The sequence below is a fragment of the Butyrivibrio sp. MC2013 genome, assembly GCF_000424585.1.
Lineage (GTDB): Bacteria > Bacillota > Clostridia > Lachnospirales > Lachnospiraceae > Butyrivibrio.
This window is the reverse complement of record NZ_KE384211.1, coordinates 332698-390368: the sequence shown is the minus strand read 5'-3', so window position 1 is coordinate 390368 and position 57671 is coordinate 332698. Positions and strand designations below refer to the sequence as shown.

Here is a 57671-nt window from a genome sequence, read left to right as displayed (position 1 = left end):
GGCATGTCTTGATACTAATAAGACTATGACTATAGGTGGAACAGGACATTGGTATTATCATTATCAGCCTACTGATTACACAATCGGTAATTATCAGCTGGGTACAGAAGATGAATTCAAGGCTATGTGTGACAAGGCACAGAGCCTGGGCGTAAGAGTAATTGTAGACGTAGTACCCAACCACACAACTACAGATGAGAGCCAGGTTAGTCAGGCACTTATAGATGCAGTAGGTGGTAAAGAGAATCTCTTCCACGAGGAAGGACATACAGCTACATCCAATTATACAGACAGACTTTATTGCACCAGATATGAGATCGGTGGACTTCCGGATATCGATACTGAGAACAAGGACTTCCAGGACTATTTTATCGCCTTCCTTGATCAGTGTATTGCAGATGGTGCAGACGGCTTTAGATATGATTCCGCAAAGCACATAGGTCTCCCCGGCGACCCTCATCCCGAAGGCGTGGAAAATAATTTCTGGGAGAGAGTTACTACAGATATCACAGCAGCAGATAAGATCTTTAACTATGGTGAAGTACTCCAGGGTGGTAATAACAAGGTGCTGGGCGAGTATATCGATGAGATCGGCGGAGTAACAGCCAGCAGCTACGGTGCTAATATAAGGACAGCTATTGTAGGCGGCAATCTCCTGGTATCCAACCTGTCCGATTATTGCATTGGCGACAGCGCAGACCCTGACAAGCTGGTAACCTGGGTTGAATCCCATGACAACTATTACAACGACGGCAGCTGGACAGCTCTTGATGACAGAGATATCGTACTTGGATGGGCTATCATCGGTGCCAGAAAAGATGGTACACCGCTTTTCTTCTCAAGACCTCAGGGCAGCAGCAAGAGTGATGAATTCGGTACCAATATCATAGGTATCGCAGGTAATGACAACTATAAGGATCAAACGGTAGCAGCCATCAATCACTTCAGAGTAGAGATGGACGGCGAAGGTGAGAAGATGTCCAATCCTGCAGGTAATGCAGGTGTTCTCCTCATCGAGAGAGGTACTAAGGGACTGGTAGTAGTAAATGCTTCCGGTAATGATTTTACTCTTGACCAGCTTACAAGCCTTGCTGATGGCAGATATACAGACCATGCCGGTTCAGGAGCAGTATTTACAGTAACAGGCGGTGAGATATCAGGTACAGTAGCAGCTAAGTCTGCAGTAGTACTCTACGGCGCAGAAGACAGCAAGGCTATGACAGTTCATTTCTACAATGACAAGAACTGGAATGAAGTATACATGCTTGAGGATGGAGAGACAGCTCCCGGCGTGAAGATGACAGCAGATGGTGACGGCTGGTACAGAGCAGTAATTGATGTTACAGGCAAGAGTGCAGCAACAGTTTCATTTAATAACGGAGCAGGTGAGAGCAGCCAGCAGTACGAGCTTGATACTACAAAACCCGCATATATCTCAGCTTCACTTGATAAAGTATTTAATAGCAGATCAGAGCTCGAAGAAGCTCTGGGACTTAAGTCTACTACAGTACACTTCTTTAACTCGAGGAGCTGGGAGGGTGTATCAGCATATATCTATGGCGATGGCATAGGCGAACTCTTTGGCGGATGGCCCGGCAAGGCTTGCAGCAATGAAGGTGACGGCTTCTGGTCAGTAAGCATACCTCATGCTCCTGATAACAACCTGCATATCATCTTCAATAACAACGGCCAGGGTAGCCAGTCAGCTGATTTTGTAGTAAAAGATGATGTAAATGTATATTTCACAGGCGAAAATGGTAATGCATACGAGAGCAAGGATGCTGCATGGCAGGATATTGATATGGTACCCGGTACTGTAACAGTATTCTTCTATAACAACCTTGAGTGGAGTGACGTAAGTGCATATTCCTGGGGAACAGGTGAGGCACTTGGTGGTTGGCCAGGAACACATTGTACTGAAGTAGGTGACGGATGGTGGAAGGTGACTATCAATGAGAATCCTTCAATGAGCCTTAACGTGATCTTCAACAACAGTGGTGCAGGATCTCAGACCGGCAACATCCTGATCTCCAATATCACCAACAGGTACTGCTCAGCTTATGACACCAGGACTTTTGCTTCCAAGGAAGAGCTGATCCAGGCACATGCTATCACAGGCGAGACTGATGTATACTTCTACAATTCAAAAGGTTGGGAGACAGTATATGCATATCTTTGGGGCGACAGCACCGGATTTGGCAACTGGCCCGGCAAGGCTTGTACTGATCTTGGAGATGGCTGGTGGAAGGCAACAGCACCTGTTGTTCCCTCCAGCAACCTGAACATCATCTTTAATAATACAATAGGTGATCAGACTGATTCCTATATCATAAGCGATGATGAACATGTATATATCTGCATTGAAACTATTACCAAGTTCCCTTCCAGAGAAGAGCTTCTGGCCTTCCTGGGACTGGGCAACAATTCGGCTCCTGTGACAACAAGTTCAGTAACAACGCCTGCTTCACAGGCTACTGAAGTTATGCAGGAGGATACAGACAGTGACAAGGCCGCTTCTGTATCAGATAACGCAGCGTAATAACCCCATATTTGTTTAAACCCCAGAAAAGCCCCTGAGTACAGTTATGTGCCCAGGGGCTTTTCGACTGCAAATCTATGAAGTGACAAATAGTCCCGGATAGGGTAAGATTTTCAATGGGAAAAATTTTAATTAAATACGAGGGGAAAAAGGGCAAAGCTATGAAGAAACTTACAATCACTTTTAATGCTCCCGTAACTTTATGGTTCATGATCATTGCATTTGGAGCGACTCTGGCCGGTGCTATTACAGGTGGCAGGATCACAGAGGCGTTTTTTATGACTTACAGATCGTCTATGTCAGATCCTATGACCTATGTCAGATTTATCAGCTATATCTTTGGGCACAGCAGCTGGGAACACTTCCTTGGCAATGCTTCATACCTGCTCCTTCTTGGACCTATGCTGGAAGAGAAGAATGGAACAGCTACCATGCTGGAGGTCATAGGTCTTACAGCTATTGTGACAGCGGCTGTGAACTATATCTTTTTCCCCGGTGTAGGACTGTGCGGAGCCAGCGGCGTAGTATTTGCCTTTATCATGCTCTCTTCTCTTACAGGATTTAGAGAAGGTGAGCTTCCCCTGACCTTTATACTTGTGGCTGCTATATATCTGGGCCAGCAGGTATTCCAGGGTATTTTTATCAATGACAATGTATCCAATATGGGACATATCATAGGAGGCCTTGTTGGCGCTGCCATGGGCTTTTATCTTGGTAAGAACAAGAGACGCAATTAATTATCAGAAAAGGGATTTAGATCTATGTTAGCAATTTTTGTAATTGAATTTACTGTTTTTTCTTTTGTAGGCTGGCTCTGGGAGTCTGTACTCTATACTGTTTTATCCGGGAAGCTGGATAACAGGGGCTTCCTCTACGGCCCCCTATGTCCCATTTATGGTTTTGGAGCGATCATTGCAGCCAGGGTATTTGGAGGCTTTGTTGGCAGGCCTGTATTTCTCTTCTTTATATGTATGGTCAGCTCAGCGATCCTTGAATATCTGACAAGCTTTATACTGGAGAAATTCTTTGGCGCCAGATGGTGGGATTATTCTACTATTCCCTTTAATGTTCACGGACGTATCTGTCTGTCCTGTTCCATGGCTTTTGGCTTTGCAGGCGTGATCCTTTTGCCCTACGGTATACTTCCTATTATAAGTTTCATAGAGTCACTGCCTATGAATATACTGGTAAATGTGGCTATAGTGCTTGCAGGCTTTATAGGGGGCGATGTATTCCTGTCAATCGGCAATATGGTAGACCTGAACCGCTTTATTGATGACATAGAGAAAGAAGCAAAGAAAAGAAGAGATGCCGCAGGCAAGTTTGTGGATGAGCACGGCGGCAATTATCTAAGAGAAGAGGTTCTGAGCAGGGTCCCAAAGCTTAGATACAAGGAGCTCTTCTTTATCAGAAATATAGTAGGCTTTATGTCAGGCAACAGGGACAGGATTATCAGGCTCTTAAAGATATCTGTGGGCTTTCCTCTGGATGAAAAGGCAGATAAAAGCTCTGACGATGAGATAAAAGAATAAGAGGGCCGGGGCGTCAATAAATTGCTTTGACGCACACATCTTAAGGTCATTAAGAAAGGCAATATATGAAAACACCATTTTCACCCTACCTTGAGTCTATCAGGGAAAATGTAAAAACTACGGTCAATATACTGGCCGGTGATTACGATTATGTAAGTGCTCTTTGCACTGATTCAAAGGGCATAGGTATAAGTGTGTCCAAGCATGCAAGGAATATTACCAATAATACCCTTATCAATGAAAGGGGCGTGGTATTTAGAGTGTGCCGTGATAAAGGCTATTCCGAATATGCTGTGAATACTGATGACTTCTCTGATCCGGCAGCGCTGGCAGCTCTTATAAAGGACAAGATTGAGGCCCAGAGGGCCCGCTTGGGAGATCTGGCTGTGAAATATTATGATACAGATCTGATAGATGATACAAGGCTTGAATTCTTTGGCCAGAAGGAATGTGAGATACTGCCCGAAGAAGCGGATGTTACAGCGCTTGCAGACAGGCTAAAGAAGCTGTCAGATGAGGGCCTCGCTATGAGTAAGGATATGGTGGATCTCTTTACGAGATTCTCATCTACTCACATATCCAAGATGTTCATTAGTCCCGGTCGTGACCTGAGACAGGCCTATTGTGTCAGTGAAGGCAGTCTCATGCCCTTTGTGAACAGGGACGGCAAAAACAAAGACGAATACGTTTCTGTGTCCGGTGATGTGGGTGCAGAGCTTATAGATGAGCTGGAAGGAAGGCTGAAAGAGGCTGTAGAAGCAGCAGTAGAGCTTCTTGATGCTACAGCTATCAAGCCCGGAGAGTATGAAGTCATCACTGATCCTGAGGTTACAGGCCTTATCGCTCACGAAGCCTTTGGCCATGGTGTAGAGATGGATATGTTCGTAAAGAACAGAGCACTGGGTAAGAGCTATGTTGGTAAGCGAGTAGGCTCTGAGCAGGTGACCATGCATGAGGGCGCCCTGTGCATCGAGGATGTAGCCAGCTATTTCTTTGATGATGAAGGTGTGATGGCAGGAGATGTAACAGAGATCGATAAGGGCATATTAAAGTCCGGTATCTGTGACAGCCTTAGCGCATTGAGACTGGGCACAGCTCCAACAGGCAATGGCAAGAGGGAGCGCTTCTCACATAAGGTATATACCAGGATGACCAATACTATATTTGACTCCGGTGAATATAGCAAGGAAGAGATGATCTCTTCTGTGAAATATGGATATCTTCTGGAAGGCGCCAGGTCCGGTATGGAAGATCCAAAGCACTGGGGTATCCAGTGTATTGTCCAGAGAGGACGAGAGATAAAGGATGGCAAGCTCACAGGCAAGGTGGTATCCCCTATTATCATGACAGGCTATGTGCCTGACCTTCTGGGCAATATCAGTATGTGCTCAAGTGACAGGAAGAGCTTTGGTTCCGGAGCCTGCGGCAAGGGCTATAAGGAATGGGTCAAGGTATCTGATGGAGGCCCGTATCTGAAAACAATTGCAAGATTGGGATAGAATGACATAGAAGTGCATCCATGCACTTCTGAGCATGTCGGGATATATCCATATATCATGACATAGAAGTGCATCCATGCACTTCTGAGCATGTCAAGATATATCCATATATCATGACATAGAAGTGCATCCGTGCACTGGGGAGAAAAAATGTATATAGATGAAATAATAGATATCATAAAGGAATGCGGTGCTGACGCCTGGATAGTGGAAGAAAAGGCCGAGAAGAACAGCGAGTTCTACTTTATCAGGCACAGGCTGGATCAGGATAGGCTGACTGATGTAGTAAGCTACAGGGTGACTGTATTTAAGAACAGCCCTGACAAGATAACAACAGGTAAGGCTGAGGCTGTTATCAATCCCGGTGAAAATAAGGAATATCTTAAAAAGATCATATCTGAGCTTATGGACAGGGCGCTGGATGTAAAAGATAAATATTACTCTCTTAAGCCTGCAGCCAAAGATTACGATATAGATAATGGATCAGTGGCTTTGGATGCCGGTGATATATCTGCAGCTTTTGTCAGGACAATGGAATCAGTAAACGAAAGTCCAACTGCTGATATTAACAGTTATGAGGTATTTGGCGGCACAAGAAAGACCAGGATCGTGACCAGCAGCGGAGTGGATCTGACCTACGAATATCCTTCATCAATGATGGAGGCTGTAATTAATGCCAGAAATGAGGAGCATGAGATAGAGCTCTACAGGTCCTATTATCTTGGAAGCTGCGCTTCTAGTGATATCAAGGCTTCTATAGAGGAGGCCTTAAGCTGCGCAGCTGACAGGCTTATAGCAGAGCCTACTCCTGACATGCACAAGATAGACTGCGTCTTTTCAACAAAGGATGCTTGTGAGATATACAGGTATTTCCTGGATAATCTAAATGCAGCCAACATATACATGAAGCTCTGCAGATGGAAAAAAGATGCATACATTTGTGAGGGTATAACAGGGGATAAGCTGAATATAACCGCAAGACGCTTTCTTGAGAATTCATCTACCAACTGGCCCTGTGACTGTGAAGGAAGTCTCATTAAGGATACTGACCTTATGAAGGATATGAAGCCGGTGGCCTTCTGGGGCGGGACTAAATACAGTTCTTACCTGGGCGAGAAGGATGCTTTCATGGTCACTAACAGTGAATTCACAGGGGGCAGCTGCTCAGAAGAAGAGATCAGGCGTGATAATTATCTGGAAGTCATGGAATTCTCTGATTTTCAGGTAGATAGTATGACAGGTGATATTTTTGGAGAGATCAGGCTGGCATATCTGTATGAGAATGGTAAGAGACGCATATTGACCGGTGGCTCCGTATCGGGATCAATGCTCTCTTTTATGAAGACAATGAAGATGTCAAAGGATAGCATGCAGTACAATAACATGCTTATCCCTAAGCTTACAAGGCTTAAGGATGTTACCATCAACGGAGCCGGATGAAATAAGGGATCAATCTGCAGTTTATGAACCCCGCTGATGTATGCGGAAAAGCCTGCATATCTGTTCTTGATCCCTAAAGGGTAGTGCTTATGAATATTCTTAGGGAAATGATAACCAGACCTGGCAGGCTGGTAGTCCAATGTCATGATGATCCTGATCCGGATGCGCTTGCTTCCGGCCTTTTGGTATGCCGGTTTGGAGAATATTTTAACAGAAAGATCGAGTTTATATACAGCGGCAATAATCCCATCAGCAAATCCAATGCTATCAAGATGGTAGAGCTGCTTGGTATTGAGATCCGTTATGTGGCAGAGAATGAACTAAAAGATCAGGTGCCTGCTGATATATTACTGCTTGTAGACTGCAGGACCGGTCAGAAGAATGTAAAGCCCTATCCTTATAAGGAGATAGCAGTCATAGACCATCATACTATCAAGGGCGAGTATGATGCTCCGGGACTCTGTGATATCAGACCCCAGGTGGGTAGCTGTGTAGCTATCATCTGGAATCTGGTACAGCAGTGCAATAACAGCAGAGGGATGCCTCTGGGCGTATCAGATCTGGAAGCGTATCCGGGGCGCCACTATCTGGGAACAGCTCTTTATTACGGTTTGTTCATGGATACCAATGGCTTTGGTTTTGGATCCAATCTGGATAAGAGGCTCAAAAACCATCTGGAAAAGCATCAAAGCTTTGACAGTCATATTTTTAATAAGCTCAGCCGCAAGAAATACTCTCTGGATGAGATGTTCCAGATTGCCAAGATAGAGACCGGTGCTATTAAGGATACTTATCACGTCTTTAAGCTGCCGGACAAAAGTGACTATGACAGCATAGATAGCGGTAGTTATTATCCTTTTGTGAGAAAGGATCTGTCTTTTCTTATATGCTGTGGTGAGATCTGTAGTAACAGTGTGCTGGGACAGATAGCAGATGACCTGATCTCTGCAGATGATATCGATCTATGTGTGGCTTATGCCATTACTCCTGCAGGCGATCTGAGAATATCTGTGAGAAGCCATGTGGACTATGTTAGTGCTGCAGACCTTGCCTACTATATCACCGATTGCCATGGCGGAGGCCACAGCGTCAAGGCAGGAGGCACCATATCCACCAAAGAACATCCTGAACTCAGAGATACCCTTGCGGGGCCGGCTAATGTGAGAAAATACCTGACCGCCAGAATCCATGATTATCTGGATATTTATAAGATAATAGATACTGCGCCTCTTGATGGTACCTTTATCGACAAGTATTACGGCAATGAGATACTTAATTATTGCAAAAAGGACAATCTGAGATTGGGATTTGTTTTTACCGCGGATATCATACGTGACGAAGGACTGGACCATAATACCCATTTCCAGCTGGATCTGAAGCAGGATTGGGGAGACAACATATCTGTCCATAAGGCTGAGATGCAGTTTATAGAGGATATCGACAGGGATAAGGTCATCATGATAGGTATAGACGGCCGCATATATCCTCTTACCATGGTGCAGTTCCTCAACAGCTATCAGCCTACAGAAGAAGCTTTTTATGACAGAGAATGCAAAGGCCCCGAGCTGGTGAGCTCTGATACAGGCGAATCCTATGATATCATTAGGTATGCCAAGGCCTGCTACAGCAAAAAGAGTGATCCCGTGCGTGCTGTTAAGACTCATACTCAGGCATACAAGCTTCGTTCCGGATGGGGAAGGCGCTTCTATATATCCTCAAGGCCCGGAGACTATATTGTGGCTGGACAGGGCGAATACGACATCTGGCCTGTGGACGGGGAACTTTTTGACAAACTCTATGACAGGGTGTAGGAGGCAACCGGCTTTAACAATCAGAAGATGAGTGAAGACCTGGCTGAGATATACAGGATCAGTGATGCAGTCATTGGTATTTATTTAGATAGCTTGCTATCGGGAGAAAGAATTGTTCTCAAAGGATAATGACAGATTTATTTCTTTTAGATATATTCTATTAAATGGAAATTTCTGGTCCTTCTTTTGTGTAGGGGCCGGTTTCCTTTCGCTCTTTCTGGCCGGCAGAGGAATGACCCCCTCTTTGATCGGGATCTTTACTGCGGTCTTTAGTCTTTTGGCTGTGATAATACAGCCTTTATTGGGAAATCTTGCCGATCATCACTCTTTCTTTAACTGGAGGAGGATGATCGTCTTTATCTCAATCCCTGTTATGATCGGTTCTATCCTGCTCATTCCACTTAAAGGGATGATGGCAGGAGGATTTATCATGGGCATGATACTCATGCTGTCCCATGCAATAATGCCTTTTATCAGCTCAGCTGATTATTATTACAACAGCATTGGCAGAAGGACCAATTACGGCATCGCAAGGGCCATAGGCTCAGGCGGTTTTGCTCTTATGTCCTATATCATAGGTCTCTTGTCAGATTCATATGGCAGTGAAGTACTGCCTGTCATGGCCATGATATTCTCATGTATACTCATAGTGAATGCTCTTACCATGCCCTGGCTGGGCACTGCATCAGTCAAGGAACATACCAATCCGGCCTCACCAGAAGATGAAGACATCGCCGGAAATAACGCAGGTGATATGGATCAAAAAGTCACCGGCTTGGCTAATAAGACAAGTGCACCCCTTTTCCTTGCAAAGTATCCGGGCTTTAGCCTGATGCTCCTGGCTGTGCTCTTTATGTATTTCTCTCATAATACGGTGGCAACCTATCTGATCCAGGTCATTGAAGAGCTGGGCGGTGGGAGCGAAGAGCTGGGCAAGGCACTGGCTCTCCAGGCAGGAGTGGAGATCCCTGTGCTCTTTTTGATAGTACCATTAAAGAAACGTCTGGGCGTTGATAAGCTTATGATAGTAGCCGGCTTTGGCTATTTGATCAAGGCTATTCTCTATGCGTCCTCTTATAGCATTACCTTTATCTATATCAGTCAGCTGGGGCAGATGCTCAGCTTTGCCATCCTGGCGGGAGCCTCGGTATATTACACTGCAAAGCATATCGATGCTCAGGATCAGGTCACTGGTCAGGCCTTCATGACCAGCATGATGGCTGCAGGCGCAGTGCTGGGATCACTGGCCGGCGGCTGGATCATCGACTATATGGGTATCAGGGCCATGCTCATATTCAATGTCTTTGTAGCGGCAATTGCTGCGGTACTGACTCTTGTATCCCATTTCGCAGGTAAAAGAATTACCAGCCGCAAATAATCTAAATGGCCTATTTGCATACATTCTTGGATATTTTATCCAAGAATGTATATTTCTTTAAGACTTCTTTAAGCTTTGAATGTTAGGATGAAATAGTATTATTATGTCAAAAAATTAACATGGATATGATATTATTATACAGGTATCACTATATAATGTAATTAATGAAGTAAGGATACTTGCAAATAATCAGGAAACACAAGGGGGAGGAAACAAATATGAGAAAACGATTGCTGGCTCTGTTCCTGAGCCTGTCATGTTCCATGACGTCCTTGTCTGCACTGGCATCATTTCCCGCAAGCACAGCTTATGCTGCTGAGGTTGTAAATGAGTATTCTGCAGATGATCTCACTGATGAAAATGGAATGATCACCTATGAGGATGGGGACGAGTTGCCCTATTCCGAAGGCATGGGTGCAGTAGAAGATGACTCTTCTGTATCAGAAGGAGAGGCTGCAGATGACTCTGAGCAGGTCACAGTAGAGCCTGACGAGGAAACTGCAGATGATATCTCAATTGACGATACTGATAAAGTAGCAGATGGATCATCTGATGAGGATGATGCAAATGCGGAGTTTACTTCTGTATCAGATAATTCACTTGGACAGGGCGAGAGACTTCCCGGCGGAGACTACCTGGAATATCTGGGCGATGGCAATTACAGATATACAGATTTTGATGATAATGAATGGGATCTCACATCTGATGACCCTGAATTTCAGAAATACTACGGCGATAGAATTAATGAAGATGGTACAGTTAAGATCGCATCTGTTCAGAGAGCAGATAAGTCTACCGACCTCTTTGCTGCACAGTCAGCTCTTGGCGACTTCAGCAGCGGCTTTGGTACTACTGAAGCCCTGAGGAACAGAAGCCATACCAATGGTATAGATGTATCTAAGCATCAGGGTAATATTAATTGGGGACAACTTAAGAATCTTGGCGTTGATTTTGCCATAATCAGAGCCGGTTATAGAGGCACAGATCAGGGAAGTCTTAATCCCGATGAGAAGTATGCTGCTAATATTTCAGGCGCAAGAAGCGCAGGTGTCAGAGTAGGTGTATATTTCTTCTCACAGGCTGTCAATGTAAGTGAAGCTGTTCAGGAAGCTGATTTTATGTGTGGTTTAACAGAAAATACAGCAACTGACCTTCCTTATTTCATAGATTTTGAGTATTCAGGAAACGGAAGACTTGCCAAAGCAAAGCTTAATGCACAGCAGCAGACAGAGATCGTAAATGCATTCTGCGCACGAGTAAAAGCAAATGGACATGCTGCAGGTGTATATGCCAATAAGTCCATGCTCAACAGTGGTCTTATGGCTACAAGCATTCCTGCTGAGTATAAGATCTGGCTTGCTCATTTCACACAGAATACCGACTATACAGGAAGATTTGATCTCTGGCAGTATTCCAGCAGATGTGAAGCTTTTGGCGGAGCCATCAGCTCTCAGTACTGTGATGTTAACTTTTTATATGGACCCAGCTTTACTGCAAAGATAAACAATACCAAACTGTCTCTTTCAGCAGATAGACAGGTTACAGTCAGTGGTAAGAAGTATCCTGCTAAAGCTATGATCACCCCTACTATATCCGGTGGAAAGCTAAGCGAGTTTACGATCACACATAAGTCTTCTAATGTTGCTGTTGCAACTACTTCAACTGTTACTAATGGTGTAGAAGTTAATCCTAAAGGTATTGGTGAAGCGAAGATCACTATTTCCGCTGTATACAATAAAACAGGCGAAAAATTTGAAAAATCCTTTAAGGTATATGTCTACGATAAGCTTACAAGCGATAAGATAGTATTCAAGGATAAGAGAAGATTTGAATATGACGGTACAAGCAGGAATCCTTCTGCCATTGTAGACTTCACTAAGATCAGTGATTCACATTTGAAGAAAGTTATTGAAGATAATATAACTCTTAACTTTGTAGATTCCAAAGGCAACAAGAAGAGTTCTGTAAAAAATGTGGGCAAGTACAAGTTACTTGTAAAAGGTAAAAATTATCTTGTCGGCTCATTGACATTGCCTACAGGTTCTGAAGCATGGGCATTGGAGATATTACCGAGAAATCTGAAATATCACTATGACTATGATGATGTAAAAGTTAAGCGTGAAGACAATATGGAATATAGCAATAATCTAGAAGCTGTCTTCACTATAACTGATTATCTTAAGGTCGATGGAAAATTTAAGAATGTAGAACTTAAATACGGAGTTGACTATAAGTTTGACGATAATAATTGTTATACCACTTTTGAAAAAAACGAAAAAGGTGAAATGATATGTACAATCTACGCTGCTGTAGAGGGTATAGGAAATTACTGTGACACAATACCGGATCTTACTGCAGTAATGACTCCCGGCGCAATAAGCGCAGACATGGTAGTGAAGATTCCTGATTTTATCTACAATGGCAAGGCACTGACCAAGGCTGATATTGAAAATGTCATCAAAGTATATGATGCAGGTAAGGAACTGAAGCTTGGAGAAGATTACGTAGTAAATGATGACTTAAAGCCTGTGTATGCTGATACAGTAAACGGTAATCCCGGCCAGTATCAGATATCAATTACCGGACTTGAGAATAAGGGCTTTAACGGTAATGCTCTTATCGTATTTAATATTGCTCCAAAGTCTCTGGCAGGCAGCGGCATAACAGTAGAGCCTGTTCAGAACTATACTTATACAGGTCTTGCTATTGAACCTGATGATATCGTTATCAAGGCTCAACTTGCAGATGAAACTGTCACTCTTAATGAAGGAGTGGACTATAAGCTTAGTTTTACAAAGAATATCAAATGTGGTACAGCTCAGTTTACAGCAACAGGTATTGGCAAATATAAGGGAACTGTTAAGGGTTCATTTATCATTGAGGCCAATGACATTGATAATGTAAGCGTAGATCATGGCAATGAGCAGATAATAGGTGCTGCTCCTGAAGGAGAAGAGACAGGAGAGAGCAGTCTGGAAATTCAATATACAGGTAAGGCTCTTAAGCCTTCATTTGCTCTGTATTTTGATGGCAGGAAGCTTCCCACATCTCTTTATACAGTTAAGTATGAGAACAATGTTCAGGCAGGCCTGGCAAAAGTAACACTGACAGGTAAGTCCCAGTACAAAGGCAGCAGAAGCTTTACCTTCAGGATTCTTCCTAAGGATATCTCTCTTAGTAAAGGTATGAAATATGGCCTTATATCCAAGGCGGCTTATAAGAGTGGTGCGGGCATTAGTGCTCTTCCTGAAGTGACTTATAATGGCAAGAAGCTGAGCATTAAGTCCGGCTCTGATGAAGCGCAGCTTAGAATACGTTATATAAAGAATGAGGATTATGTAGGAAGTACAGCATCAGCCGCCGAATTATGGGATGCTGCTGTAGATACAGTAGTTGATGCAGGCAGCTATAATGCCATCATAAGGGGTAACGGCAATTATACAGGATTCTATGTATATACCAAGGCATTCTCCGTATCCAGAAAGAATCTGGATAGCAAGATGCTGATCTTGAGAGAGAGTATATATGCTTACTCGGGCGAAGAGCTCACAGCTAAGCTGGAACTTGTAGATGGAAATAATACACTGGTAAAGGATACAGATTATACAGTTAGTTATAAGCTTAAGGGAAGCAAAGAGTCAGCTGCATCAGTGACTGCTCCCGGTAAGTATGAGCTTCTTGTAACCGGTGTGGGCAATTACAAGGGCAGCATCAAGTCTGCTATTCAGGTATATGATGGCAGCAAGACAATCCTGACAGATTCCAATACCGAACCTGTTTGGGTTAAGGATGCTGATTCTATCTATTATACAGGTAAAAAAGTCACACCTCTTAAGAGTTTGATCGTAGACGGAAGAGAGCTTAGAGCCGGGAAGGATTATTCTGCCAGCTACAAGAATAACAAAAAAGCAGGCAATGCCACAGTAACCATCACGGGTAAGGGTAACTATGTAGGTTCTGTTACAAAGAGCTTTGTGATCAAGGTCAACAACTTAAATGACCTTGATAATCCCGGATATGATGAGGTACTGCCTGATGGTGTAAGCCTGGTAGGTCATACCCGCCTGGCAGCCGGACAAAAGCCCGGTAAGGTAAAGATCGAGCATCGTGTAAACGGATTAAAGCTGCAGCTTACAGCTCCCAAGTGGTATTACACCTATAACGGAAAAGCTCAAAAGCCTTCTGTAAAAGTGAAGTACAATGGAAAGAAGCTGGCACCCAAGAAGGATTATAGTATCTCTTATGAGTACAATAATGCAGGTGAATGGGTTGGCGCTTCCTCTGCAAAGAAAGCAGGAGATTACAGAGCAGTTATTGATTTTTCAGCAGGCAGTCTTGGCAACTTTGATGGTAAGTATTATCTGAACTATAAGATAGCACAGGCTGATCTGAACTCCCTGACTGTATCTGTTCCCAAGCAGCAGTACCTGGCAGGTGAAGATGTTTCGCTTACTATGGCAGATCTTAGCTTCAAGCTGGGCAAGGTAAAGCTTAGCATAGCTGATCTTGAAGGCGTGGATATTGCTTCCTATGGAGACAATAGAAGTAGCCGCACCAATAAGAATTCAAAAGATACATATGTTGAGCTTAGATCCGATGGCAGCGCTAACTTCCTGGGAACAACTGAAGGAAAGAAGGGTAAGATAGCAAGGTTTAGCATCGTAACCTTTGCTATGACCGATGAAGATATCAGCTATGTGGTAAATGGCAATGAAGAGAAGACCGTAAGCGGTAATTCCATTAATGTTGATAGCGGATATAGCACTGTATATAAGCACAATTCCTCTAAGGTTAACAAGGGTGTTGCCCAGTACCTTAGAAAGGAACTTAGGACTGTAAAATATAACAAAAAAGCTTATTACCTGAATGACCTTCTGGTGATCAAGCATGGTGATAAGCCGCTGGTAGAAGCTAAGGATTATATTGTCAGCTACAAGAATAACGTAAATGCAGGTACTGCCAAGGTTACTATCAAGGGTATAGGTAACTATAGCGGATCCAAGACTATTACTTTCAAGATTGTAGCAGATACGATCACCAGTCCTGAGAATCCTGCGGATGCAGTATATGTTGTAAAGAAGCTTAATAGCAAGAAAAAGCCATTTAGCTCAGCGGTATATAGCGGTAAATCCATAAAGCCTACTGTTAAACTTGTAAAGAAGGTGGGAGGTAAGGAAATAACAGTTCCTTCATCCATGTATACTGTGAAATACAGCAATAACGTAAATGTGGGTGATGCAACTGTTACAGTAACAGGTAAGAAGAACCTGAAAGGAACATTGCAGGATAGTTTCAAAATTACTCCAAAGACCAAGAATGGTGCTAAGGTCACAATGTCTGATGTAGGTACTCTCAAGCTTTCCGGAGATAAGAGACCCAGCCCTAGTGTCAAGGTAACTGTGGATGGTCGAACTCTTAAGAAGGGTGTGGATTACACCATGAGAGTAACTCTTAACTCAGATGCAAGAGATAAGACCAAGAAAAAGGGTAAGGCAGTGATCACAATTTCCGGATGTGGTAACTATGATGGTATGCTGATCTGGAAAAAGGTAGATACCAAGAGATAATGATCAAACAGTTATATATAGCTTAATAAATACAGGCTAAGCAGTATTTCTCCCTGCAGGATATGATGTCCTGCAGGGATTTTATTATGACTACTGTTTATCAGCAATGTGAATACTATAATATACCTTATGAAAAACTATTGATAATATAGTAAATGCGATATAATTATACTGGTACAAGCAGACAAGTGAGGGGATAAGATAATCATGCTGAAAATCTATTATGGAGATTTAGAATCAAATAGCTATATTTTTAATCCTGATATATTTTTCAACAATAGCTATGAGGATGAGTGGATAACTGATCCTATTTCGGTTCAGATGATAAAGGATATAGATAAATCTGATGTAATTGGACCTAAGGTTATAGACAGTCCATTTCTTGGATCCATTCCTGTTGAAAGATTGTCAGGTGGAGTTAAGACTTTAATTCTTATGAATAATGACTCCGAACATATTTTTAATGCTTCTGCATGCGGAGATAATTGTGCAAAGTGGATTTTGAAGATTGCGAATAAAAAAGATCTTACAATAAGATTAGGATATTTGATGGATTTTGGAACAGATGATTTTGATATTGAAATATTGAATCTTGGAAAGATTGTTCATAATAGACGTGAATTAGCTGAATCGGTACTGGATAATCATTTAATTTAAAGTGAGAGATATATGGTAGGAAAATACGATATTGAAATATATAACAACAAAGTTCACTATTTCCTCACAGTAAAAAGGAATATAACTATTCTTCAGGGAGATAGTGCCAGTGGCAAAACAGAGCTCATAAGACTTATAGGTGAATACGAAGCTAACGGTAATTCATCAGGTATTACAATAAAGTGTGATAAAAAGTGTACTGTTCTTACAAATGTTGACTGGGTATTGAGATTATCTTCACTTAGTCAAAGTATCATTTTTATCGATGAAACTGCATCTTTTCTTAAAGAGACAAAGTTTGCTGAAATGGTTAGAGGGTCAGATAACTATTTTGTTATTGTAAGCAGGGATGACCTTGCACTACTTCCTTATAGTGTTGAAGAGATATATGGGCTTAGAGATGTATCAGGTTTATCAAAATATAACACTTATAAAAAAGTTTATAATGAGATGTATAAGCTTTATAACCTGTCTGACGTGTGTAATAAAGTCAACCCAGGGCTTGTCATAACCGAGGATTCTAATTCCGGATATGAGTTCTATAAACAGATATATGGTGGAAATTGCGAGTCTGCCGGTGGTAAGAGTAAGGTATACGACCGGATAAGAAATAGTAATAAGGAAAGTATTCTTGCAATAGTTGATGGCGCGGCATTTGGCCCCGATGTTGGCAAACTTATGAGATATCTTTCTGCAACAGGTAAGAAATGTGTATTGTTTGCACCCGAGTCATTTGAATATCTTATATTGAAGGCTGATATTATTGATGTTCCTAAAGCTGTTTTAGAGGAAACCTATAATTATGCAGATAGCAATAAATTCCTGAGTTGGGAAGAGTTTTACACGGATTTCCTGGTACAGAATACTCAGAGAACGGTCTTTAGATATGGAAAAGCAAAGTTAAATGAAAATTATAAGGCGCCTAAGATTATTGATAAGATAAAGAATATTATGCCTGAGCAAATAATAAGCTCCCGTAATTAGTTGCAAAAGAATCGCAGGGCCCTTGCGAGCGGCCACTGCTTTGCGGCTGTTTTTTAGCCGCTTAGCAGTGCTGCCAGCGAGCAGGAGCGAGAGCGTGCCCCAGATCTTTTGCACTAATACGGGAGCTGTTATTTTAGGCGAATTTCTTAATCAGCTCACATAATGCCGCAGTCTGCTCCTTGGTTACAGCCCAGGAAGGACAGAAGCGGATGATGCTGCTGTTCTCATCATATTTTTCCATGTAGCCATATTCTGCATATTCGGAAAGCTCAGCCATCTTGTCATTGTTTATTACGAAGAAGACCTGGTTGGTGGGAGAGTCTATGTAGATGTGATAACCATTATCCTTTAATGCTGCTGTGATGGCTTCAGCAGATTCAATAGCTGCCCTTCCGATCTCATCATAGAGACCATCTGTGAAGAGCGCATCGAACTGCACTCCCAGAAGGCGTCCCTTGGCCAGGAGTGCTCCGTGCTGCTTGATCATGGTAAAGAAGTGAGGGATAAAGCCCTTCTTGGGTATAACTACAGCTTCACCGTTTAAGCAACCACATTTGGTGCCGCCGATGTAGAAGACATCACAGTATCTTGCAATATCAGGGAGAGTTACGTCATTTGCGGAGCTTGCCAGAGCATAAGCAAGTCTTGCTCCGTCCAGGTAGAGAGCGATATCATATTTGTCACATACTGCTCTTAGCTCTTTGAGCTCGGAGAGAGAATAGAGAGTGCCGTATTCTGTGGGCTGGGAGATGTATACCATGCCCGGCATGATCATATGCTCATGATTGGCATCATCATAGTAATCCTTGGAGAGCTTCTCCACCTGGGCAGCTGTAAGCTTGCCGTCTTTAGAAGGAACTGTGAGAACCTTATGGCCTGCATATTCTATGGCACCTGCCTCGTGTACTGCTATGTGGCCTGTATCTGCAGCTATTACTCCCTGATATTTTCTAAGTACGCAGTCTATTACAGTCTGATTGGTCTGGGTTCCACCGGAGAGAAAGTATACTTCCCCGCCTGGGCATTCGCAGGCCTTCAGGATCTTGTCTTTGGCGCTTTGACAAAAAGGATCTTCTCCGTATCCCTGTACAGATACCATGTTGGTCTTTACAACGGCCTCTAATACCTTAGGATGAGCGCCTTCCATATAATCTGATGTGAAATGCAGTTTTTCTTTTTCCATAGCTTCCTCTCATTTTATTTTTAGATGATCTTTGAGAAACATGTGTTTACATAGTGTTTCGTAAGACATTTATATTCTAATCCATACCGTTATTTTGTAATAGTACCTTTTATCTATTGAGATGAAAGAAATACGTATTTGAGCAATTTTACTGTTTAGTGTATGAACATCCATATCTGAGTAGTTTCTTATACAGACATTAACTTTCTAAAAATAATATTAAATACAATATAGTATATTGCATAACTGAATAGCATGTGCTACAGTGTTCTTAATGAATGAATAATAAATCCAAGAGCACTTGGATAGAAAGGACCGCCATGAATCCACAGTTTAAGAAAGGCGCATTGGAATTATGCGTGCTATCCCTCTTAAGAGATGGAGACCGATACGGTTATGAACTGACTGATCAGATCTCAAACAAGATGATGGTAAGCGCCGGGACCTTGTATCTGATATTAAAGAGGCTAAAGGATGCGGGATATCTGGATACTTACCTGGTGGAATCCCAGTCAGGGCCGGCCAGGAAGTATTATCATCTGACTCCTACAGGAAGAGAGTACGGGGATGAGCTAAAGAAAGAGTGGCTTGATTTTGTTGAGAAGGTAGGTGAGCTGATATGACAAGAAGGGAATATATGGACAGTGTAAAAGCCAAGCTGTCTAACTGTTCTGAGGAGTTTGCACAGGATATCCTCTCTGCCTTCGAAGAGCATTTTGAAGAGGGGATAAAGGAAGGCAGAACAGAAGAAGAGATCATCAGAGAACTGGGTGATGTGGACAATGTCCTTGATGATCTGACTGAGTTTGGAAGTTTTGAAGAGGAAAAGAAAAGCTCCGGTAAGAAGATAGATATCGACCTGGATTTTGATTTCGATTTTGATAATCTGGGATCTACCATCTCCCGTATAGTACATGATGATGTCATGCAGAATATGAAGAATATCATCAGAGAGACCATAAGATTCGGAAGCAACCAGGGTGAGCGCTTCTATAGATCAGGTGGGGATGAAGAGATCATTAGCCAGGACGAGATCACAGATATAGCGGGAATCACAGATCTGGTAGTGGACGGAGCAAGCCTGGATATCAATATCAGAGAAGGAGACAGACTAAGCTACTGTTATTCACATCCATCGTCTGCTGCTGATATCCGGGTGACAAGGCAGGGCTCTGTTATCAGGCTTAGCAGAAAAAATGAAGACATCTCCCTGAAGGGAATAGTGACCAGGGGACTGGCCGGAAGAATGGAACTGACTGTGCCTGCTCAGATCACCAGAGTAAAGATAGGCAATGGATCAGGTGATCTGGATGTGTATAAGCTCAGCCTGTCCAGGCTCATAGTACATACAGGAGCCGGGGATCTGACTGTTAAGGACTCTACTATCAGTAACCTGGATCTTAAATCCGGTGCAGGTGACTGCAAGGTTAGTGATTCAGAGATAGGCTTTCTCTATGCCGAATCCGGTACCGGAGATCTGACCCTGGATAGCAATATCACAGGCCTTAGCATTAAGACAGCTTCAGGAGATATCCTGGTCAGCAGTATAGGACAGATAGACAATTATGATATCCGTACAGCATCAGGAGATGTGACGCTAGAGCTCTCGGATACAGAATTTGTGCTTAGGCACAAGGCTGTGACCGGTGATATAGATTCCAAGTATACAATAGTCCGTGAGAACGGCGTAAATGTGATCCGTAACGGACAAAAAGGCACTATCAACATCAGACTGGCAACAGGCGACACTACAATTAGATAACATATATGAAAATGGAGGAAAAGAATATGGAAAACATCACAATTGAAGCAATCGAAAAGGTTATTGACGAGACAGGCGTGGATTTCAAGACAGCAAAGAAGGCTTTGGAGCAGACAGGTGGAGTAGCAGAGGATGCTATCAAGTACCTGACTCCTGACAGCGACAACAAAGAGAGCCAGGATCTGGTTTCAAAGCTCAAGGAGAAGATTGAGGAAGGTAATGTGGCTAAGGTCCAGATCAGAAGAAAGGATGAGATACTTCTGTCAGTACCTGTAAATGTAGGTATTATCGGAGGCGTTGTAGGTGTTACTGCAGCACCCTGGGCATTTATCGGCGCTGCAATTGCAGCATTTGGCTTTGGCTGCGTGCTGGAGATCGTCAAGAAGGATGGAACAGTAGATAAGATCACCGGATCTGATGATTAAATAAAATTTATGACATAGAAGTGCATCCTTGCACTTCTGAACATGTCAATATACATCCATGTATAAACGACATAGAAGTACATCCTTGCACTTCAGAGGCGCCATTTAGCAGTAATGATTGCTGTTAAATGGCGCCTCTTTTTGCTATATTAGAAATGATAAAAAACTACGTTATAGAGGAGGAAGATGTCATGGCAGCAACATTACTTTATCAGGGACATGGTAGCATAAGAATTGTTACAGGAGAAGGAAAAGTAATCTATCTTGATCCATTTATGGGAGATGGCTATGATCTTCCTGCGGATCTTATCTTGATGACCCACGGGCACTATGATCACACCCAGATGGACCTCATCAGCAGCAAAAATGAGGGATGTACTCTCATCAAATGGTCTGATGCCTTAAAGAATGGAAAGTATCAGAATTATGACCTTGCTTTTGTGTCTGTTGAAGCGGTGGAAGCAGGTTATAACAAAAACCATAATGTTTCAGAATGTGTAGGATTTATACTGACATTCTCTGATGGCATAAAGGTATACTTTTCCGGTGATACATCTACTACGCCTTCAATGGCCTCTTTTGCAGACAGAAAGCTGGATTACGCCTTCCTTTGCTGTGATGGGATCTATAACATGGATGTTACCGAAGCTTCTGAATGTGCAAGGACTATAGGATCCAGGCATACAATCCCTTATCATATGGAGCCGGTGAAGGATAAGAGCGGTTTTGATATAAGTGTGGCAGAGAGCTTTGATGCACCGGGAAAGATCATTCTTAAACCCGGTGAAGAACTTGTTCTGGAATAAATATGATAAGTAAAGGTATGCCCCAGGCTCACATCTGTGGCCCAGGATAATCAGAAGAGGGGAGAGAAGGGTAAGCTTTCTGTCTATGGTAAAAATGAATAATCATTTATATGACGTTGTATTATTTTTGTAACATTTCACTTGTTGTTCTTTTGGCTAAAAATAAAAATAATATAAAAAATGAGCCTGTGACCATCAAAAGAGATGAAGATCAAAAATGGCTTATTTACTGGGCTTGAGCATGATATTTTCTCGCAGAAACGTAAGAAAATAATCTGATTTACGTAACAAAACGCAAATTCTCTATTTTTTATGATTGTTTTTATGATATCTAATCTGATATTATTACGCTTGTCGTAACAAATTATAACAATTGTAAGAAAAGGAGAAGCAAGGCTATAAGACCAAATAATCTGTAAAGCTGATGCACGTTATCGACTTTACAAGCCTGCAGGGAGAATAATAATTCTTTTGAATTAGTCAGGTGAAAGATTGTTCCATTTGGGTATAGCCGGTGTTATGAATTACGTTAGTTTTATTAAAAAAGAGAACAATGTAACCGTAAATGCAGCAGGGGATATGATCAGGAGAGCTGCAAAGAAATTAGCTTTATCTATGACGGTGATATCACTTTCATCACCTTTATCTGGTCTTAATATCGCAGCTCATGCAGAAGAAGTACCCGCAGAGCAGGTAGTGGCAGAGGCTCAGACAGCTGAAGCAGCAGAAGCACAGGCTCCTGAAGGACAGGAAGCAGTAGCCGTAGGATACGCTTATGAAGCAACACCTGAAGAACTGGTGCTGATGGCCAATGTAGTAGTAAAGGAAGCAGGACCTACAGATCTGGCAGGTCAGGTTGCGGTTGCCCAGGTTATCATGAACAGAGTCATGTCACCTGCTTTCCCTAATACCATTTCAGAAGTGCTTTCACAGAAACATCAGTTCACCACCTATGCCAGTGCAGCAGCAGTTCCCGCAGAGCAGACCAGCCCTGAAGTGATCGCTGTATGTCAGGGAGTTATAAGCGGTGGACATAACGTTCTTAACAATAACTCTGTACTTTTTTTCAGAAGATACAACGGCAAGCAGACATTTAACGGAAGAAACCTTTTTGTCCTTATCGGCATGCAGGCTTTCTACGCTTGATATCATAAGTGAGAATATTAGCCATTTAACAGTGCATTTTACTGTTAAATGGCTTTTTTTCTGTTATAGTAAAAAGTATCTTGCATATGAAGTGGACAGGAAGGAAATCTAAGAAATATGGATCATTTTTATTTTATCAGGCACGGGGAGACCGTGTGGAACGTGGAAAATAAGATCTGCGGAGCCACAGATATAGAGCTTACGCAAAGAGGTCATGAGCAGGCAATAGAGACCGGCAGGAAAATATTGGAAGAGGGCATCACTGCGGATATCATATTGACATCACCCCTTGTAAGGGCCAAGGAAACAGCCAGGCATATCTCAGAGATAACAGGGATACCCATGGAAGTAGAGCCAAGGCTTATAGAACAGAATTTTGGCAGATATGAGTCTACACCTAGAAATGGTGACGAGTTTCATGAAGCCAAAAAGGATATGGCAAGCAGATTTGGAACAGGCGAATCTATGCTGCATCTGGCTCAGAGAATATATAATCTTCTGGATGATATAAAGGCGGGAAACAGAGAGGTCATCCTGGTGGCACATAACGGGATCACAAGGATGGTGGAATCCTACTTCAGAGAAATGACTAATGAGGAGTTTTCATCCTGCGGAATTAAAAACTGCGAGATCAAAAGATATGATTATACAGACAGGGGATAAGATAAATAGTCTTTGACTCCTTTACTTTTTAAACTGCAAAAAGGTACAATAGGTGGAGATTAGCTTGCGGTTTATGGGCTGAAAGATAGTAAGTGGCTAGTAGATTTCGAAGATAAAAATTGCGATAAGATGCAGCCCAAGATACAGTTGTAAATACGGAGGTAATGATGAGGATTTTTGTGACCAATGATGACGGAATAGAAGCTAAGGGGATCATCCTGCTGGCCAAGACAGCTATGGAATTTGGCGAAGTTACTGTAGTAGCTCCCAGAGAGCAGTGCAGCGCTATGTCCCATCATATTACTCTTAGAGATAAGATGCATATAGAGAAGGTGGACTTCCCTGTGGAAGGTGTCAAGGCCTATGCCATGGATGCCACACCGGCTGACTGCGTCAGAGCATCCTTTCTTGGCCTTATGGATAAGGATGAGCTTCCGGACATAGTCTTTTCGGGCATTAACAGAGGAGCCAATTGCGGTTTTGATATTCTCTATTCTGCAACTGTGGGAGCAGCTATGGAAGCTGTATTATATAATATACCTGCCATATGCTTTTCCCAGAATTTTTTCCCTGATGATCCGGATTACCATGAAGAGGTAATGGAGGCTCATATCAGGGATATTATGGCTGAGCTGATCACCAAAAAGCTTCCTGATGGCACTATATTCAATGTCAATTTCCCTTCCTGCAGTATAGAAGATTATAAGGGAGTAAAATATGACAGAGTCCCTGCAAGGACCGCCTTTTGGGATGATAACTATGATATAGGTCATAAAATCGCCTGCGCATGGTCCTCATCAGATGCCATGGTGCCTTATGGCAAAAAGGAGCTGAGGCTCACACCTATACCTGTTACGAAGGCGGCTGAGGGCACAGATATAAGGGCTATCCTGGACGGATATATATCTGTAGGCACCCTGAAGAATTTTGTATTATAAGACTTTGGTGTCGATAAAATTAGAGCGTTTTGTTATTATGAGGTAGGTGTCAAAAGTTCCTTTTGACACCTTATGACTAACGGATTGTTCCGTTTCTTCGAAACTCTCACAATCCTAAAACATTCGCAATTCCGCACTACGTGCTACTTTGCTCATGTTTTGCGGGTCATAAATTCATATTCGATTTCGAGCAAGCTCGAATCGAAATGACTTTTGACCCTTACGTCATATTATCTAGAATATAAAGGAAAGTACGGTGTTTTATTATGGGCAGGATAATTGGAGATTACCACGTTCATTCCGAGCATTCGGGAGACAGTCAGGCTCCGATGTCGGAGATGATCGCAGCTGCGAAAGAAAGGGGGCTGACGCAGCTGTGCTTTACAGAGCACATGGATATGGATTATCCAAGTCACGGCAGCCAGGAGGGCAATATTTTCTATCTGGATACCCAGCAGTATTATGACGATTGTATGGAGGCAAAGGCCTTAGCGAAAGGATCTGTGGATGTGCGATTTGGAGTAGAGGTGGGTATGCAGCCTCATATATCCGGCAGGAACAGCGATTATATTGACTCCTGGCCCTTTGACTTTGTAATAGCGTCTAATCATCTGTGCAACAAGAAGGATCCCTATTATCCCGAGTTCTATGAAGGAAGGTCCAAGAAGGAAGCTGTCAGGGAGTTTTTTGAGTGCACCTATGAGAATATCAGGCTCTTCAAAAACTATGATGTACTTGGACACTTGGACTATATTGTAAGATATATACCTGAGCCCTTTGAGTATAAGTGGAAGGACTATGCGGATGTGACAGACAGGATCCTGAGACTCCTTGCAGAAGAGGGCAAGGGCCTGGATGTGAACTGCAAGAGCATCTTTGGCGGAAATTCAAATGAGCCCAATCCTTGTCTGGGACTCTTGAAACGCTTCAGATCCATGGGCGGCGAGATCATAACATTTGGCTCGGATGCTCATGTGCCTGAGGGGGTAGCAGGAGGCTTTGATAAGGGCAGGGACGTAGCCCTGCGTGCAGGCTTTACCAAATACTGCACTTTCAAGGACAGGCGCCCCAGCTTTCATGATCTGTAATTTCATAAAAAATATTTAGAAGCAGACAAAATAATATATTCTATAAAAGTAAAATAGGTTTTATACTTAAAATATATAAAATAATCAAGATAACCCACCACCTTTAGGTGGTGGGAATATCTTGATTACGGGTGCGGGGTTATAAGCCCCGTACCCGTAGAACTGCGTCAGCAGTGATTTTATAACGAGCAAAAAGCGAAGCGTTTGCGAGTTTAACTATATTTTGTGTAATATAAGTCATGATCTGCGCATGGCTTGCGCATTATGTGTCTTGAAAAGGGGGGCTCTATGAAAATCTATAATGTTACAGATCCTGAATTTAAAAAATACGGAAGAGTGGTTGAAGGCGTAAAGGTAACAGATATCCTGAAGGTACTGGATGAGGATACTCCATGCCCTGAAGATAGCGTTGCATATCTGGCAGAGGAGCCAAAGCTTCAGTGCCTGGAAGAAAGCAAGGTCCTGGCTGATTCCCTGTACGGCGGCACGCCTGTACAGTTTGGCTGGTGTAATGGACATAATACCAGGATGAACTGCCTTGAGTATCATAGGAGCAGCGAGTTTAACTTGGGGACTGAGGATTTTATCCTGCTCCTGGCAGGTGAATGGGAATTGGATGATGATTATAAGCTGGATTCATCCCTGGTCAAAGCCTTTCTGGTGCCCAAGGGAGTACTGGTTGAGGTATTTGCTACCAGCCTTCATTATGCACCCTGTCAGGGACATAAGGACAAGGGCTTTAAGGTGCTCATAGCCCTGCCTCAGACTACCAATCAGGGTATTGTCATTCCTAAGGCAGGCAGTAAGGAAGATAAGCTCCTCTTTGCAAGAAATAAATGGCTCATAGCTCATAGCGATGCTCCTGAAGCCGGTGATGGTGCTTACGTTGGAATAAGCGGAGAAAACATTGATGTTACTCCTTATATATAAAATAATCAAGATAACCCACCACCTTTAGGTGGTGGGAATATCTTGATTACGGGTGCGGGGTTATAAGCCCCGTACCCGTAGAACTGCGTCAGCAGTGATTTTATAACGAGCAAAAAGCGAAGCGTTTGCGAGTTTAACAATTATGGATAACTTTATTGACGTATTAGTAAAAGATGTGACCGGCGAAAATGAGGGAAGGCGTGTTTCTTACATGATAAGATTCAACGCCCTTCTCATGTGCTTTTATTTTATGTGCTGGATGTCTGTATTTACCTTTTACAGAATGTCTGTAGCTATAATCATCAGCGCTATGGCGCTGGTCGCCAATATGGTCGCTGTGGAGATGACATACCAGAAGCGAAACGGTCCTGCCAGGATCGTATTCGCTGCTGTTTTATGCGCATGGATGGCTTACTTTGTTGCCTGGTGGGGCTGGGAGTGCGGCGTACAGCATTTTGTCTTTGTGCTGATCACGCTTGCATTTGCAGGTACCTATGTCAGCGATTTTGGCAAGATCCTCCTGAGTATAGGCGTCTTTATCCTCAGAATGCTGCTCTACATCTGGCACATGAGCCATGAGCCCGTTGAGCATCTGGCCAGGACGGTCTCTATCATATTTCAGATGATCAATATCATCACTATCTTTGTGTCTATTGTGATCATCCTCTTTCTCTTTACTCACGACAAGATGGAGACTGAGGCCAAGCTTGCCAGGTACAATGCCAAGCTTATGGACCAGGCAGGTCACGATCATCTGACCAGGCTCCCCAACAGGACCAAGGCTCTGGCATATCTGAGCGAGATGATCCTGGGCGGGGAGATCACAAGGGGCGTATCTGTAGCTATTGGTGATATTGATTATTTCAAAAAGATCAATGACACTTACGGACATGATGCAGGAGACGCAGTCCTAAGATTTTTGGCTTCTACCTTTAGCTCCTTTATGAAAGACCACGGCATGGCTGTGAGATGGGGCGGCGAAGAATTCCTCTTTATCTTCAAAAACGAAAACCTGGATGATGCCGCTTATCTGCTGAATAAACTGCTGGATAAGATCCGCTTCTCACATATAGAGTGGAATGACCTGGACCTGCAGGTGACCATGACCTTTGGTGTCACTGACATGGAAATTCCCATGGACGCGGATCTCACACCCCAGGCAGTGCAGGCAAGCATAGACGAAGCTATCACCTTTGCTGACAAAAAGCTCTACATGGGCAAGGCAAAGGGGAGGAATATGATAATCATGTGAGTCATTTTGTTACGTCCCCATTGACTCACCCGTTGACTTTTGGGCGAGCTTGGTTATAATAAGATTCAAACGCAGTGATCGAAACAATTAGCAGTCATGAGCGGGCGACAGAGAGCAGCCGGTTGGTGAGAGGCGCATGCAGCGTATGACTTGTGAATACCTTCGTGAGCGGAATCCCTGAACATATTGTCAGTAGGGGGTTACGGAGTCCGACCGTTATAGCGGAAGGGTATAGATAGTAATATTGTACCCGCTGAGGCATGCAGTGTGAGCTGCGTGTGAATGAAGGTGGTAACACGATTTATTCGTCCTTCGTGATCAAATGGGTCACGAAGGACTTTTTTGTCGGAAATCCTTCGTGAGAGCAGCTAAAATGGAGGTGGATTATGGACATTTACGAAGAACTCAAACGCAGAGGCCTGATAGCTCAGGTCACAGATGAAGATCAGATCAAAGATCTGATCAATTCAGGTAAGGCAACATTCTATATTGGATTTGACTGTACCGCAGATTCTCTTACAGCAGGACATTTCATGGCCCTGACACTGATGAAGAGATTGCAGATGGCAGGCAATAAGCCCATCGCCCTCATCGGCGGAGGCACCACTATGATCGGTGATCCCACAGGTAGGACCGATATGCGTAAGATGCTGACCAGGGAAGATATTGATCATAACGCAGAGTGCTTTAAGAGACAGATGGAGAAGTTCATTGATTTCTCTGATGGCAAGGCTATGATGGTCAATAATGCAGACTGGCTGATGAACCTCAATTACATTGAACTCCTCAGAGAGGTAGGCGCATGCTTCTCAGTTAATAACATGCTCCGTGCTGAGTGCTACAAGCAGCGTATGGAAAAGGGTCTGTCCTTCCTGGAATTCAACTACATGATCATGCAGTCTTATGATTTCTATTACATGTTCCAGAAATACGATTGCAACCTTGAGTTTGGCGGTGATGATCAGTGGAGCAATATGCTGGGCGGTACAGAGCTGATCAGAAGAAAGCTGGGTAAGGACGCTCACGCTATGACAATCACTCTGCTCACAGACTCTCAGGGCAAGAAGATGGGTAAGACAGCAGGTAACGCTGTATGGCTGGATCCCAAGAAGACATCACCTTACGATTTCTACCAGTACTGGAGAAATGTGGGCGATGATGATGTGGACAAGTGCCTGCGCATGCTGACATTTATTCCCATTGATGAGATCGATGAGATGGCAAAATGGGATGATTCCAGGATCAATGAAAAGAAGGAGATCCTGGCATTTGAGCTTACCAGTCTGGTACACGGCGAGGAAGAAGCAAAGAAGGCTCAGGAAGGCGCCAAGGCTCTCTTTGCAGGCGGCAGCTCAGATATCAGTACAGTTCCTGCTTCTCCTCTTAAGGAAGAAGACTTCAGAGACGGCAAGGTGGATATCCTTCAGGTTCTGGTTTCATCAGGTCTGTGCGCAACCAGAAGCGAAGCCAGGAGAAATGTACAGCAGGGCGGCGTAACAGTTGCTGATGAGAAGGTTACAGATATTGCTGCAGCCTATGACAAGGATTTCTTCTCAGGTGACGGCGTGATGGTGAGGCGCGGTAAGAAGGCGTTTAAGAGAGTGACCTTCTAAGCCTTTATATGTCAAAGACATGTGCCGGATCGCTTTGATATCAGAGCTTAATAAGGGGATTTGAAAGCACTTTAGGCACTTACCTTTAGTAGAAATACTAATGGTAGGTGCCTGTTTTGCAGTTAAAGAAAAAAGCAGTTTATATCATATAAACTTATGGTTGATATATTTGAGCCGGAATCTGCTGTACAATGTATATCAGAAACAATTGTAGCTGTTTGTTATAAGAAAGGGCTGCGTATATGGGAAACAGTATAGGAGTGAGAATCTGCCATTACAGACAAGCTATGAAACTGACTCAGGAGGAGCTGGCTTCCAGAATAGGTGTGACTGCTCAGGCTGTGAGCAAATGGGAGCGGGACAATGGGCTGCCAGATCTGGGCGTATTTGCAGGTATCGCATCTGTGCTGGGAGTAAGCGCAGATACCTTGCTGGGGATAGAAGACTCTATTGCTGAAAACAGCGACCTCAAGGAGGCTACAGCCAGCCTCATTGCAGAGCCTATGACTATAGAGTTTGGAGCTGATGTCATTCCTCTCTTTATAGAGGGGCTAAAGACAGAATATATAGCTGATAAGAGAAAGGCTCTGGCAAGTGAAACAGGTATGCTGATGCCCCTGCTGCACCTTCGGGATAATACGGATCTGGCAGATGATGCATATCAGGTGCTGATATATGGCAAGGTGAGAGAAAGGGGCTCTTCAACTACAGATAGCTTTGAAGATATCATAGATAAGGCTGCTAACTGTTGCAGGGATAATTACGCAGACGTACTCAATAAGCAGCTGGTAAAGATCATGGTGGATAACATCAAGGCTCAGTATCCCGGAGTAGCAGATGACCTGATACCTGAGAAGATATCATATCTGACCTTGGAGCGAAGCCTTCAGGAGAGGATAAGGAGAGGAGAATCTATCAAAGACCTGATACACATAATTGAGGAAATAGAGGAAAGTATATAAACCCGTCCAAAAACCGGAATGGCGAGCTAGCTGTTCCGGTTTTTTGATACTAAGAAGCTAAATTAATTATTGACATTTAATATTAGGTGTACTATAACTGTACTAGGACAACTAATACACTACATACATGAACGTATGCTGGTGATCACTCAAAAAGGAGGGGATGGATGTGCTGGTAAATATTGATTATCACGACAGCAGACCTATCTATGAGCAGATATCCGAAGGCTTCAAGAAGTTGATCCTATCAGGAGTGCTAACAGCTGACGAGCAGATGCCTTCTGTGAGAAGCCTGGCCATGGAACTGTCCACTAATCCCAATACGGTCCAGAAGGCTTTTGGTGAGCTGGAACGTGAGGGTTTTATCTATAGCATCAAGGGCAGGGGCAGCTTTGTAAAGGCTGACTCCGGCAGAGTGGATATCAGAAAGACCAGGATCCTGGAGGCTATCGATGCTCTGATAAGAGAGGCTGAGGAGATAGGGATCACAAGAGAGACTATATTAAACAGTTTAAGAGAGAGCGGGGTGACAGACAAATGATAGAGATCAAAGACCTGAGTAAAACCTTCTACTCTGAAGAAAAAGGACAGGAGACAAAAGCTTTGACAGATCTGACTCTTGATATCAAGGAGCATCAGATCTTCGGACTTATAGGAACCAACGGTGCCGGCAAGTCCACACTTATGAGGATCATGGCAGGCGTATTGCTTCAGGATAAGGGCAGTATGATCATAGATAATCAAAAGGTATTTAATAATCCTGATATAAAAAAGGATATATTCTTTGTGCCTGATGAATTGTATTTCCTGCCTGATTCCACACCTATGGATATGGCATGCTATTATAAACTCTTTTATCCCTCTTTTGACAAGGAGAGATGCGAGAAGCTCCTGGACGACTTTGGCTTTGACAAGACCAAGAAGATCGGAGGCTTTTCCAAGGGTATGAAGAGGCAGACGGCGCTGATCCTTGGAATATGTGCAGGAAGCAGATACCTTTTTCTGGATGAGACCTTTGATGGACTGGATCCTGTGGTTAGACAGGCTGTGAAGAGCATATTTGCAGGCGAGATACAGTCCAGAGATTTCACCCCGGTCATGACATCCCACAACCTGAGAGAGCTGGAGGATATCAGTGACCATGTAGGCCTTCTTCATAAGGGAGGCGTGCTCTTGTCAGAGGATATAGAGGATATGAAGCTGGAGCTGCAGAAGGTCCAGTGTGTATTCACTAATGAATCAGATGAGCAGATGATCCCTCAGATGCCGGGACTTATCAGCTACGAGAAGAGAGGCAGAGTATATACCATCACCCTAAGGGGCAAAAGAGAGGACGTGATGCAGCTGTTCAGGTCCTATGAGACTATCTTCTTTGAAATGCTGCCGTTGACTTTGGAGGAAATATTTATCAGTGAGACAAAGGGGGCCGGATATGATGTCAAAAAGCTTATTATCGAATAATACTATGTGTAGTAAAAGTATTGCAAAAGCAGATCTCTTTGGGATCAGATTATGGCAAAGCGTCCTTTGCAGCCTGATCTTTATCATATATTTTGCGGGAACAGCATTTATTATCATGCTGAATAGTCACTGGAGTGCCAGCTCTTATGCAGGGCAGAGGCAGATGACCCTGGATTCTCTTAGAGAGATAATCGGCTATAGCGGTATGACCGCTTTTATTACTGCTGTACTGGCTGTTTTTCTTGCCATTGCAGGATTTATATGGATCTACAATAAGCCTGCTTCAGATTTTTACCTGTCCAGGCCCATGGATAGAAAGAACATATTTTTTCGTATATATTTTGAAGGTATCGAGATATATGTATTTGCATATTTTCTTGGACTGATATTTGACTATATCATTATCGCTTCCATGGGTTATCTTACAGGAATGCTTTTGGCAGAGAGCTTACTGGCATTTGTATCTAATATCCTGTTCTTTGTGGCAGTTTATTCCCTTTCTATACTGGCGCTGGTACTGTGCGCCAATATTATCATGGGTGTGATGGGAATTGGATGCTTTTTGTTTGGCGAGATAGTGATCCATTTACTGAGACTTGCTTTTATCAGTATGTACCGTCCTACATACAGCGATTACAAGCCTGTATCTGATTTTGCTCTCAGATTTACTCCTGTATTTTTGGAATTGGAGAGATTTACCTATGAGAGCTTTAAGAGTATCTCCAGGCTGATAAGTTATCAGTACAGATATGACATAGCGCTTCTTGTTATGATAGCTCTTTTTACTACACTTGCTTATCTTGCATTTGAAAAGAGGCATTTCGATTTTTCAGCCAGATCCATTGTCTTTCCCCGTATCAGAACTCTGGTAAAGATATGTGTATCTGTGCTTGCTTCTGTAGTATTCGTGCTTGTTATATTGGAGATACTCGAAGCTGAGTATACAGGACATGAGATACCGATACTTATAGTAACTGTACTACTGGTATCAGTATTTACTTCAATGTTTATGGAAGCTCTTATGTCCTTTAACATAAGAGCAGCAGCGCTAAGGAAGACTGATATCATTATCATCACAGCGATCACCATGTTCCTCTACCTGGGTACACGTATGGACATCTTTGGATACAATACCTATATTCCAAAAGCTTCAGATGTGGAATATGCTGCAATGTATCAGTACAATGACCTGGATTATTATAAGAATAACAGTGATATCAGAGCTCTTGATTATGTCGAAGAGAACATGAGGATCACTGACATTGATGCCATTAATGAGCTTGCACGATCAGCTGTTGATAATCTTAAAGATAAGAGCATTTATTATCAGGGCTATATGACCTTTATCAAATGGCATCTGAAAAATGGCAAGGATGTATACAGGGAGTACTCCATACCTTATGATGTAGACCCTGCAAAGATGGATGCTGTAACAGGGAGCCTGGAATTTAAGAGCGGATATTTCCCCTGGTATCATGATGATAATGAGATGGATCCCTTCTCATTGAGCTACGTGAGTCTAAATGGTGAAGCTGACAGTAAGATCACATCTGCTGATTTTGATGAGTTTATAGAAGCTTATAAGAAAGACCAGGAGAAATTCTGTTACTCATATTGCCTGGATAACAGGACCGTAGGAATGGTGACTGTAGCGTCAAATGTGGAAGCCACAGCTGAAGAGATAGAGCAGGATCCTGAAATGGCCAAAAAAGGAAAGGTGATAAACAGGTCATACACAGTATATGATGGCTATGATAATACAATTAATTATTTACAAAAGATAAATTCATGGGTGAGCCCCGATGTCACCATGGATATCATAGACAATATCACCTATAGCATAAATGACGGGGACTATATGGATCTGGATCCTGCTCATTATGAAGATATTATTCCTCTGTTTAACAGTAACAGGTACAGCTTATATGAAAAAACATGGCATCGCTATGATGTGTATACAAACTGGGATGAAGAGGAAACAGAGGATATAGCCTATTTTGAGATCGGACTAAAGGATTATATGGTCACCGAATATGGCGAGACCAGTAAGACTCTCTACCTGGACGTTCCTGTGGATGAGCTGCCCTTTGCACTTAGGTGAAATTTGACGCCTTCAGGAGGGGATATTATCATGCCTCCTGCTTGCATGGCTGGGCGATTAGGTGAAATATGACGCCTTCAGTGGGATATTATCATGCCTCCTGCTTACATGGCTGGGCGCTCCGGCGAGCCCTATACGAGGATCATATCGTGCTAAGGCACTCATGATCCTCAGGTCTCTCCTCCGCAGCCATGAAATCGCAGGAAGTCATAATAAATATCCCTTCCTGAAGGCTGTCTATTGCGCGAATCGAATAGAGCCGCCTTGCGGCGGAAAGAATAGTGACTAAATCAGCGGTCATATGCCTGCGCCAGGGCATATGATCGTTTTTTTTATTGACGAGATAGATGTTGTATCTAACATATTCGCTGCGATCGTAAGTCCCGGACAAATCCGAGTTTTTGGATATATGTGGTATAATGATATCCAGGGTCATAATACAAAGTATTATCAAGCTTGCTTGAATAATACTTTGTATTAATGACCCGCCAAACATGAGCAAAGGAGCATATATTGTGGTTTTGCGAATGTTTGGAGAATTGCGAGAGTTGCGGAGCAACGAAGCAATTCGTATATCATTATTAGTGTTTGGCCTGGGAGCTAATTAAACATGAGCAAAGGAGCACAAAGTGCGGAATGCATGGATGCATTTCGACATGTCCAGAAGTGCAGGGAGGCACTTCTATGTCGTAATTATGCGAATGTTTGGAGAATTGCGAGAGTTGCGGAGCAACGAAGCAATTCGTATATCATTATTAGTGTTTGACCTGGGAGCTAATCAAACATGACCAAAGGAGCACAAAGTGCGGAATGCATGGATGCATTTCGACATGTCCAGAAGTGCAGGATAGCAGCGCTGCTGCAGAAAGTTATTTTCCGCAGTGAGCATTCAGTTCAAATGGTAGTTTTACTTATTCTTCATACGAAGCCTTTTAGCGCCCGCGAGAAAGCTGTCTGAGCAGGGCGAAGGAAATGTCTATATTCAATGGTCATTGGGGGCGATAGCACCCAATAAATGAAAGTATCTATCCAGCTCTTAAGCTTGCTTAAAGAGATGGATAGTTGCTTTCATTGTATATGCTCGCGAAGCGGGCATATGACCATTGCTGAAAAATATTTCCACCTTCGCCTCTGCGAGTTCTTTCGAGAGTTGCGCATCTTGAAAGGCTGAGGGGAAGAATTTAGTAAAACACCATTTGGACTGCCGCGAACGAGGAAAAAACTTCTGCATCAGCGCTTATCGAAATCTTTTGACTGCGAAGGAGAGACATTCATGCCCATCAGATCTGATATGAATTTCACCGAACTGCTCTTTAAGATTGTAGGTCACCAGACAGGTGAGATCAGTAAGGTTACTTATAGTGCGCAGAAGCCGGCTTTTCCTCAGGGCCCTGTGGATGGAGAAAGTTTTCTTGAAGAGGCGCAGCCTGAGGCAGAGGGAGTAGCTTCGGAATGGCTGTGTGAGCTTCTGGAGAGGCTTGAAGCGTCTGAAGGCGCTGCTATGCACAAGATTATGGTGATGAGACATGGCAAGGTGATCATGAAGGCTGCGTTTGAGCCTTATGATCTGGATGAATGGCACATTGCCCATTCCATGTGCAAGTCTATTACGGGCATGGCCATAGGTATCCTTGAGTCTGAGGACAAGATCAGGCTGGGGGATAAGGTCCTGGACTATTTTCAGAAGGAGGCCGGCCTTGGTTCTGTGATGAGGCAGAGGGATATCACTATAGAGAATCTCCTGACCATGACCAGCGGCGTAAAGTTTAATGAGATAGGTGCTATTACAGGAGACGACTGGATCAAGGGATATCTGGATTCCGGACTTTCTTCCCCTCCCGGCAAAGAGTTTGACTATAATTCCATGAATTCCTACATGCTCTCAGCTATTGTTTCAAGGGTTACAGGAATGAGTCTTTTTGACTTTGTCAAAGAGCGTATATTTGAGCCCATGGGTATAAGGAGAGTATTTTGGGAGGCTGATCCTAAGGGCATTACCAAGGGAGGCTGGGGCCTCTTTATGCGCATAGAAGATATGTGCAAACTGGGCCAGTTATATCTAAACGGCGGTGCATGGAATGATCAGCAGATCGTGCCCAGGGACTGGGTGACTATCTCTTCAATGGAGCATGCCCGGACTGACGTGCCTCATGCTCCCTCTTATGGATATCAGCTATGGCGCATTGCCTGCAGGGAAGGTGCTTACAATTTCAATGGTATGCTTGGCCAGAATGTTTATATTTTCCCTGATGTGGATATGATAGTAGCCACCAATGCCAGCAATCCTGAATTATTTCAGCGAGGTGACATGGCTGATGTCATATATGATATGATGGAAAAGCTCCAGGTGGATGACAGTAGATCTGCCACCTGCAGCAGTGTTTCTTCAAGGCGCCTGCAGAATATCATAAGGCGCATAGAAGGAAGTGCCGGAGATATGCCCCTTATCAGGCACGGCGGCTGGAACAGAGGAATGAGAGAATACTCGCCTGACCTTATTGCTTATGAGAAGATCAGGAATCTTTCAGGCTCAGCTTATAGCCTTTTGGAGGGTGGGATTGGTATTTTCCCTCTTATGATCCAGATGGTGCACAATAATTTTACAGATGGTATAGGAGCTATATCTTTTGCGGGCAAAGACAGATCGGATATGGTCCTGGAGATCCATGAAGGCGACCAGATGTATCGGCTCCCTATTCTGAGAAATAAGAGTGAGAGAGTGCAGATCTGCATGCACGGCGAATACTACAATGTGGCTGTTAAGAGCAGGCTCTCCACTGACGAATACGGTAGAGTGGTCCTGATGCTAAGGCTCGTCTACACCGAAGAGGCTACAGAGCGTAGGATCAATATCTATTTGGGAAGTAAATACAAGGACGAGGATACTTCGGGCCTTGTAGCAAGGAGGGTGCCCACGGATATCGACATACATTTTAGCGAATATCCAGGCAACAATCTTCTCACAGGCAGTATGAAGAATGTATCCGCCTATAAGGGAAGTCTCCAGAGCAAGATCATAGGCATCCTGGAGGGCTATGGAGCGGGCAATGTCCTTTCCATGACCATGCATTATACTGTCAGTCCCAGGGTACATGGCGTGCTGATCACAGAAAATACTGAAAATACAGTTTCTGCAGAAGGATTAGATCTGGCTGATACGGAAACTGCAGCAGATATCGCTCATACAGATAATGATATAAATACATCAGATGCAGCAAATTCAGAGATGGATCGTGCCGGGCTGGATGGATAAAAAAATAAAAGAAATAGAAACAAAAAAGAAACGGAATTAAGTTAATGAATTTATTATCAATGAATGGCATCAGTCTGTCTCATACAGACAAGGTCCTCCTGGAAAATGTAAGCTTTGGAGTGGATGAAGGAGACAAAATCGGTATCATAGGCATCAACGGAAGCGGCAAATCATCCCTCCTTCGAATCATAGCCGGAGAGATAAAGCATTATGAAGGAGATATGGTAAAAGGTAATAATGTGGTGATATCATATCTGCCTCAGGATCCTGTATTTGATAAGGATCAGACCCTTCATGATTATGTGGTGACGGAGAACCAAAAATCTGAAGGGAGCCGGGACGAATATGAAATTGAGGAAAATAGAAGTCAGCTGGAAGTAGAAGCTGCAAAGATATTGCACCGGCTGGGTTTTGAAGATCAGACAGTGAGGGTGGGGACCTTGTCCGGAGGGCAAAAGAAAAAAGCAGCTCTTGCTGCCTGCCTCCTTAGAAAAGCCGATATATTGCTACTGGATGAGCCTACCAACCATCTGGATAATGCCATGAATGAATGGCTGCAGGATTATCTCTCTTCATATAAGGGAGCATTGGTAATGGTAACTCACGACAGGTATTTTCTGGACCTGACCTGCAACAGGATAGTAGAGGTGGAGGGGGGTGCCCTTTATAGCTATGACTGCAATTACGAGGGCTATCTACAGCTAAAACAGCAGAGGCTGGATATGGCACTTTCTACCCAGGACAAGCATGCCAACATCCTGCGCAAGGAGCTGGCCTGGATGCAGAGAGGCGCAAGGGCCAGATCCACCAAGCAAAAAGCCCATATTGGGCGCTTTGAAGCCTTGAGGGATGAAGAAAAGCTTGAGCTTACAAAAAGCGTTGAGATAAATGCTGTTTCATCCCGCCTTGGCAAGAAGACCATAGAGATAAATGCCATATCCAAAGCCTATGGAGATAGGGAGCTTATTAAGGATTTTACCTATACTTTTACAAGGGACGATAAGATAGGTATCCTGGGGCCTAACGGCTGCGGCAAGACTACCCTTATCAATATGATAAGCGGTAAGCTGCGCCCTGACAGCGGATATATAGAGACAGGCGACACTGTGGTATTGTCAGTCTATGAACAGCACTCAGATTCTATGAATGATGAGATGCGTGTCATAGATTATGTAAGGGACAAGGCAGAATATATAAGGACCGAGGATGGATATATATCTGCCAGTCAGATGTGTGAGAGATTTCTCTTTGACGGAACTCTTCAGTATCAAAAGATCGCAAAGCTCTCCGGAGGGGAAAAGAGGAGGCTGTATCTGTGCAGGATACTGATGGAAGCTCCCAATGTCCTTATACTGGATGAGCCCACAAATGATCTTGATATATCTACTTTGCAGATACTGGAGGATTATCTGGACAGCTATAAGGGTATACTCATCGTCATTTCCCATGACAGATATTTTCTGGATCGTACTGTCAGGCGTATGCTGACCTTTAATCCGGGGGGCGAAGTCAGGCTCTTTAACGGTTCATATACAGACTATTATACAGAGCGCAGAGAGAACGAGGCGCTTTCTGAGAGAGGCGCTATTGCAGTAGGCAGCTCAAAAACTTCTGATACAGCAGCTGCGGGTGAGAGCGGCAAAGATAAGCGTGGAAACGGCGACCAAAAGCACAGGGTCAAATTCAGCTACAACGAAGCAAGGGAATATGAGACAATAGAGGATGATATTGCTGCCGCTGAGGCCAAAGGGGCAAGGCTGGAAAAAGAGATAGCAGAGAATGCCTCTGATTACGGGAAGCTCAGGCAGCTGACCGAGCAAAAAGAGGCTAATGATGAAAAACTCGAGAAGCTCATGGAAAGGTATTTTTACCTTGAAGAAAAAGCTGCCATGATAAACGGATAATAGCAACATGTTCTCACGAAACACGCAGTAAATGCGTGTTTCTGAATGGTCATCTAATAATATATACCTATAGGATACATTTAATACTTACATCATAATTTGGAGGAAAATAATATGTCTAAAGTGTATGACAAGATTGAAAACTGCCTTGCAGCGGTAAGAAGAAAAACTGACTTTGTTCCGGAGGTTGCTCTTACTCTTGGTTCAGGACTGGGCAATTATGCTGAGAATATAAAGGTAGAATGTGAGATAGCATATTCAGAGATAGATGGTTTCCCCGTCTCTACAGTACCCGGACATGATGGCAGATTTATATTCGGTTATGTAGGTGAGACCAAAGTGGTATGCATGAAGGGCCGTGTCCACTATTACGAAGGATATGATATCAGTGATGTAGTGCTGCCTGCCAGACTTATGGCTGCTATGGGAGCCAAGGTCCTGTTTTTGACCAATGCCAGTGGCGGTATCAATTATAACTTCAGGGCAGGGGACCTTATGCTGATCACTGATCATATCAGCTGCTTTGCGCCCAATCCTCTTATCGGTCCCAATGATGACAGGCTGGGCACCAGATTCCCGGATATGAGCAGCGTATATGATGCAGAGCTCTCCAGTATCCTGAGAGAAACAGCTCTTGAGAATTCCATCAGCATGAAGGAAGGTATCTATTGCCAGCTTACAGGACCTTCTTTTGAAAGCCCTGCAGAGATCAGGATGCTCAGGACTCTCGGCGCAGATGCAGTAGGTATGAGCACTGTAGTGGAAGCTATCGCCGGCAGACATGTGGGCATGAGGATAGTAGGCGTATCCTGTGTATCAAATCAGGCAGCCGGCATGACAAATAACCCTCTCACTCATGAAGAGGTACAGATGGCAGCTGATATGACAGCGCCCAAGTTTAGCCTTTTGGTTACTGAGTCTATTAAGAAATTTCACGATTATCTGTGATAAGTCTATTTGATTTAAGGGGGAGAAGATGCAATACCGTTTTAAAAACGCCAGGATACTGACCATGGAAGAAGGGCGTCAGATATTTAAAGGGGAAGTATGGGTCAGTGATGACAAGATAAGCTTTGTAGGGACTGATAGTGAGGCAGAGCAGAGGCTTTCAGAGATAAGCTGCTCCTGGGACAGGGAGATTGACTGCGCAGGCGACCTTATCATGCCGGGCTTTAAGGATGCCCATACACACAGCGCCATGACTCTCATGCGTTCAAGGGCAGATGATCTGCCATTAGATGAATGGCTTAATAAGCAGATATTCCCTGTAGAAGCTCATATGACAGGGGAGGACTGCTATCATCTGACAAGGCTTGCTGTTCTGGAATATCTAACCAGTGGTATCACAGCTATATTTGAGATGTATCTGACTCCTGAGACTATAGCTGCTGCCTGCAGAGATACAGGTATGCGCTGCGTACAGACCGGCTGCTACAACAGCTTCATGCAGTCTGCTGAGCTGGTAGAAGATATGTACAATAAGCTTAATAGCCCGGAGGATCCTCTTAATACATATATCCTGGGCTTTCATGCAGAGTATACCTCGTCTCCTGAAGTAATAGACAAGATGGCAGCTCTGGCTCACAAGTATCAGGCGCCTGTCTATACCCATCTGGCTGAGACTGCAGCTGAGACCAAAGGCTGCGTAGAGCGTTATGGCATGAGCCCTGTGAAATATCTCTCTTCAAGAGGTATCTTTGACTACGGCGGAGGCGGATATCATATGGTCCATGTATCAGAGGATGATATGGAGATCATCAAGGAAAAAGGCCTCTATGTGGTCACAAACCCCGGATCCAACAGCAAACTGGCTTCCGGTATAGCTCCTATATCAGACTATATGAAGCATGATATACCTGTGGCTATAGGTACTGACGGCCCTGCGTCCAATAATGCGCTTGATATGTTCAGAGAGATGTTCCTGGTAACAGCCCTTGGCAAGCTTAGGGAAGAGGATGCCTCTGCCATAGATGCTATGGAAGTACTGAAAATGGCTACAGTAAACGGCGCACGCTCCATGGGCCTTGAGGACTGCGACTGCCTGGCAGAGGGCAAACAGGCTGACATGATCAGGATAGACCTGCATCAGCCCAATATGCAGCCTATTAATAATATTGCCAAAAATATCGTCTATTCAGGCTCAAAGCAGAATGTGAAAATGACCATGATCAGAGGCGTCATCAGGTATGAAGACGGGGTATTTAATATTGGTGACGACCCTGAGAATATATACAGGCAGGCTGAGCTCATCAAGGAAAGAATAGATAAGACTTTGGTCTGATGCATTATCTTAATTACAGAAAAAGGACAGATTTTTCATGCAGGTATATTTGACTATAATCGGAGTGGTGATACTACTCCTTATCATTACAGCTATGCTCGGCCGCAGAAACGAGATAAATGCTGAAAGGGAATTTCTTGCCAGGCTAAAGGCTCAAAGGGGCAAGGAACCCTCTGTGCCCATTTCAGAGGAACGCTTTAAAAGCCTTGGCGCTTATCATGAGCATCATAAGGGCTCTTATTATATTGATGATATTACCTGGAATGATCTGTCATTGGACGATCTCTACAAAAGAGTCTGCTATTGTCATTCCGGTGCAGGACAGGAGTACCTCTATCATCTTCTTAGAAGTCCTTCACAGACTGATGATTTTGAGGATTTTGAAGAAAAGATAGCTGTATTTAGCGCTGATCCTGATTTCAGGGATAGGGCGTCCCTGCTTTTTAAGAGAATAGGATCCGGGAAGAAATACTCTGTATATGACTATCTGGACAAGCTGGAAGAAGCAGCTGTCCCAGGAGTAGCAGGCTCTGTCATTGGCCTGGTGCTGCTGATACTGTCAGTGTTTGGCATGTTTATTAATTTTGGCCTTTTCTTTGTGCTGGCTATCATCATCCTGTCTTATCAGATCATCAGCTATTTTGCCGGTAAGAGTAAGATCGCTCCTTACCTTTCTACCTTTGGATATATTCTCAGGCTATTGGACGGAGGAGAGAGGCTTGTAAATTATAAGGATGAAAGACTATCCTTAATGGGCGAGAGCATCAGAGAAGACCTTGATAAGATGAAGGGCTTCAGGAAGGGCTCTTTTATCCTCATGACCTTTGAAGGTCTGACAGGAGGCGGAGACTTTATCAGCATACTCATCAATTATTTCTGCATGGTGACTCATGCTGATCTTATCAAGTTTAGTCTTATGTTCCGGGATGTGAGGCATAATTATGACAGGATCGATCATATGATCACTGTCATGGGAAGGATAGAGAGCTATATATCCATATCTTATTTTAGAGAATCCCTTAAACAGGGATATTGCATTCCGGTCTTTGATAATGGCGTTTTGCCTGCACACTCAGCTGATCATGCCGCTGATGCAAGGGACATGATCGCCGTTTCCTTTAAGGGAGAGGGTCTCTATCATCCATGCCTTAGAGACGCGGTAAAGAATTCCATTGATACTGACAAAGGGGTACTTATAACAGGCTCTAATGCTTCGGGCAAGTCTACTTTCCTAAAGACTGTTGCGGTAGCTGCCCTTATGGCTCAGTCACTTCATACTGTGACAGGAGACAGCTATCATGCTCCTGTATATAGGATATATTCATCAATGGCACTAAGAGATGATATGACAGGTGGTGACAGCTATTATATGGCTGAGATCAAGTCTTTATACAGGATATTGTCAGCTGCAAAGACTGATGGCCCCCGTATACTCTGCCTGGTGGATGAAGTACTTCGCGGTACCAATACGGTGGAGAGAATAGCAGCTTCTTCTGTTATATTAAAGAGCCTGATACATAGGAATATACAGTGTTTTGCTGCTACTCATGATATAGAGCTGACAGAACTTTTGGTTGACATATATGATAATTATCATTTCGAAGGCCTTTTTGAAGGAGATGATATCCGCTTTACTTACAAGATAGGCAGGGGCCCTGCTACCAACAGGAATGCCATAAGGCTCCTGGGAGAGGTGGGCTACGATGATGACATTGTAAAAGCTGCAGCTCTCATGGCAGAGAGCTTCCTTACAAAAGGCCGTTGGGAGATGATCTAAGGACTGATATGAAGAGAGTGATAATATATACGGATGGTGCCTGCAGGGGTAATCCTGACGGGCCGGGAGGATACGGCGCGGTGATCCTCTATACAGATAATATGGGTAAGACACATACCAAAGAGCTCAGCGCCGGCTATGACAGTACTACCAATAACCGCATGGAGATGATGGCGGTGATCAGTTCGCTGGAGTGTCTGAAATATCCATGCGAAGTAGAGCTGCATTCAGACTCAAGATATATAATCGATTCCATGACCAAGGGTTGGATCTACAACTGGATCAAAAAAGGCTGGAAGACCAGCTCGGGAGACCCTGTGAAGAACAGAGCGCTCTGGGAGAGAATGCTCCTCGCAGCAGGACCTCATAAGATAGAATGGCATTGGGTCAAGGGACATGCAGGCGAGCCGCTTAATGAAAAATGTGACTACCTGGCGACCAGTGCTGCTGATTCTGACCCGTCAGGCCTCTTACATGATGACGGCGGGGACCTTAAGTGATATCATAATATATAGAATATGATTATAAACCTGCCGGTATAAGACATCCATAATATGGGGGTGCCCTATGGATCTAAATGATATCTCTACAGGTACTGAAATTACTATCTACATCCAGATCATGAATGTGACCATTCAGGCTGTCTGCAATGCCATCGGTCCTCTGGGTGAAGGTCTTATTGTGACCCAGCCCAGGTACAGGGGAGTGCCCTTGAATCAGATGGAGCATTTCAGATTCAGTATTACCGACAGCTGGAATAATCGATATGATTTCCGCTGCGCTCTTATCCGTCCCGTTCAAAAATGGAATAATCGCTTTTATTACATGGAAGGCCTTGAGGGCATGGATATGTCCGAGCTGAGGCACGCGGCCAGATATCCCGTAGGTATAGAGGGCGTCGCCCATGTAGGTATGGAGGATGATGACAGAGTACTGATCTATGATATTTCCATGAGGGGATTTTCTATTGTTGCACTTCAAAGAGGTGCTTACAAACTTGGTGATACAGTAGAAGTTACCTTCAGAGACAATCCCAACCCCCATAGGATCACTATGCAAGGAGAAGTGGTCAGGATATTCGTAGTGGGAGATTTTGAGGCCTGCGGCTGCCATATTACCCAGATGGGTACTGATGTCATGTCTTTTATTACCCATGTCAAAGAAGTGTATGAGAAGAGAAAAAATGCCGGAAATATCTATGATGAGAATGCAGGCATGAGTGAAGCTTCGGAGAATGGTATATTTGGCGAGATCTATGACAGCAACAATGATTCAGATCATGAATATAGCCACAATAAACCTGCTCTTGCAAAGAGCCGCAAGGATATGTCCTTCCTGCTTAATCCTGCAAGCCGCGGCGGAGATGATAGTCCTAAGCGCCATGAAGAGACTCGTATACAGTCCGGGGACGTTGGCAAAACGCCTGCTTATTCAGACAGAAAGCCTGCGGTATTTACTCCTGTAAATATAGAGGATGAGTTTGATGATGACATACAGGAGCTGGAGGATCTGGATGAACTGTTAAGTTCCCAGAAAACTGATGCTCAAAAGGGATATACTGATACTCAGGGCAGGTATCATTTCTGATATAAAAATGCATTAACAAAAGCTTAATTGTACTGAATATTCTGAATATACAGACGATTTAACTTTGTGGCTAAAAGTGATTGACAATTATATTATGAATTGATAAAATGAATTCATAATAAACGAGGGAAAAACAATCGACGATGAAAGGATGGCATAAGCTTCATCCTAACAAACGATCGGATTGTAAGGTCATCGGAAATCAGAAAGAATGGCGCATGCTTCATTCAGACGAAGATTCCGTAAAAGGTGATCCCCGACAAAACAAAAGCGACGGCCGGACCGTCGCTTTTGTTTTGTCGGGGCATATAGAGAATAATCTGTAGCTATTCACGCTTGTACAATGATCATAATAGCGCTGCTACAGAAGATTATTTTCTGAAGTGAACATTCACTTCAAATGGTCGCTTTTGCTTATTCTTCAATCGCAGCCTTCAACACGCCCGTGAGAAAGTTGTCTGAACGGGCTGAAAGCCCGGAGTTATTTCGAGCGTGGCGTATTAAATGAAGGCTGTGATGAAGAATTTAGCAAAACACCATTTGTAGTGTTGCGAACGAGGGAAATAACTTCTGTAGAAGCGCAAGATGAACAGTTACTATTACTATTTAAATGAGGAGATATACATGCTTTCTTTTTATCTGTGCAGGGGAGATGATACTGTAGAGTCCATGCTTGAGAGGATCAACAAGGAGGATACAGATGGTATCAGATATGTATGCGACCCTGAAAAGGACAGATGCTATGTAGGTGATGAGAAATTTGCATCTGCTGTCAAGATCATAAACTATAAGAATACTTATTATGCTGTTAGCATTGCTGATGATAATACAGGCTCAAATGCCTGAACTACACATCATATTGGACCAGGGCTTTATCTAAGCTTATATATACTGAAAAATCGTAATTTTTCCAAAATAAGTGTTAAGTTCATTAATTGTTTTCCGATAATATATGTGACCATTGTTAATTTCATTATGAGGTGACAAGGATGGAAAGTAAAATACTGTTGGAAAATGGTACTAACGAACTGGAAGTACTTGAGTTCAAGATCGATGACCATTGCTATGGCATCAATGTAGCTAAGATCAAGGAAATAATCACTTATCAGGATGTAACACCGGTTCCTAATGCTCATCCCAGTATTGAAGGTATTTTTATGCCTCGTGATACTATGATCACGGCTATAGACCTTCGAAACTGCCTGCAGCGAGGCACATCCCAGCCCGGCGGTCTCTTCATCGTAACCAATTTTAACAAGCTGGATATAGCTTTTCATGTTGATTCGGTCATTGGTATCCACAGGGTATCCTGGGCCGATATCATTAAGCCTAATGCTACTATATCAACAGCTGAACAAAGTATTTCTACCGGTATAATCAAGTATGATGACAGACTGATCATCATTCTCGATTTTGAGAAGATCGTATCTGATATCAATCCCAATACCGGTCTGAATATGGACCAGCTCAAAGATATCGGAGAGCGTTCCAGACCGGATATCCCTATTGTTCTTGCAGAGGATTCACAGCTTCTGAACAAGCTTATCGTGGATGCTCTTAGTAAGGCAGGGTATACTAATGTCAAGAACTTTGAAAATGGCAAGCTTGCCTATGACTATATTACCGATCTCAAGGAAAAAGATAAACTGGACGAGGTTAAGTGTATCATTACCGACGTTGAGATGCCTATCATGGATGGGCACCGTCTGACCAAGCTTATCAAGACAGATGATAAGACCAAGAATATCCCGCTTATCATCTTCTCATCTCTTGTCAATGAGGAGATGAGGAGAAAGGGTGAATCCCTTGGTGCTGACAGACAGCTATCAAAGCCTGAGATAGGAAATCTGGTTTCCACCATTGATGAGCTTGTGGAATTGGAATGATAAAACATAATGAGAAGGGGCTACAAAAATAGCCCCTTTTTATTTTATCAAGTAATGTTGATCGGGATAGAAGCATTAGTACGGGGAGAGAGTATAGATGTCTGATAATAATCCTGTTTTACCCGCTAAAAAAAGTCTCGTTAAAAGATTTGTGCGTCTTTTTGTCGCCTTTGCTCTGGGAACTATAATCGTAACATCCACAATGACCTATTTGACTCAGACCAGGTCATATCATGAGGACTGCGTAGCTGATCTTAGGAAACTGACCACTCATCTTACAAGGCTTATTCAGAATGAGGAAGATGAGTTTATATGTCTTAAGCAGTACTTTCAGGAGCATCCTGAAAAAGTTCAGGTGCCCCTTGATTTTCGCAGTGAACTTCCCAAATTAGAAAAAAAATATAATGAGTATATGCAGGAGACTTATCCGGGCAAGGTGATCTGGCAGAATATTGATTATGTTGACCTGGATGAGGAAGGACGGCGGCTGTATGTAAATTACCGCTTTGCATACTGGTTTAAGATCTTCTTTGATGCTGTTGAAGAATTTGACCTGAGTTATGTTTATTTTATATATCCGGAAAATGAGCAGGATCACATAATGAACTACATGTTTGATCCTACTCTGGGAACAAAGACGTCAGAAGATGGCAGCGAGATACTGATCCTGGGCGACATTGTCTATGAGGATCCGGCTATCCATAAATATATGTGGGATGCATGGAACAGCGGCATCATTCAGGACGGCTTTGACTCACTTGATAATGAATACGGCCATGTCTATACCTACTGCGTTCCACTGATCATAAACGGCGAAAAGCTAGGCCTTGTTTGTTCTGAGATTAGTGTGGAATATGTTAATTCCGAGATATCCTCCAATGTGATAAAGCAGGGACTGGTGACAGCTCTGGTACTGATCATATTTACCTTCATACTCTATCTGCTGCTTAATAGTCAGATACTCCAGCGTATCATCAGGATTGAGAGAGGCGTGCGCAGTTATGCCGAGCAAAAAGACCCGGCTGTTGCAGGAGAGATATCAGCAAATGCCGGTGATGCTGATGAGATAGGGAGTCTGGCAGGAAGCTTTGCAGGTATGATCACAGAGCTGGAAGACCATATGATCAATCTTCAGCGGGTGACTGCTGAAAAAGAGAGGATCGATGCGGATCTTAGCATAGCCAGCAAGATACAGGCAGATATGCTTCCCAAGATATTTCCTCCTTTTCCTGAGAGAAAAGATATTGATATTTATGCCACAATGAATCCCGCAAAAGAAGTGGGCGGAGATTTCTATGATCTATTTCTGGTGGACGCGGATCATCTGGCACTTGTGATAGCTGATGTTTCAGGTAAGGGTGTACCTGCATCCCTCTTTATGGTCATCGCCAAGACCCTGATCAAGAACAGACTCCAGATGGGCGAAGCTCCTGCAGAAGCACTGGCTAATGTGAATAACCAGCTCTGTGAGGGCAATGATGCAGAGCTATTTGTAACAGTATGGGCAGTGGTGATAGATCTCAAGACTGGAGATGTTCGTGAAGTCAATGCGGGACATGAATATCCTGCATTCAAAAAGGCCGGAGGAGTTTTTGAACTGATAAAGACCAAGCATTCACCGGCTGTAGCTACTATAGAAGGCTTGTCATTCAGAGAGACTTTCTTCCATATGGATCCGGGAGATATGCTCTTTGTATATACTGACGGCGTGACTGAGGCCACCAACAAGGATATGGAGCTGTTTGGCGAAAAGAGGCTCTTAAAAGCTCTTAACGGGAATCTTGGAGCTGCACCCAAAGAGCTCCTGCCAGCTATTAAGAAGGAAATTGACGACTTTGTAGGTGAGGCTCCGCAGTTTGATGATATTACCATGCTTGCTTTCACGTACCTGGGGGAAGGTGAATAGATGACTAATTATGTACTTCGTATGGCAGAGCTGTGCAGGCAGCGCAATGATACTGTGAGATCCAGCTATGTCTATGGAGACATGGATCTGGACAATTTTGCCATGCTCCAGGCCCGTAAGGTGATGCATAACAGGAGACTCACTCCTCTTAGGGATTCTGCTGATCTTATAAATGCCGCAGCAGACCGGGCAGAATTCTTATTGGGGCGGGATATTATCCCCGGACTTAAAAAGAGCCTTGAAGAAAAGGTGATATGTACAGCGGATCACCACGGTTCTCTATATTGTGCCCAGTTTCTCCAGGGGGACTTTCTTTTTGCTCTGGTGATGGAGAAGCTTGGGATCACTGATTCACCCCTGCCTGTTCTTGGAGCAGGCCAGGTAGAGCTGGAAAATTCCACCTATTCCAGGGGGATATGCGCTTATTCGTCAGCGGATAAAAAGGAATTTATACCTGTTTTTCCGGCTAAATACAGTGTACAACTGGCATCCCATGCTGATCCCATATCCCGTGAGATGATAGATAGACTCCGTAAGCGCTTTGGAGATATAAGGGCTATTGATGAGATTGCTGCTGAAATATATGAAGATGAAGCTGTATTTAGTGCCCAGAGCTTCTCAGATCAGACGACCCTTATAGCAAAAAAGCTTATGGAGCGCCTTATAAGCCCCGGCGGCCCCTCCTTTGTCTATCTGGAAATGGAGAAAGTGATAGAGCCTATCCTTCTAGAAGAGCTATCTGACGATTCATCTCTTCTATATAGACTTATTTATGACAAAAGGCTTAGAGAGATAGCAGCTGCAACGCCTATGGCAGATGGACTCACAATATTGGATCTTATGTTTCGCTCAGTTGACGAGAAGGGCCGTAAGATCATGCTCAGTTTGTCAGGCGATATGCTTGTAGGCAGTGATTGGAGAAAAGAAAAGGTCACTTACAAAACAGATAAAGAAAAGCTGACAAGGCTTATAAAACAAAGAACTGTTTTGCCGGGAGTATTTACAGAGACCCTGCTCTTATTCTTTGAAAGAGGGATCAGTTGGATGGGCGGAATGTTTCAGGCCTCGTACCTTTCGGCCTGGCAAAAGAATCTGGCTGATCTGCTTGAAAAAGCCGGCTGCGAGAAGGAATCAGAGCTCATAAGAGCCTATGACTGCACAGGATATATATGCGGGCCTATGATGGCTCTTCACAAGGTGACAGATCATGCCACCCCTATGGGACCTGTGGAGATCTGGCCGGGGCCAATTGATTTTGACATCATCAGGAAGCTGGCAAAAGGTACATCTCTATGGGATGCCCATATGATAGGACTTTCTGAGATGTACTTTGATCTGACAAGCCGTGATGAGAGGGAAGATGACTGGTACAGGAAGATAGCAAAAGAGCTTTTCCTGGCTTATCCGGGGAATATGGTGACCTATGGACGAGAATAAAAATGCATGGGTAGAAATATCAAGTGAGGCTCTTTCTCATAATATAGAGCTGATTCGGACAAGGATTGGCAGCCATACAAAGCTCTGCGCTGTGATAAAGGGAAATGCCTATGGACATGGCCTGATAGGAGTCAAAAAAATACTGTCTGAGAATGATCTCTCAGACATGTGTGCTGTTGGCAAGATCAGTGAGATGCTGCGTGTATTCAGAAAAACAGAGGATGATGGCAAGGACGTGCTGTTATTGGGTATGGCAGAAGCTTGCGAAGTGGAAGCTATGCTCGGGAAGGTCCCAGACAGATCCCGGAGAGCCGTATTTTCTGTTTATAATATCCGTCATTTTAACGAGTTAAATGAGCTGGGGATCCGCTTGAATATCAGGATCAGAGTGCACATAAGAGTGGATATCTGGGACTCCGGCATGGGGCTTGGCTATGGATATTTCAGAGAACACGAGGATGAGCTCTTTGCTGCAGAGGGCCTTGATATATGCGGCTTGTACGGACATCTCTATTCTGCATATTACGAGGACAGGGGGGTTACAAGAAGAGAGCTTGAGGCCTTTGATGAGCTGGTAAAGAGCATCAGGCCTGAGCATAGGAAGAGGCTTATTGTTCATGTAATGAATTCCTCGCTTATCTTTTCTTTTCCTGAATATACCTACGATATGGTTAGAGCCGGCACTGCTATCTATGGGCTGCCCTGCGGGGATGAGGGGCTTCTTAAGCCTGTCATGAAAGTATGCGCCAGGATATTTGATGTAAGAAAGATAGATGCAGCAACCCCTTTGACTTATCAGCCTGTGGACAAGAGGCTGGGTAAGAGGAAGATAGCAAGGGCTATGATAGGCTATTGTGATTGTCCTATTTTGCTGACTCGGGGGGATGTACGCATCATGATCCATGGCAGGATATATCCTCAGGCTGACGAGTGCTGTATGGACAATCTCTGCATAGATGTTACAGGGAGCGATGATGTGACAGAAGGAGACATTGCTGTGCTCCTGGGAGAGAGCGGCGTCAGGGCAGAAGATGTAGTCATCAATAATCATATGGCTATGCTGCACGCTGACTGGTTGTGCTATACCGCAGAAAGATTGGATAAGGTGTATAAATGAAAAATGGAAGGCGCCCCAATATCAAAGCTATAATAAGGAGCATAGGAGCTCTGATCCTGCTTACAGTTGTCATAGCATCTGCAAGTGCTGAGGCTGCTGCTCCCATGTCTTCTTTGGGTGAATATCCTGCAGAACCTTCCCTGGAAAAGGGCGCTCAGCGAAAGCGGCTTTGCGTAGTATCCTATGACGAATATATACCCTTTAGCAAGCAGCTGTATTATATCCTTGCAGGTCTTGAGAAGCTGGGCTGGATTACAGAGGGGAGCCTTCCTTTTGATGCAGAGAGCATAGAAAAAGACAAACTGTATGTGGCGGAACTCTATCACAGTCTGGAGGAAGCAGATCTTGGGCCTTATCTGGAATTTGCGCCCGGAGCATGCTACTACCTTGCCTATGAGGATGAAGAAAGCATCGCTTCCGATCTGAAAAAGAGGGCTGCAAATAAAGATATTGATCTCATTATCACCACCGGCACCAGTGCCGGAGTCTTTGTCAAAAACCTGGGTCTAAAGGTCCCTATGGTGGACTATTCTGCTACGGATCCTGTGAGCTCAGGAATCATAGCTTCTGCTAATGAGGGAACAGGCAGCCCTTATGTATGGGCTCAGGTTGAACCCTCTCTCCCCCTTAGACAGCTGAAATATTATCATTCAATAAAACCCTTTAATAATCTTGGAGTGATCATATACGGGGATGAGACTATATCCGGGGTGCCCGATATTGAGACATCTGCTGCAGAGATTGGCTTTGATATCGTTAAATACAATATCGAGGAGCAGCCCAGAGAGAGCAGGCAGGACAAGGAAGCTTATTATGAGCTGGTAGAAGATAAGTTTGAGGAAATGTCTGCAGAAAATATAGATGCCTTCTTCCTGACGGTGGATCTGATCAATGATATGGAATACCTAAGGCCCTGCCTGGACCATTTGTATGCCAGGGATATCCCGGTGTATCTCATGGATGATGTGTCAGTGGTGGAAGCGGGAGCTTTGATGCTGATATCTGCCAATGATATGGAAAATGTAGGGCATTTCGTGGCAGATGTGATCGCCAGGATCTTAAACGGAAGCGATGCAGGGAGCCTTCCCTGTGTATATACCAGCGCGCCAAGTATATATGTAAATTATGATGTTGCCAGGGAAATAGATTATCCTTTGTCTTTTGAATTTTTGTCAGTTTGCGACAGGATCTTTACAGCGAAAAGGAATAAGCCATGAAAAAAGAAAAAGATACCTGGATATATCTGCTTATACTTATAATAATGGCTGCCTTGTCCATATCCTTTGTCTCATTTATGGGGTATCTTAACTACCGTTCTTCAGCAATGGATCTGGAAGAACAGGCTATAGAGAGGATTGAGCAGGATAATGTAGCTGATCTGGAGACGGCCATAGGTTTTGGTAAGAGCTTCTACAATTACTATGGTATGGAAGACGTCTTTGAGTCTTTTACCAGGCAGATTAGGGAAGCAGAGCCCTTTATCCTTGGGGCAGACGGACAAGTCCTATATGGCGGATCGGACAGTGTTCATTCCTTTATATCCGGCAGAGAATTTGATAAGAGCTTTGGAAAAGAAGAATTTACTGAAGGCGGCATTATCAAAAAGGGTCACCTTGAGATGATACTAACCCCTATTCATCAGGATCAGGATGTAATAGGATATTTTGCATGCCTATATTCTACCTATGCCTTTGACGAAGGCTTTTTGGGAGTCAGAAGAGATATAGCTGTCGTTGGCGGTATCATATTCCTTGCAGAGAGCCTTGTCCTGGCGCTGTTTGTATGGGTAATAAGTGATGAAAAGTGGAAAACGGGTCACAGAAGGAGTCTGGACCGTGCCATTGAAAAGGTATCTACAGTCATAATAATGGGTCTGTCTATCATGATCCTATCGGGCCTTTCCATCTATCGTTTTCAGGTGGATTATATGGACAAAATGGAGGCTTCGGTGGAGCTGTCTCTGCACAATCTTGAAGATACCATGCGAAGAGTTCAGGATCAGGGCGTGGATCTAAGGGAGGTAGACGACCTGAGATCCTATGTAGAAGAAAGGGTATCTTCCCTCAGGATGCTGAGCTCTGTCCGTATATCGGATCATATAGCAGAAGTCAGGACTACTGATGAGAGCTCCAATCTCTTGTCCTATGAGATAGGAATCAATGAAGATGATAAAAGCATGCTCTATCTGGAAGCTGAGCTGTCTACAAGAGCGGTGAGCAGAGAGATGAGGAATATTATCCTCATTCTTTTGTCTACCATGATCATACTCATGATCTTTGTGGTGGAGCTTAATAATCTCACGGATCTGCTGCTTGCCAAAATGAGTGGCAGGGGGAGCAAAGAAGAGGCCTTTTCTGAAAAGCAGGTGGGCACCGCGCTTCGATTTACAGGCTTTTTGTGTTCCACCGCAGAATATATGTGTGTGCCTTATGCTGCCATGCTCATAAGAGACAGTGGTGAAGCCTTATTTGGCTTGTCAGTAGGTATGACTGCAGCTCTTCCCCTTACACTTGAAGGCGTCATGCAGATGGTAGCAATGCTATGTCTTCCCCGTTTTGTGAAGAAATATAATGTAAGAGTGATGCTCCTTTTGGCATCTGTGATGATGATCATATGCAATCTCACGGCCTTTGTTATGGGCGGAGCGCTGGTAATAGTGATCTGCAGAGCTCTTGCAGGTATAGCTTATGCAGGTTTTAAGCAGGTATCTAATTATCTGATCACCAAGGGATATGAGACTGAGACAGGCAGAAGCAATAATATTTCCCAGGATAATGCAGGCCTTCTTGCAGGAGCTACATGCGGCGCAGGTCTTGGCGCTATCCTTTCTGCTAATTCAGGCTATGCTATAACATTTATCTTTTCTGCAGCTCTATTTATATTCTATCTCCTGGCCGCTTTCTTCCTCCTGCCCTGGAGGGCAATGAGGAGTAAAGAGCTATCTTCCTTAGAAGAAGAGAGGCCAATAAGGATGGGAGATATAGCCAAAATGATAGTGTCCGGAGAGATGCTCTTTTATATTCTGGTAATAGGTATCCCCCTCAATATCGGAGTCATGCTCTGTGTGACACTTATACCTGCAATATGTCAGACAAACGGCATCTCTTCAGTAATGCTCAGCTATTGCTACATTGCCAATGGGATAGCAGGTATATATATCGGGCCATTTCTGGTATCCAGAGCCAAAAGAACTTTTGGAGTGCCCATCAGCATAGCCTTTGCCTTTGGGCTGACTGCAGTGAGCATATTTGTACTGCGCCTTCCGCCCCTGGCCCTTATGATAGTGATCACCAGTATGATCCTGGGCTTTTTGGACGGCTTTGCTACACCTATGTGTACCGATCAGTTTATGGAGCTTGGAGTGGTAAAGAATGCTGTGGATGAGTCATCAGCTCTTATCTTCTCGGTGGTGATCTCATATGTGCTGATCACTATATCACCTGTGATAGCAGAGCTGATGCTCCTGCCTGACAGGGGCTTATTATCCCCTATGATGATAGGGGCAGCGCTGTATATGCTGGCTGCCCTATTGGTATTCCTTTTCCGCAGACACAAAAGAACCAGCATCTAATAACACATACATTCTTGGATAAAATATCCAAGAATGTATGCAAATAGGCCATTTGAGAGCGGCTAGGGCCGCTGGGCCTATTTGCCAGCAACATGTTCTCACGAAACACGCAGTAAATGCGTGTTTCTGAAGCTTCATCTAGTAACATATCATTTGATAGTGACTTCAATATATACAGGATTGTGATCGCTGTTTTCAAAGTCCAGATCTATGGTCTCATATTTATCTATCTGCAGATTGTCAGATACTATAAAGCCGTCAAGCATATAATACTGAAAATCAGAGGGTGAACCGCCTGGATATGGCTTGTCCAGAGACCTGCAGGTAGGAGTGCTGTTGTCCATGACCAGATTGAAATGCTCACCAAAGGATTCGGCATCCAGCTGACCGCATAGCCATAGACTCTCGTCTGTGAGAGGATAAGCTGATGTATCAATATTGGAGAAGCTCTGATTAAAGTCGCCTGCTGCTACGATATAATTACCCTTTTTGTATTCGGCTTTAAGGAAGTCTGATAGCACCTTGGTCTGAGCTATCTTGCCTTCGCCGCTGTCATAGGCTTCAAGATGGATATTGACCAGAACCCATTCTTTATCACTGTCTTCTATGGGAACACGGTTGACTTCGATACATCTCTTAAGATTGACAGTGCGCAGGGGCCATGAGAAGGGGCAGGGAAGAGCGATCCTCTCAGCATTGTCTATATGATAGGAGGACAGTGTGAAGAGTCCCGCATCCACTTTGCCAATAGGGGGAAGGGGCACGGGCACATAGAAGCACTTGTAATTGGGAGAGTATACACTTTCTGCTCCATCAACTACTGCGCTTATCTTTTGAGTCTCATCAATATGAAAGCTCCTGGAGCTGTTCTTATCAGTCTCCTGCAGGTAGCATACATCTGCAGCGCTTTCTTTGATAAAGGCGCCGATCTTCTCAAGATTATTTTCTACTTCCTCTTTGCTCTCGGGGCCTGTATTCTTACCACCATCCAAAAAGAAGTCCTCATTGGCAGACAGACCACCATATCCTATATTCCAGGACAGGACACTAAGAGTATTTTTGTCTGCAGGGTATGGCGCGGCAGAGCCCGATATTTCCAGCTCTTCAAAATCCTTTGGACGATATTCGGCCAGTGTATATACCAGTAAGAAGACAAATACAAGAACCAGTATAATTGCAAGGATCTTGCAGGGGAGCTTAAGAGGGGATTTTTTGCCTTTGGAGCTTGAGGGTGTGTTAGTATTCTTATTCACTCTGTATACCTGCCTTATTTTGTCTAATAATACATATATATAATTTTACTATAAATATAGATAAAGTCGTATTATTTTATCGGAGAATATGCTTTATAAGCTTAATGGATATTAATGGTATAGTATATGTTATTAGACGAACCTTCAGAAACACGCATTTACTGCGTGTTTCGTGAGAAAATGAAGCTAGCAAATAGGCCCAGCGGCCCTAGCCGCTCTCAAATGGCCTATTTGCATACATTCTTGGATGTTTTATCCAAGAATGTATGTATTATTAGACGAGCCTTCAGAAACACGCATTTACTGCGTGTTTCGTGAGAAAATGAAGCTAGCAAATAGGCCCAGCGGCCCTAGCCGCTCTCAAATGGCCTATTTGCATACATTCTTGGATGTTTTATCCAAGAATGTATGTATTATTAGACGAGCCTTCAGAAACACGCATTTACTGCGTGTTTCGTGAGAAAATGAAGCTAGCCAATTGGGCCAGCGGCTTTAGCTGCTTATAAATGGCCTATTTGCATACATTCTTGGATGTTTTATCCAAGAATGTATGGTTATGAACTAATATTTCAGGAAGGATAAGTATATGAATGGTAATGATATAGCCGCTAAGGATATGAGAGTCAGGATTAAGTCTGCTATAGAAGAGAGCAGCAAGATCCTGGTGGGGATAGGTGATGAGTGGAGGATAAGTGATGAATATATGTCAGATGATCCTATATATGGTCCTGCATATATTAAAGCTGGGAAAATGGCAGATCAGATGCTGATGTCAGCCCTAATCTACCATAAGCTGAGGAAATGCAAAGATCCCAGGATTGAAGCGCTTGAGAAGCTAAAAGATATACTAAAAGGCAAAGATTATTTTGTGATATCATCCCTCTATGACAGCTCCGAGCAGGTATATAATTTATTCGGAGAGTATAGTGTTTTTCCTTTTGGTACAATGGCCAAAATGCAGGCAAAGACTGATTCTCAGGGAGAGATCACCATCTCGGAAGGATCCAAGATCTTATCAGAGATCATGAAAGATATTGATGCTCTTCTAAATAAAGAGCTATCCATAGCCGAAATACAAAGGAGAATAGCAAAGTCCGGTCTTGTATTTAACCAGAAACGAGCTGACATGAGGGATACAGCCTACAACGAAAATGGCTATCTGACTGCATGGCAGAGATACCAGGATTTTATTTCATCTACCATGGGCAAGGATCTCCTTATCCTGGAACTTGGCGTATCTCTGGATAATCCGGGCGTTATCCGCTTTCCTTTCGAGAAGATGGCTTACTATAACAATAAGGCATATCTTGTTCGTATTAACGAAAGGCTTTTCCAGGTTAGCAAAGAAATATCCGATAAAGCGTTATCCGTGTCGGATAACTCATATAGTTTTATTATGGAGCTCTAATAACGGTATGGTGGGATGGGAGCAGATGATACAAAGAGGCAGGGCCAAGTTAATAGCGAAGAGAATATACTGGATGAGATAAGTGATATTCTGGGTAAACTGGACCGCGGTGAGATCCTGGATGCGGCAACCGGTATGAAGGCTCGCGAGTATATGTCTGCTGTTAAAAGCTCTCAGGGTATACCTGAATATACTGTGGGAGAAGAAAATCCGTCTTTCTTTGATGACAAGGATGAAGAGGAAGAAGACCTTGATGCTAAGATCGCAGAGGCAGAGGCTCTTTTGGAAAAAATAGAAAATGGCGAAGATACAAGTGTAGACTCGGCGGAGGATGTGACGGCAGTGGCTGATAACAACACACCGGTAACACCGGCTGCAGATGCAGATCCCAATAAGAAATTATCGCCGGAAGAAATTGCGGCGCTCTTTGCCAGCGCAGGTGCTGATCAGGCTCCTGCGCCTGAAGCTGCGCCCGAACCAGAGCCCGAACCTGAGCCTGCTCCGGCAGCGGATGCAGATCCAAACAAGAAGCTGTCTCCTGATGAGATAGCAGC

At 43.7% G+C, this 57671-nt stretch carries 42 protein-coding genes, 1 pseudogene and 1 other annotated feature (1 of these 44 running past the window's edge); of the genes and pseudogenes, 41 read left to right on the top strand and 2 right to left on the bottom strand.

Features of this window, described 5'->3' with window-relative positions; translation table 11 throughout:
• The 10 genes from G636_RS19820 to G636_RS20700 form a co-directional block, all read left to right on the top strand.
• Positions 1 to 2539, top strand: partial view of a starch-binding protein gene (locus tag G636_RS19820; protein ID WP_051227090.1) — the 3' portion only. It extends 878 nt beyond the left edge of the window; only the last 2539 of its 3417 coding nucleotides appear in the window; its start codon lies off the left edge, out of view; it ends in the stop codon at positions 2537 to 2539.
• Positions 2540 to 2700: 161 nt separating this feature from the next.
• Positions 2701 to 3276: a rhomboid family intramembrane serine protease gene (locus G636_RS0116080; protein WP_026508893.1), complete on the top strand. Its 576-nt coding sequence runs from the start codon at positions 2701 to 2703 to the stop codon at positions 3274 to 3276.
• Between the two features lie 24 nt (positions 3277 to 3300).
• A complete protein-coding gene (locus tag G636_RS19025) occupies positions 3301 to 4071 on the top strand; it encodes a putative ABC transporter permease (protein ID WP_051227089.1) in 771 nt (256 codons plus the stop codon).
• A 65-nt stretch (positions 4072 to 4136) separates the two neighbouring features.
• Positions 4137 to 5570 carry a TldD/PmbA family protein gene (locus G636_RS0116070; protein WP_026508892.1) on the top strand — a complete coding sequence of 478 codons (1434 nt, stop codon included), beginning with the start codon at positions 4137 to 4139 and terminating at the stop codon, positions 5568 to 5570.
• A gap of 150 nt (positions 5571 to 5720) precedes the next feature.
• On the top strand, positions 5721 to 7010 hold the full coding sequence (locus G636_RS0116065; RefSeq protein ID WP_035779856.1) for a metallopeptidase TldD-related protein: 1290 nt from the start codon (positions 5721 to 5723) through the stop codon (positions 7008 to 7010).
• A 107-nt stretch (positions 7011 to 7117) separates the two neighbouring features.
• The gene (locus G636_RS0116060; protein WP_196803130.1) at positions 7118 to 8821 is read left to right on the top strand and encodes a DHH family phosphoesterase; all 1704 of its coding nucleotides are present in this window, start codon (positions 7118 to 7120) and stop codon (positions 8819 to 8821) included.
• Positions 8822 to 8933: 112 nt separating this feature from the next.
• Entirely contained in the window at positions 8934 to 10199 is a 1266-nt protein-coding gene (locus G636_RS19020) for an MFS transporter (protein ID WP_242826990.1), read from the top strand.
• Between the two features lie 218 nt (positions 10200 to 10417).
• Positions 10418 to 15766 (top strand): GH25 family lysozyme, encoded by a 5349-nt coding sequence (locus G636_RS0116050; RefSeq protein WP_026508889.1) that lies wholly within the window; start codon positions 10418 to 10420, stop codon positions 15764 to 15766.
• A gap of 207 nt (positions 15767 to 15973) precedes the next feature.
• The gene (locus tag G636_RS0116045) at positions 15974 to 16423 is read left to right on the top strand and encodes a DUF4869 domain-containing protein (RefSeq protein ID WP_026508888.1); all 450 of its coding nucleotides are present in this window, start codon (positions 15974 to 15976) and stop codon (positions 16421 to 16423) included.
• A gap of 12 nt (positions 16424 to 16435) precedes the next feature.
• Positions 16436 to 17407, top strand: a complete 972-nt coding sequence (locus G636_RS20700) for a hypothetical protein (RefSeq protein WP_026508887.1) — start codon at positions 16436 to 16438, stop codon at positions 17405 to 17407.
• A 133-nt stretch (positions 17408 to 17540) separates the two neighbouring features.
• Here G636_RS20700 and G636_RS0116035 read toward each other — a convergent pair whose 3' ends face one another.
• Complete coding sequence (locus G636_RS0116035; protein WP_026508886.1) at positions 17541 to 18590, bottom strand: threonine aldolase family protein; 1050 nt, start codon at positions 18588 to 18590, stop codon at positions 17541 to 17543.
• A 320-nt stretch (positions 18591 to 18910) separates the two neighbouring features.
• On the opposite strand from G636_RS0116035, the gene G636_RS0116030 reads away from it, so the two are divergent.
• From G636_RS0116030 to G636_RS0115880, 29 genes are all read left to right on the top strand, one after another.
• Positions 18911 to 19213 (top strand): PadR family transcriptional regulator, encoded by a 303-nt coding sequence (locus G636_RS0116030; protein ID WP_026508885.1) that lies wholly within the window; start codon positions 18911 to 18913, stop codon positions 19211 to 19213.
• A 14-nt stretch (positions 19214 to 19227) separates the two neighbouring features.
• Positions 19228 to 20352 carry a DUF4097 family beta strand repeat-containing protein gene (locus tag G636_RS0116025; RefSeq protein WP_196803128.1) on the top strand — a complete coding sequence of 375 codons (1125 nt, stop codon included), beginning with the start codon at positions 19228 to 19230 and terminating at the stop codon, positions 20350 to 20352.
• Positions 20353 to 20378: 26 nt separating this feature from the next.
• Positions 20379 to 20777, top strand: coding sequence for a DUF4342 domain-containing protein (locus G636_RS0116020; RefSeq protein ID WP_026508883.1), 399 nt, complete (start codon positions 20379 to 20381; stop codon positions 20775 to 20777).
• A gap of 191 nt (positions 20778 to 20968) precedes the next feature.
• Positions 20969 to 21583 (top strand): MBL fold metallo-hydrolase, encoded by a 615-nt coding sequence (locus tag G636_RS0116015; RefSeq protein WP_026508882.1) that lies wholly within the window; start codon positions 20969 to 20971, stop codon positions 21581 to 21583.
• A gap of 519 nt (positions 21584 to 22102) precedes the next feature.
• Positions 22103 to 22729: a cell wall hydrolase gene (locus G636_RS19810; RefSeq protein WP_155832424.1), complete on the top strand. Its 627-nt coding sequence runs from the start codon at positions 22103 to 22105 to the stop codon at positions 22727 to 22729.
• Positions 22730 to 22846: 117 nt separating this feature from the next.
• A complete protein-coding gene (locus G636_RS0116005) occupies positions 22847 to 23392 on the top strand; it encodes a histidine phosphatase family protein (protein WP_026508881.1) in 546 nt (181 codons plus the stop codon).
• A 167-nt stretch (positions 23393 to 23559) separates the two neighbouring features.
• Positions 23560 to 24330 carry a 5'/3'-nucleotidase SurE gene (gene surE / locus G636_RS0116000; protein WP_026508880.1) on the top strand — a complete coding sequence of 257 codons (771 nt, stop codon included), beginning with the start codon at positions 23560 to 23562 and terminating at the stop codon, positions 24328 to 24330.
• Positions 24331 to 24596: 266 nt separating this feature from the next.
• On the top strand, positions 24597 to 25418 hold the full coding sequence (locus G636_RS0115995) for a histidinol-phosphatase HisJ family protein (protein ID WP_051227086.1): 822 nt from the start codon (positions 24597 to 24599) through the stop codon (positions 25416 to 25418).
• Positions 25419 to 25706: 288 nt separating this feature from the next.
• The gene (locus tag G636_RS0115990; protein WP_026508878.1) at positions 25707 to 26348 is read left to right on the top strand and encodes a DUF4867 family protein; all 642 of its coding nucleotides are present in this window, start codon (positions 25707 to 25709) and stop codon (positions 26346 to 26348) included.
• A gap of 142 nt (positions 26349 to 26490) precedes the next feature.
• Positions 26491 to 27600, top strand: coding sequence for a GGDEF domain-containing protein (locus G636_RS0115985; RefSeq protein ID WP_026508877.1), 1110 nt, complete (start codon positions 26491 to 26493; stop codon positions 27598 to 27600).
• 65 nt (positions 27601 to 27665) lie between these two features.
• Positions 27666 to 27916 (top strand) — a binding site (T-box leader).
• A gap of 70 nt (positions 27917 to 27986) precedes the next feature.
• On the top strand, positions 27987 to 29213 hold the full coding sequence (tyrS, locus tag G636_RS0115980; protein ID WP_026508876.1) for a tyrosine--tRNA ligase: 1227 nt from the start codon (positions 27987 to 27989) through the stop codon (positions 29211 to 29213).
• A gap of 242 nt (positions 29214 to 29455) precedes the next feature.
• Positions 29456 to 30175: an FHIPEP family type III secretion protein gene (locus tag G636_RS19805; protein WP_051227085.1), complete on the top strand. Its 720-nt coding sequence runs from the start codon at positions 29456 to 29458 to the stop codon at positions 30173 to 30175.
• A 163-nt stretch (positions 30176 to 30338) separates the two neighbouring features.
• Positions 30339 to 30716, top strand: a complete 378-nt coding sequence (locus G636_RS0115970) for a GntR family transcriptional regulator (protein ID WP_026508875.1) — start codon at positions 30339 to 30341, stop codon at positions 30714 to 30716.
• Positions 30713 to 31636: an ABC transporter ATP-binding protein gene (locus G636_RS0115965; protein WP_026508874.1), complete on the top strand. Its 924-nt coding sequence runs from the start codon at positions 30713 to 30715 to the stop codon at positions 31634 to 31636. Before G636_RS0115970 ends, G636_RS0115965 begins: the two co-directional genes overlap by 4 nt.
• A gap of 4 nt (positions 31637 to 31640) precedes the next feature.
• Positions 31641 to 33737, top strand: a complete 2097-nt coding sequence (locus G636_RS0115960; RefSeq protein WP_196803127.1) for a DUF6449 domain-containing protein — start codon at positions 31641 to 31643, stop codon at positions 33735 to 33737.
• 1273 nt (positions 33738 to 35010) lie between these two features.
• Positions 35011 to 36990: a serine hydrolase domain-containing protein gene (locus G636_RS19000; RefSeq protein WP_051227084.1), complete on the top strand. Its 1980-nt coding sequence runs from the start codon at positions 35011 to 35013 to the stop codon at positions 36988 to 36990.
• A 44-nt stretch (positions 36991 to 37034) separates the two neighbouring features.
• Complete coding sequence (locus tag G636_RS0115945; RefSeq protein WP_026508872.1) at positions 37035 to 38894, top strand: ABC-F family ATP-binding cassette domain-containing protein; 1860 nt, start codon at positions 37035 to 37037, stop codon at positions 38892 to 38894.
• Positions 38895 to 39008: 114 nt separating this feature from the next.
• Entirely contained in the window at positions 39009 to 39842 is an 834-nt protein-coding gene (locus tag G636_RS0115940) for a purine-nucleoside phosphorylase (protein WP_026508871.1), read from the top strand.
• A gap of 28 nt (positions 39843 to 39870) precedes the next feature.
• Positions 39871 to 41175, top strand: a complete 1305-nt coding sequence (locus G636_RS0115935) for an amidohydrolase family protein (RefSeq protein ID WP_026508870.1) — start codon at positions 39871 to 39873, stop codon at positions 41173 to 41175.
• A gap of 37 nt (positions 41176 to 41212) precedes the next feature.
• Positions 41213 to 42952: a MutS-related protein gene (locus tag G636_RS18995; RefSeq protein WP_051227083.1), complete on the top strand. Its 1740-nt coding sequence runs from the start codon at positions 41213 to 41215 to the stop codon at positions 42950 to 42952.
• Between the two features lie 8 nt (positions 42953 to 42960).
• Positions 42961 to 43452, top strand: a complete 492-nt coding sequence (gene rnhA, locus G636_RS0115925; RefSeq protein ID WP_026508869.1) for a ribonuclease HI — start codon at positions 42961 to 42963, stop codon at positions 43450 to 43452.
• A 67-nt stretch (positions 43453 to 43519) separates the two neighbouring features.
• Positions 43520 to 44539, top strand: a complete 1020-nt coding sequence (locus G636_RS0115920) for a PilZ domain-containing protein (protein ID WP_026508868.1) — start codon at positions 43520 to 43522, stop codon at positions 44537 to 44539.
• A gap of 585 nt (positions 44540 to 45124) precedes the next feature.
• Entirely contained in the window at positions 45125 to 45385 is a 261-nt protein-coding gene (locus G636_RS0115910) for a hypothetical protein (RefSeq protein ID WP_155832423.1), read from the top strand.
• 143 nt (positions 45386 to 45528) lie between these two features.
• Positions 45529 to 46425 carry a chemotaxis protein gene (locus G636_RS0115905; protein WP_026508865.1) on the top strand — a complete coding sequence of 299 codons (897 nt, stop codon included), beginning with the start codon at positions 45529 to 45531 and terminating at the stop codon, positions 46423 to 46425.
• Positions 46426 to 46522: 97 nt separating this feature from the next.
• A complete protein-coding gene (locus tag G636_RS18990; protein ID WP_051227082.1) occupies positions 46523 to 48331 on the top strand; it encodes a PP2C family protein-serine/threonine phosphatase in 1809 nt (602 codons plus the stop codon).
• Positions 48332 to 49768 carry a hypothetical protein gene (locus G636_RS0115895; RefSeq protein WP_026508864.1) on the top strand — a complete coding sequence of 479 codons (1437 nt, stop codon included), beginning with the start codon at positions 48332 to 48334 and terminating at the stop codon, positions 49766 to 49768.
• Positions 49755 to 50885 carry an alanine racemase gene (locus G636_RS0115890; protein WP_026508863.1) on the top strand — a complete coding sequence of 377 codons (1131 nt, stop codon included), beginning with the start codon at positions 49755 to 49757 and terminating at the stop codon, positions 50883 to 50885. The genes G636_RS0115895 and G636_RS0115890 overlap by 14 nt, the downstream gene beginning before the upstream one ends.
• Positions 50882 to 52102 (top strand): hypothetical protein, encoded by a 1221-nt coding sequence (locus G636_RS0115885; RefSeq protein ID WP_026508862.1) that lies wholly within the window; start codon positions 50882 to 50884, stop codon positions 52100 to 52102. The genes G636_RS0115890 and G636_RS0115885 overlap by 4 nt, the downstream gene beginning before the upstream one ends.
• Complete coding sequence (locus tag G636_RS0115880; protein WP_026508861.1) at positions 52099 to 54456, top strand: MFS transporter; 2358 nt, start codon at positions 52099 to 52101, stop codon at positions 54454 to 54456. Before G636_RS0115885 ends, G636_RS0115880 begins: the two co-directional genes overlap by 4 nt.
• Before the next feature lie 149 nt (positions 54457 to 54605).
• On the opposite strand, the gene G636_RS0115875 is transcribed toward G636_RS0115880, so the two are convergent.
• Entirely contained in the window at positions 54606 to 55709 is a 1104-nt protein-coding gene (locus G636_RS0115875; protein ID WP_051227081.1) for an endonuclease/exonuclease/phosphatase family protein, read from the bottom strand.
• A gap of 586 nt (positions 55710 to 56295) precedes the next feature.
• On the opposite strand from G636_RS0115875, the gene G636_RS19800 reads away from it, so the two are divergent.
• Positions 56296 to 57117, top strand: a complete 822-nt coding sequence (locus G636_RS19800; RefSeq protein WP_026508859.1) for a hypothetical protein — start codon at positions 56296 to 56298, stop codon at positions 57115 to 57117.
• Between the two features lie 15 nt (positions 57118 to 57132).
• A pseudogene (locus G636_RS20695) lies at positions 57133 to 57671 on the top strand (hypothetical protein); the annotation flags it as partial.

Bases quoted from the DNA above. Each gene is read 5' to 3' on its own strand.
- G636_RS0115965 (WP_026508874.1), top strand. From the start codon at position 30,713: ATGATAGAGATCAAAGACCTGAGTAAAACCTTCTACTCTGAAGAAAAA.
- G636_RS0115945 (WP_026508872.1), top strand. From the start codon at position 37,035: ATGAATTTATTATCAATGAATGGCATCAGTCTGTCTCATACAGACAAG.
- tyrS (WP_026508876.1), top strand. From the start codon at position 27,987: ATGGACATTTACGAAGAACTCAAACGCAGAGGCCTGATAGCTCAGGTC.
- G636_RS0115890 (WP_026508863.1), top strand. From the start codon at position 49,755: ATGGACGAGAATAAAAATGCATGGGTAGAAATATCAAGTGAGGCTCTT.
- G636_RS0115910 (WP_155832423.1), top strand. From the start codon at position 45,125: ATGAACAGTTACTATTACTATTTAAATGAGGAGATATACATGCTTTCT.
- surE (WP_026508880.1), top strand. From the start codon at position 23,560: ATGAGGATTTTTGTGACCAATGATGACGGAATAGAAGCTAAGGGGATC.
- G636_RS0115970 (WP_026508875.1), top strand. From the start codon at position 30,339: ATGGATGTGCTGGTAAATATTGATTATCACGACAGCAGACCTATCTAT.
- G636_RS0116050 (WP_026508889.1), top strand. From the start codon at position 10,418: ATGAGAAAACGATTGCTGGCTCTGTTCCTGAGCCTGTCATGTTCCATG.
- G636_RS0115990 (WP_026508878.1), top strand. From the start codon at position 25,707: ATGAAAATCTATAATGTTACAGATCCTGAATTTAAAAAATACGGAAGA.
- G636_RS0115960 (WP_196803127.1), top strand. From the start codon at position 31,641: ATGTGTAGTAAAAGTATTGCAAAAGCAGATCTCTTTGGGATCAGATTA.
- G636_RS0116045 (WP_026508888.1), top strand. From the start codon at position 15,974: ATGCTGAAAATCTATTATGGAGATTTAGAATCAAATAGCTATATTTTT.
- G636_RS20700 (WP_026508887.1), top strand. From the start codon at position 16,436: ATGGTAGGAAAATACGATATTGAAATATATAACAACAAAGTTCACTAT.
- G636_RS18990 (WP_051227082.1), top strand. From the start codon at position 46,523: ATGTCTGATAATAATCCTGTTTTACCCGCTAAAAAAAGTCTCGTTAAA.
- G636_RS0115885 (WP_026508862.1), top strand. From the start codon at position 50,882: ATGAAAAATGGAAGGCGCCCCAATATCAAAGCTATAATAAGGAGCATA.
- G636_RS0115920 (WP_026508868.1), top strand. From the start codon at position 43,520: ATGGATCTAAATGATATCTCTACAGGTACTGAAATTACTATCTACATC.
- G636_RS0115985 (WP_026508877.1), top strand. From the start codon at position 26,491: ATGGATAACTTTATTGACGTATTAGTAAAAGATGTGACCGGCGAAAAT.
- G636_RS0116080 (WP_026508893.1), top strand. From the start codon at position 2,701: ATGAAGAAACTTACAATCACTTTTAATGCTCCCGTAACTTTATGGTTC.
- G636_RS0116060 (WP_196803130.1), top strand. From the start codon at position 7,118: ATGATAACCAGACCTGGCAGGCTGGTAGTCCAATGTCATGATGATCCT.
- G636_RS19805 (WP_051227085.1), top strand. From the start codon at position 29,456: ATGGGAAACAGTATAGGAGTGAGAATCTGCCATTACAGACAAGCTATG.
- G636_RS0116005 (WP_026508881.1), top strand. From the start codon at position 22,847: ATGGATCATTTTTATTTTATCAGGCACGGGGAGACCGTGTGGAACGTG.
- G636_RS0115935 (WP_026508870.1), top strand. From the start codon at position 39,871: ATGCAATACCGTTTTAAAAACGCCAGGATACTGACCATGGAAGAAGGG.
- G636_RS0116065 (WP_035779856.1), top strand. From the start codon at position 5,721: ATGTATATAGATGAAATAATAGATATCATAAAGGAATGCGGTGCTGAC.
- G636_RS0115995 (WP_051227086.1), top strand. From the start codon at position 24,597: ATGGGCAGGATAATTGGAGATTACCACGTTCATTCCGAGCATTCGGGA.
- G636_RS0116070 (WP_026508892.1), top strand. From the start codon at position 4,137: ATGAAAACACCATTTTCACCCTACCTTGAGTCTATCAGGGAAAATGTA.
- G636_RS18995 (WP_051227083.1), top strand. From the start codon at position 41,213: ATGCAGGTATATTTGACTATAATCGGAGTGGTGATACTACTCCTTATC.
- G636_RS19800 (WP_026508859.1), top strand. From the start codon at position 56,296: ATGAATGGTAATGATATAGCCGCTAAGGATATGAGAGTCAGGATTAAG.
- G636_RS0115905 (WP_026508865.1), top strand. From the start codon at position 45,529: ATGGAAAGTAAAATACTGTTGGAAAATGGTACTAACGAACTGGAAGTA.
- G636_RS0115880 (WP_026508861.1), top strand. From the start codon at position 52,099: ATGAAAAAAGAAAAAGATACCTGGATATATCTGCTTATACTTATAATA.
- G636_RS0116015 (WP_026508882.1), top strand. From the start codon at position 20,969: ATGGCAGCAACATTACTTTATCAGGGACATGGTAGCATAAGAATTGTT.
- G636_RS19810 (WP_155832424.1), top strand. From the start codon at position 22,103: ATGAATTACGTTAGTTTTATTAAAAAAGAGAACAATGTAACCGTAAAT.
- G636_RS19000 (WP_051227084.1), top strand. From the start codon at position 35,011: ATGCCCATCAGATCTGATATGAATTTCACCGAACTGCTCTTTAAGATT.
- G636_RS0116025 (WP_196803128.1), top strand. From the start codon at position 19,228: ATGGACAGTGTAAAAGCCAAGCTGTCTAACTGTTCTGAGGAGTTTGCA.
- G636_RS0115940 (WP_026508871.1), top strand. From the start codon at position 39,009: ATGTCTAAAGTGTATGACAAGATTGAAAACTGCCTTGCAGCGGTAAGA.
- G636_RS0116035 (WP_026508886.1), bottom strand. From the start codon at position 18,590: ATGGAAAAAGAAAAACTGCATTTCACATCAGATTATATGGAAGGCGCT.
- rnhA (WP_026508869.1), top strand. From the start codon at position 42,961: ATGAAGAGAGTGATAATATATACGGATGGTGCCTGCAGGGGTAATCCT.
- G636_RS0116020 (WP_026508883.1), top strand. From the start codon at position 20,379: ATGGAAAACATCACAATTGAAGCAATCGAAAAGGTTATTGACGAGACA.
- G636_RS19025 (WP_051227089.1), top strand. From the start codon at position 3,301: ATGTTAGCAATTTTTGTAATTGAATTTACTGTTTTTTCTTTTGTAGGC.
- G636_RS0115895 (WP_026508864.1), top strand. From the start codon at position 48,332: ATGACTAATTATGTACTTCGTATGGCAGAGCTGTGCAGGCAGCGCAAT.
- G636_RS0116030 (WP_026508885.1), top strand. From the start codon at position 18,911: ATGAATCCACAGTTTAAGAAAGGCGCATTGGAATTATGCGTGCTATCC.